This window comes from Chloroflexota bacterium (assembly GCA_026706485.1).
GTDB lineage: Bacteria > Chloroflexota > UBA11872 > UBA11872 > UBA11872 > JAJECS01.
Genome location: JAPOYR010000006.1, coordinates 55,119 through 112,789, shown reverse-complemented (window position 1 = coordinate 112,789; position 57,671 = coordinate 55,119). Strand labels below are relative to the sequence as shown.

The following is a 57,671-nucleotide window of genomic DNA, read 5'->3' as shown; positions in this document are numbered from 1 at the left end:
CAGCGCCGAGGTGGCCTCGTCGAGAACGAGGATGCGCGGATCGGCGGCAATGGCGCGGGCAATCGCGACCCGTTGCGCCTGGCCGCCCGAGAGCCGCAGGCCGCGTTCGCCGATGCGGGTCGCGTAGCCGTGCTCGGTGGCGGTGATGAAGTCGTGCGCATTGGCAATAACGGCCGCGCGCTCGACGTGGGCATCCGTGAGGTCCTCGCGGCCGAAGCGAATGTTCTCGCCGATGGCGCCCTCGAACAACATGGGGTCCTGGAACACGACCCCAAACGATCCGCGCAGCGCCGCGGGATCAAAGGCGCGGGTCTCGTGTCCGTCCACGGTGATGCGACCGGACGCCGGATCGACAAAGCGGAGCAGCAGATTGATCAGCGTCGTCTTGCCGGCGCCACTCGGTCCCACGACCGCAAGGGTCGTGCCGCGCGTGGCATGGAAGCTGACCTCGCGCAAGACCGGCTGGTCGTCGTCGTAGCTGAACGCCACACGGTCGAAGCGCACCTCACCGTCCCTGATCGGGGGCGACGTGGCCGCGGCGCGGCTCGGCTCTTCAGGCGTGTCCAGGAAGGCGAAGACTCGACGTGCCGCCCCCAGCGCCGTCTGGATCTCGACATACGCGGTCACCAATCGGCGCGAGGGCGATTCGAGCATCAGGAAGTAGTAACCCAGCGCGATCACGAGTCCCAAGGTGATCTGGCCCTCGACCGCCGGCGGGGCCAGCACGATCCAGATCGCCGCCAGAGTGCCCCAGTAGACGACCGTCTGGGCCATGGCGATGCCTTGCACCACGACCAGGCGCAGGCGCCCGCGCCACAGCCGGCGCGCCGCGACGCGCAGCCGCCGTCCGGCCCAATCCTCGCGATTGAAGGCCTTGAGGTCGCGGGCGCCTCCCACGAATTCAGTCAGCAGCGCCGACAGATCGGCCATGGCGTCCTGGACGCGCTGGCTGGCGCCCTGCACCCTGCCTTGCATCAGCACCGGCAGGAAGGCGTAGAACGGGATCAAGGCCGCGGCGAGGAGGCCGAAGCGCCAGTCCACCGCGAAGATGATGCCCACCACGGCCACCACCCGAAGGCTCGAAAGAGCGCCATCCGAAAATACGCGCTGGTAGACCCCGCCAATCGCGGTGGCGTCGGAGGTGAAGTGCGCCACAACTTCGCCGGTCCGATGCCGACGCAAGCTGATCAAGGGCAGGCGATGCGCGTGGTGCAGGATGCCCGTCCGCAAGAGGTTCATGGCGCGTTCGCCCATGCGGGCATAACCGTATTCGGCGGCGTATCCCAGCCCGACAAGGACCGCTTCCAGCGCGAACATGGCGACGAGCACCGGCGCGAGCAGCGCTTCATTTCCCTGGCCGAAGACGTCGTCGACCAGCAGCTTGATGAGCCAGGGACGGGCGAGCACAAGCACTGCGGCGGCGGCCGCCGCCGCGGTGGCGAGCGCGCCGGTCAGCCAATACGGGCGCACATAGCCGAGCAGGCGCCGGAAGGTGGACCAGGCGCGCGGGGCGCCGGCGGTCTCACTCGGGGCCATCGCGGCTGCCGGCGCGCTCATGAATTCACCGTGCCGGTGGAAGTCATCTGCAGGTCGCAGAGCTCGCGGTAGAGGTGACAGCGTTCGTAGAGCTCGTCGTGCCGACCGGTATCCGCGACCTTGCCCGCGTCGAGCACGACGATGCGATCCGCGCCGCGCACGGTCGCCAGCCGGTGTGCGATCACCAGCATGGTGCGGTCCGCGGCAGCCCGCTCCAGCGCCACGTGCACCAGGCGCTCGGCCTCGGCGTCGAGCGCCGAGGTGGCCTCGTCGAGGACGAGGATCCGCGGGTCGGCGGCGATGGCCCGGGCAATCGCGATGCGCTGCGCCTGCCCGCCGGAGAGCCGCAGGCCGCGTTCGCCGATCTGGGTCGCGTAGCCCTGCGGCATGGCCGTGATGAAATCATGCGCGTTGGCGATCGTGGCGGCCTCGACGACCCGCGCTTCCGAGATATCGTCGCGGCCAAACCTGATGTTGTCGGCCACCGTGCCTGCGAAGAGCACGGGATCCTGAAACACGACGCCCACGTGGCGCCGCAACTCGGCCGCGGTGACCGTGGCCACGTCATGTCCATCAACGAGGATGCGTCCGCCGTGCGGCTGCAGGAAGCGCAGCAACAGGTTCGCGATGGTGGTCTTGCCGGAGCCGCTGGGACCGACCAAGGCCGTGATCCGACCGGCGGGCGCCGTGAAGCTCACGTCTTGGATCACACGCGCGCCGCTCTCGTACGCGGCGCTGACGTGCTCGAAGTCGATCTCGCCACGGATGTCCGGCAGGCCACGCGCGGCGTCCGGTTTCGCCGACTCTGTGGGCGTGTCGAGGAACGCGAACAGCCGTCCCGCCGCGCCCAGGGCGTGCTGGGTCTCGGCGTAAGCGCCCATCAGCGCGAATGCCGGCCCCACGAGGTACAACATGTATTGCGCCAGCGCGAGCACCACGCCGAGTTTGACCTCGCCGCCAAGGATGGCGCCCGCGAGCACGGCAAAGATCGCCACCCGAATCAGCTCGTGGATGACGGTGAAGAAGAGCCGAGTGTGCCGCAATGTCGCGACGCGCAGGCGAGCGCTGAACAGCCGGCGTAAGTCGCTCGCCAGGCGGCGCGCTGCCCAGCCCTGTCGGTTGAAGGCCTTGATCTCTCGGGCGCCGGCGACCAGCTCGGTCGACAGACCGCCGAGCGCGGCCATGGCCGATTGCTCCCGTTCACCAGCCCGGCGTTGCGGGCGGCCGAGCAGCGCGGGCAGAGTCGCCTGGAGCGGGATGACGCCAAGCGACACAAGGACAAAGCGCCAGTCGATCAGCCCGACGACCAGCAGCATGACGGCGAGCTCGATAACGGCGGCCGGGGCGACGCCGAAAGTCGCGCGATAGACGCCCGTCACTGCGACGGAGTCGGTGGTGAAGTGCGCCACGACCTCGCCGGTCCGTTGACGCCGGAAATAGGCCAGCGGCAGCCGCAACGTGTGGTTCATGAGCCGCGTGCGGAGGTCGTTGATCGCCTGCTCGCCGGCGGTCGTGTACAGATAGTTGGACGCCAGAAGCAGACCGGCCGTGGCCACGGCCGACGCGACGATGCCCGCCGCCGCCGGCCCGAGCAGGTCCAGGTTCCCGGCCCCCACGACGTCGTCGATGAGGATCTTGGTCAGCCAGGGGAAGGGTAGGAAGGTGGCCACAACCAGGACCGACGACATGATCGCCGCCGCCTGCCAGCGCCAGTGCGGCCGGAGGTAGGCTGCCAGGCGGCGGAGGAGCCAAACGGTGTTGGGCGATTGGGTCGACGCTGCGTCGCTCATCGTGCCTCCCTCAATCGAGGGTGCCATGACCGCGGCCAGACCGCACGCGGTGCGCGCCCGCCTAAATCTGCAGCCCGTCCATTGCGACCGAGAACGCGTCGGCGTTCCGCAGCGAGGCCGCTCGCGATTCAACTTCAGGTGTCAGCCGACGATTCGACGCGAAGGGCACGGTCACCTCGTGCAGGCCGCCATGCGAGCGGAGACGTGAGGCGCTAAGGACCGATAGATCGTGCGCGCCGGGCGCCCGGCCCAGGACGGAGCCGCGATCGCTGAGCAGGACGATGTCGCCGATGCGATCGGCAGGCAACTCGTACTTGGCGGCGGCTTCGCCGCGGGGCAAGGCGTCGTCGATGCGCGGGTCTTCGCGCAGGCGCTGGATGGCCGCATCCACCTGATCGGGCGGCAGATAGACGGTGGCAAAGGATCCAAGGCCCGCGTGGTGCGTCACGTGCGGATCGGTCACCGGCAGCACCACTCGAAACGGCCCGGGCACCGCCCCTTCCAGCAGCGTTTCCAGGTAGACGATGTTGGGTGTGCCGTCGGGATGGCACTTGTCGTTCATGCCGTGGTCGGCGGTGAGCAGGATCACGGCCCCCATCGCATCGAGCTCGGCGAGGCGGTGGTCGAGCGACGTGTAGAAAGCGTCGGCTTCGGGCGAGCCGGGCGCGTAGGTGTGCTGCACGAAGTCCGTGAGCGAGAGATAGAGCAGGTCGGCCAGGCGCTCGCGCGCGAGGTAGACACCGCAGGCCATGACAAAGTCGCTCATTTGTCCGGAATAGATGCCGGGATTGCTCCGACCCATGCGCCGGGTGACCTCCGCGATGCCGTGCTCTTCCTCGGTCGTTGCGTGCGCCAGCTCGCCGGAGAAGCAGATGCCGCGCCAGCCGGTGGCCAGCATGGTGCGCAGCTTGTCCTTGGCCGTGATGGCGGCCACGCGATGGCCTTCCCGGCTGAACCTGGCGAAGAGCGACTCGCAGCGCAGGAATCGCGGGTGGTCCATCATCACTTCGACCTCGCGCTTCGCGTCGTAGAAGTAATTCCCCGAGATGCCGTGCGCCGCGGGCGGCTGACCGGTGGCGATGGTCATGTTGTTGGGGTTGGTGAACGAGGGAATCGCCGCCGGGACGAGGTGATACGCGCCCTCGCGCTGGAAGCGGGCGAGCGTGGGCATGCACCCGTGGTCGATGGCCGCGTCCACGTAGGCCGGGTCGGCGCCGTCGGCGCAGATCACGACCACGGGCGAATGGTTTTCAGGCAACGGCGGCCTCGCATTTCGCGTTCGGGTTCGCGTCCAGTCTAAAGGCGGTTCCAGCTCCCGGCGGCCATTTGGGGTCTGAGCGGGTTTTTGTACGTGTTCGGCGTTTAACTTCGTCTACGAAGTTCCGATCCCCTCGGTGGACCGGGCTGCCGGCCCTTGTCCAGTCATTCCGAACGAATGTGAGGAATCTACGGACGCTGCGAACTTTTCCTGCCCCTTTGATTCCTTGCTGCGCTCGGAGTGACAGTTTGAACGTCCGCGCTCGGGCAAGTTCCCAGGCTGCACGCAGCCTGGGCCACCGGTCCGGCGCTATCCTCGCAGCGCTACCGGTATGACTCGTCCAGGCGAGGGGGCGATGGAGCAGCTTCCGGAAGTCCACGCCATGGCGCTGCACCTCAAGCGCCTGGAGTTCTCCGGCTTCACGCTCGTGCCCGAAGCGCTTGCCCCCACACGACTGGAACGGGTTCGCGAGTGCCTCGACCGACTCTTCCGCGACCACCCCAACGTGCCAACGGCCGTGCAGGACTATCGGCGGACATCGCTTCCGGGATCGGGATCCATCGACATCAACCGGCTGTTCGAATTGGACCCGGTCTTCGAGGACCTCATGGACCTGCCCACCGTGCTCCCCATCGTCCAAGCCGCGCTGGGACACGACGCGACGCTGTGCTGCGATGCGACGGGGAACCATCGGGCGCCGCGTTCACGGGCGGCGACGCTCTGGCATCGCGACGGCGGCCCTTACCTCCGTCTGACCTTCTTCTTGGACGACATCACCGAGCGCAACGGCGCGACCGCCTTTCTTCCCGGAAGTCATCTGAGCGCCGAGCCGCCGCCACCGTGGGCCAATCACGACAGTCAGCCCCGCGCGCTTCCCGGAATGGTGCACGCCACCGGACCCGCGGGCGCCTGTCTGCTGAACAACACGAACCTCTGGCACACGAACACGCCGAACGACTCGGACCGGCCGCGCCGGGTGATCTGGCTGCTGTTCAAGCCGTCGCAGGTGGAGTTCGCATCGCACGACGAGATGAAGTCCACCGACGCCTACTTCGCCCGCCAAACCGGCCCACGGCGACGCGCCCTGATGGGCCTGGCGGACTAGCTCGAAGCGACGGTCCGGGCAGCCGGCGGCCGGAAGTTCAGCGCTCTTGATTCCTCGCTACGCTCGGAATGACAGAGGGGCTCGGAATAACAGAGAGGCTGGAGCAGGCCCGCTAGGTTGCCAGCACGAACGTATTGCTGAGGACCCCGTTGCCTTCGACTTCGACTTCGACGACGTCGCCGTCGTTGAGCGGCGTGCTCTCGCCGGAGGTGCCGGTGAAGAAGACATCGCCCGGCTCGAGGGTCATATACCGCGAGACGTAGCTGACCAACTCGTCGACGCCGTAGAACATCTTGGTGGTGCGGGTGTCCTCGACGACCTCACCGTTAACGCGGGTGATGAGCTGGAGGTCGCGGTAGTCCAGGCCGGGGGTGATCCAGGGCCCGAAGGGCGAGAACGTGTCCGTGCCCTTGCCGCGGAACCAATCGCTGTCGGCGCCGACCCACTCGTAGGCGCTGACGTCGTTGGCGCAGCACACGCCGAGGATGTAGTCCGAGACCTCGTCTTCCGCGATATGGCGGCCGCGCTTGGCGATGACGACAGCCATTTCGCCTTCGTACGACACCGGCGTTTCGCGCGGCATGACGACGTTGGCGCCGGGATCCGTGACGGACGTGCTGGGCGCCAGGAACGGCTTGGGGCGGGGCGGCTTGGGCGCACCGGCCATGTGGCTCTCGTAGTTGCCGGCGGCGTTGATGACCTTTGACGGCATGGTCGGGGACTTGAGCGTGACCGCGTCGAGCGACACCACCGCGCCGGTGCGCTGACGGTCGCCAAAGAAGTCGCCCTCGATCTCGGCGATCGAGCCGTCGTCCAAGATGCCGTGCCGGATGCTGCCGTCGAGTTCGTAGCGCACCAAGTGCATATCGTCAGGTTCCTTCATCGCGCCGCGCCGTCAGCCGGTGCGGGAAACAGTGCCGCGATTATCCATGATGCCGATGGTCGAGGCGGCAATCGGGACGCCTCGCACTCGCGGGCGCCTCGAAACGCCGAAGAGCCGGCGGTCGAGTGACCGCCGGCTCTTCGCTGGCCGCGGGCGCCGCTGCTCAGGGCAGGGGCGCCGCGGTGGGCGCTACCGCTCTTCCCAGTACGGGTCGATCCACACCAGGTTGATCGGCGACCGCACGGGAATGGCGTAGTTCTGCATCCAGAACGCGCCCTTGACCCGGCGGTGGTACAGGTTCAGCAGCGACCCGCGCGAGAACTGGCCGTAAACCATTTCACCGCGCGCATGCAGCCGCGTCGCCATCTCCAACCACGCCTCGCGCCGCTCTTCGGCGTTTGCCGCGCCGAGGATGGCCGCGTACGCCTCGTCGATCCACGGCCGGTTGATGTTCGAGTGGTTCCAACCACCCAGCTCATACAGCCGGTCGCTGCAGATCCGCAGGCACGCGTCCACGGGGTTCTGGTCGCCGCCCATGTTGGCGAACACCAGATCGTGCACCCGCTCCTGGTAGAGCTTCTCGATCACGGCGGAGCCATCGATGATCAGGAACTCGGTCTGGATTCCGACCTCGTCCCAGTAGGCCTTGATGGCCAGATCACGCGGCGCCGGCGCTCGCCACCGCATCCACTTGATGACCTTGCTCGAGTCCCAGCCCGATTCCGCGAGCAGTTCACGTGCGGCGTCCGGGTTGTAGGACAGGTCGCGGAAGGTGCCCTCGGGCGGGTCCGACAGCAGCGCCACGTGCTCGAAGATGTAGTCCGAGATGAACCGCGTGCCGCCGTGCAGCTCGTTGTTCAACTGCTCACGGTCCACCGCCAGCACCATGGCCTCGATCAGCATTGACTGCTGCTCGAGGGTCATGTCGGCGAAGATCTCCGCCGTCTGGTTGAGGAACACGCCGGACGCGAACGGTGAGCGCTGTGGGAACGGCCGCAGGTGCGCCTGCGCCGCCAACCGCGCGAAGGCCTCGATGCCGCCCGCCGCACGGTGGAAGTCGATCGGGTTCGGCTGCTCGTTGGCCTCGGTGGCCGCGTCGAGCGCCGCGCCGTCGCCATAGCGCACGACGTAGTCGTCCACATACGGCGCGCCGTAGGCCCAGTCCTTGTTCGACGTGAGGTCGGCGAACTGCTGGGTGACGTAGCGTTCGAAGATCATCGGGCCATTGCCGAGGAGGTCCACCGCCCGCGCTTCGGTCGCGATTGCCTTGTCCAGGCCCGCAAAGTGGTGCCGCGGCATGGCAAAGACCTTGCTGCCGGACGCCCACCAGTTGTTGTCGGGCCGCTCGATCGTGACCTGGACCGTCATCTCGTCAATCTTGGACACACCCGAGGCGTCGGTGATGCTGTCGGTCGGGTTCTCCGCCCAGGCCTTCACACCCTCGATGTCGCCCCAAGCCGTCTTGTGCTTGTTGTTGTTGTAGGCCGGGTCGAACGCCATCTCCATGCCGAACAGCACATCGTCGGCGTCGACCACACGCGTGCGGTCGTGCCACCAGATGTCGGGGTTGAGATGGAAGATGTAGGAGCGGTCCTGCTCAACTTCCTCCCAGCTGCTGGCCAGGGCCTTATCCCATTGGCCGGTCATCTGCGGCGTCTCGCCCATGCCCCAGGTGTCGCCGATCCACAGCGGTTCATAGACGTAGCCAAACACGAACCCCTGCGTGCTGCTGACGGCGCGCAGCGGCGTGAAGATGTCCTGCGTGTTGGCGCGACTGGCGCTGAGCGTCAGCGTGCCGCCGCTGAGCGGGCCGTCCGGAATCATCATCTCGGCCGTGACTTCCTTGATGACCTCGACTTCCTTCGTCACGACGACTTCCTTGACGACTTCCTTCGGCACTTCCTTGATGACTTCGACTTCCTTGACGACTTCCTTCGGCACTTCCTTGACGACTTCGACTTCCTTGACGACTTCCTTGATGACTTCCTGCGTCACGACCTTCTCGACCGCGACTTCCTTGACGACTTCCTTCGTGACCACGGACTCGACCGGGACCTCCTTCACCACTTCCTTGGTGACGACGGTCTCAACCGGGACCTCTCTGATCACTTCCTGCGTGACGATTTTTTCGACGACTTGCGCCTCGCCACACGCCGCCAGCACGGCCGCGCCTGCCGCGCCGAATAGGCCGGCGGACGCACCGCGCAATAGATTTCGACGGGTCATGACCCGTCCCGCAACATGCTTCATACAAACCTCCCCTGCCGCCGACTTGGCGGCGGCGCACCGCTAGGCGAATGATCCGCGGCGACAGTATCGGGGCGGCGCGCCTGGCATCATCCCGGCGACGCCGCGGGACAAAAGCTTAACCGAAACCGAAAGAGGCGCGCGAATGGCCCATTGTTCGTCGGCCGGGCGGTCCTGTTCAGATGTCCTCGAACCGCGTGCGTCAACGAAGAAGACGCGCGCATCTGTGGGTCGCGAAGCGGCCGGCTGCCGGCGCGTGCATGGAGTGCCATGTACTTGCGAGACGCCGAAGAGCCGGCGGTCGCACGACCGCCGGCTCTTCGATCTGGGCTCATGCCGCCGCATTGCGCGGCGGCATCGCGGTAGGCGCTACCGCTCGTCCCAGTACTCGTCCAGCCACACGCGCTCGATCGGCGAGTGCACCGGCATGGCGTAGAACTGCATGTAGAACGCCCCCTGCAGACGCCTGTGATACAGGTTCCGCAGCGAGCCGCGCCAAAACAGTCCGGCCACCATGTTGCCCTTGGAGTGGAGTCGCGTGGCGAACTCGATCCACCGCTCGCGCAGCGCCTCGTTGTTCGGCGCCGCGAGCATGTCGGCGTACGCCTCGTCGATCCACGGGCGGTTGATGTTCGAGTGGTTCCAGCCACCGAGCTCGTACACCCGGTCGCTGCACACGCGCAGGCACGCGTCCACGACGGCCTGGTCCCCGCCCATGTTCGCCATGACCATGTCGTGCACGCGCTCCTGGTAGAGCTTCTCGATCACCGCCGAGCCGTCGACCAGGAAGAACTCAACCTTGATGCCCACCTGCTCCCAGTAGTTCTTGAGCGCCAGGTCCGTGGGCGTCGGCGGCCCCCACTTGATCCAGTTGATCACCTTCTCGGAGTCCCACTGGGCTTCCTCGACTAGGGCGCGCGCCGCGTCCGGGTCGTAGGGCATGGCGCGGAAGGTGCCCTCGGGCGGGTCCTGCATCAGCGCCACGTGCTCGAAGATGTAGTCCGAGATGAACAGCGTGCCCGCGTGGAGCTCGTTGTTGACCGTGTCCCGGTCCACCGCCCGCACCATGGCCTCGATCATCAGCGACTGCTGCTCGAGCGTCATGTCGGCGAAGACCTCGGCGGTCTGGTTGAAGAACACGTGCCCGCCGAATGGCGAGCGCTGCGGGAACGGCCGCAGGTGCGGCAACGACGCGAGGCGCTGGAAGGCCTCGATGTTGCTCCCGCGGTGGAAGTCCTGCTCGCCAGCCTCCATGGCCGCGTCCAAGGCGGTCCGGTCACCGTAGCGCACGACGTAGTCGTCGACGTAGGGCGCGCCGTAGGCGAAATCCTTGTTCCCCGCCATGTCGGCGAACTGCTGAGAAACGTAGCGGTTCCAGATCATCGGGCCGTTGCCCAGAAGGTGCGTAGCGCGCGTCTCGAGCGCCGTCGCCGGCTCGAGACCGGCGTAGTGGTGCTGGGCCATCGGCGGCAGGTGCCAGTCGCGGCTCGCCCACCAGGCCGAATCGGGCCGGTCGATCGCGACCTGCACGGTCATCTCGTCGAGCTTGGACAGGCCCTCAACGTCCTCAATGTTGTCCGTGGGGTTCTCGCCCCAGGCGCCAGCACCGACGATGCGGGCCCAGGCCTTCTTGTGCATGCCCGAGCCGTAGTTCTTGTCCAGGCCCAGCTTGGCGCCGAACAGCACGTCGTCCGCCGTCACCGGCAGGCCGTCATGCCATTTGACGTCCGGATTGATGTGGAAGTTGTAGACGCGGGCTCGCTCGACCTCGTCCCATCTGTTGGCCACGCCTTGGTCCCACTCACCGGTCATGGCCGGCGTGTCACCCGGGCCCCACGTGTCGCCATACCACAGCGGCAGGAACACATAGTCCGTGATGTAGGCCTGCGAGCTGCTGACCTGCTTGAGCGGGTTGAAGATGTCCTGGGTGTTGCCGCCGCCGGCGCTGTGCCGGAGCGTGCCACCGCTGATCGGCCCCTCAGGAATCATCATCTCCGCGGTCACGAGCTTCTCGACGACGACTTCCTTGGTCACGACCTTCTCGACGACGACTTCCTTCGGAACTTCCTTGATGACTTCGACTTCCTTGACGACTTCCTTCGGCACTTCCTTGACGACTTCGACTTCCTTGACGACTTCCTTGATGACTTCCTGCGTCACGACCTTCTCGACCGCGACTTCCTTGACGACTTCCTTCGTGACCACGGACTCGACCGGGACCTCCTTCACCACTTCCTTGGTGACGACGGTCTCAACCGGGACCTCTTTGATCACTTCCTGCGTGACGATTTTCTCGACGACTTGCGCCTCGCCACACGCCGCCAGCACGGCCGCCCCCGCGGCCCCGAAAAGGCCGGCGGACGCACCGCGCAACAGATTCCGACGGGTCATGACCCGTCCCGCAACATCCTTCATGCCAGCCTCCCCTGCCGCCGTCCTGGCGGCGGCGCACCGCTAGGCGAACGTTCCGCGGCGAAGGTAGCGGGGCGGCGCGCCTTGCATCATCCCGGCTGCGCCGCGGGGCGCGAGACTAACCGAATCAACTACGGGCGGGCAAATGCTCCTAACCGGAAGTGATGCGTGTGTCGGTGGAATTCCCCGACGCCTTCCATCCCCCGCGCGTCCGTGGGAAGCCGACCATCGCCAAGACGCGGAAGAGCCGGCGGTCTTGCGACCGCCGGCTCTTCGCTGTCCGCGGGTGCCGCTGCTCAGGGCAGGGGCATCGCGGTGAGCGCTACCGCTCTTCCCAGTACGGGTCGATCCACACCTGGTTGATCGGGGACCGAACGGGAATCGCGTAGTGCTGCATCCAGAAGGCGCCCTGGACTCGGCGGTGGTACAGGTTCAGCAGCGAACCGCGCCACAGCAGGCCGGCCACGATGTTGCCCTTGGAGTGCAACCGTGCGGCCAGCTCCAGCCAGCGCTCGCGCTTCTCTTCCTGCGTCTCCGCCGCGAACACCGCCGCGTACATCTCGTCGATCCACGGGCGGTTGATGTTCGAGTGGTTCCACCCACCGAGCTCGTACACCTTGTCGCTGCACACGCGCAGACAGGCGTCCAGGGCGTTCTGGCCGCCACCCATGTTCGCCATGACCATGTCGTGCACGCGCTCTTGGTACAGCTTCTCGATCACGGCTGAACCGTCGACCAGCAGGAACTCGGTCTTGACGCCAACCTGGTCCCAGTAGTCCTTGAGCGCCAGGTCCGCGGCCGATGGCGGTCCCCACTTGATCCACTTGATGACCTTCTCCGAGTCCCACTGGGCCTCTTCAAGCAGGGCCCGGGCCTCGTCGGGGTCGTAGGACAGGTCGCGGAAGGTGCCCTCCGGCGGGTCCTGCAACAGCGCGATGTGCTCGAAGATGTAGTCCGAAATGAACAGCGTGCCGCCGTACAGCTCGTTGTTCATGGTCTCGCGGTCGACCGCGCGCACCATGGCCTCGATCACCAGCGACTGCTGCTCGAGGGTCATGTCCGCAAAGACCTCGGCGGTCTGGTTGAAGAACACGTGCCCGCCGAACGGTGAACGCTGCGGGAACGGCCGCAGGTGCGGCTGTGCCGCCAGTCGCGCGAAGGCCTCGGTCCGTGAGCCGCCAGCCGCGCGATGGAAGTCGATCGGGTTCGGCTGCTCGTTGGCCTCGGTGGCCGCGTTCAGCGCCTCGCCGTCGCCGTAGCGCACGATGTAGTCGTCCACCCACGGTGCGCCGTAGGCGTAGCTCTTGTTCGCCGTGAGGTCGGCGAACTGCTGCGTGACGTAGCGCTCCCAGATCATCGGACCGTTGCCCAGCAAGCTGGTGGCCCGCGCCTCGGTGGCAATCGCCTTGTCCAGTCCCGCGTAGTGGTGGCGCGCCATGGGGAAGATCTTGCTCCCCGCCGCCCACCAGTCCGGGTCCTCCTTCTCGAGCGCAACCTGGATCGTCATCTCGTCGATGACGGAGATGCCCTCGATGTCCTCGGCGCTGTCGGTCGGGTTGTCGCCCCAGGCCCTGGCGCCGGCGATGTCGCCCCAATCCTGCTTGTGCTTGTTGTTGTTGTAGTTGGTGTCGAACGCCATCTCGATGCCGAACAACACGTCGCTGACGGTCAACGGCGCGCCGTCGTGCCAACCCACGTCCGGATTGAGCGTGAAGTTGTAAACGCGGTTGCGCTCGACCTCTTCCCAGCTGTTGGCCACACCAGGCGCCCACTGGCCGGTCATCGCCGGTGTCTCACCCGGACCCCACGTGTCGCCATACCACAGGGGCATGAAGACGTAGTCGGTGACGAAGGCCTGCGTGCTGCTGACCTGGCGGAGCTGCGTGAAGATGTCCTGCGTGTTGGCGCGGCTGGCGCTGAGGGTCAGGACCTCACCACTGAGCGGACCCTCCGGAATCATCATCTCGGCCGTGACTTCCTTGATGACCTCGACTTCCTTCGTCACGACGACTTCCTTGACGACTTCCTTCGGCACTTCCTTGATGACTTCGACTTCCTTGACGACTTCCTTCGGCACTTCCTTGACGACTTCGACTTCCTTGACGACTTCCTTGATGACTTCCTGCGTCACGACCTTCTCGACCGCGACTTCCTTGACGACTTCCTTCGTGACCACGGACTCGACCGGGACCTCCTTCACCACTTCCTTGGTGACGACGGTCTCAACCGGGACCTCTCTGATCACTTCCTGCGTGACGATTTTTTCGACGACTTGCGCCTCGCCACACGCCGCCAGCACGGCCGCGCCTGCCGCGCCGAATAGGCCGGCGGACGCACCACGCAACAGATTGCGGCGGGTCATTACACGCCCCGCAACATGCTTCATACAAACCTCCCCTTGCCGCCGACATGGCGGTAGCACCGCTCCGCGGACCACCCGCGGCGGCGACTTTCCAGCGGCGCATTATGCATACATTTGGGCAACGCCGCGAACCCCTAAGGATACCCGAAGTCCCGGCAGCCCTTCCGCGCCTGGGTTCACCGCGCGCAAAACACCGCTGCGGACCATCACTGACCGCCGTGCGCTAGAACCGGCCCTCGTGGATGCGACGTAGACCGGCCCAGAAGGCGTCGTCGTCGCCGACCCGCGCGTCCACGTAGATCCCAAAGCCGTCCGATCCCGACGTGACCATGGCCCGAGCGGCGGCGACGATTCGCTCGACGAGCACCGGCACGGGCTCGTTCTCGGGCGCGTTCGAGGCGATGGCCGTGGCACACACGCGAAACCGACTGCCCACGATGCCGCGCACGGTCGCCATCTCGCGCTCGATGCGGGCGACATCGGACAGCCAGCAGCCCGTCTCGCTTGATGGGTCGCTGAGCGGATAGAGCGGGTCGTTGAGAAAGAAGCGCGGATAGAGCGCGTCCACCAATCCCTCCTCGACCCACGCCGGCCAGTCCAGACCGAGCTTGTAGGCCTCGGTGGGACGGGCCCAGATGCCCTCGGTTGCCGCCGCAATTTCCACCGGCCGCCCCAAGGTGTCCAGGTCGCCGCGCAACTCCCGCAAGAACTGCGTCACGTACCCGGCCCGCAGGCGCGCCCAAGCCGGGTCGTCCACGGGCCGCGAGCGCGGATCCACGCCGAAGCGCCGACGGTACTCGGCAAGCGCCGGGTCGTCGTATCCCAGTGGCCACACGCTCTCGCCGGCGGCCAGCACGGGCAGGAACTCCAGCTGCACCCCATCGGCCCCGAAGTCTCGCGCGAAGGCCACCAATTCGCGGCGCGCATAGGCGCGGGCTTCGGGGTGCGCCAGGGCCAGGTAGCCCACGTCGTAGCCCAGCACCGGTTCGCCGACGTCCCAGTCGAGCCAGCTTCGGCCGTCGCGGGCCTTGGACATGAATTCGGGGTGATCGACGGCAAACCTTGGCACTCGACCGACAGGTTCAATGACCCGCGGCACCTGGTGGCGTGATCCCGCCCAGACGCCGGCAAGGCCGAGAATGCTGTAGGCGTCAACTCGAAGGCCGGCCGCGTGGGCCTCGTCGATGCGGCGTTTGAGCAACAGGGCGCCGGCTTCGGTCTGCTCCGGCGCGCCAATCTCGATGCCGTCGGAACCCGGCGGGCGCTCACAGGCGACCCACGCGTGACTTTCAAGCACGCCCTGGGCGTAGTGCATGACCTTGCTGACACCGGACGCGGCGCAAACGGCGGCGGCGGCGCCTGGGTCCACGAACTCGATGTCGACCATGGGGCGCACGCTAGCACGCTGCGCCGCGGCGCCAGGCCCTCCGAGTTGAAATCCTCGGGCGTCCGGGGTCAGCGGATAGCGTGAGGCTCAGGCTTGCGCCGCTCCGCCGAGGTACGGCCAGCGGGACGTAGGTCCCGAGAAACCCGGGGTGGCACGCCAACCGCCCTCCCGACAGGACGGCGGCGCTCAGTGGTGATGGTGCCGGTGCCCCGGCGGTCCGTTGGCACTCGCCGCGGCGGGGGCTCCGCCACGCCCGCGGCGACGCCACCGACGCACGGAGGTCCAGACGTAGGCCAGTCCAAGCAGACCCAGGGCCGTCAGCACGGTGGCGCCGCCGGCCGAGGCGTCGACGTAGAACGCGATGGTCAATCCAACGATGGCGCTGAACACTCCGGCCGCGACGGCCGTCGCCATGGCGGCCCGCAAGCCGCGCGCCAGCCGCAACCCAACCATCACCGGCACGACGAGCATGGCGCCCACCAGCAGCACGCCGACGACCCGCATCGACAGGGTGATGGTGGCGCCAGTTAGCACCGCCAGCGCGAGGTTGAGCGCACCGGTCCGCACCCCGTTCACTTTCGCCAGATCGTCGTCGAAGGCGATCTGCGCCAGGTCGACAAAGAACACGCCGACAAACAGCACCACGGCAACCGTGATCCCGGCGAGGAGCCACAGGTCCAACGGGGACACGCTGAGAATGGAGCCGAATAGGAACGAGAAGAGGTCGACGTTGAAGCCGCCGGCAATTCCAATCACGACGACGGCAAACGCGAGTGACCCGTAAAGCACCACGGCCAGGGCCATGTCGCCCGGAAGCCGACCGCGCGAACGCAACTGCTCGACGACGATGGCCCCAATACAGGCCGCCACTAGCGCCACCAGCGAGGGAAACGTGTTGGTCGCCAGTCCCACGGCCACGCCCATCAGCGCCACGTGCGCGAGCGTGTCGGCAATGAGCGAGAAGCGCCGCAGCACGACGAATACCCCGAGCGTGGGCGCCAGCATGCCCACGAGCACGCCGCCGGCGAGGGCGCGCAGCATGAACTCGTAGAGAAAGATCGACGGCACGGCTAGCGGTGTTCGTGGAGCGCGTCGTGGACCAGCACGTCGACGGGCGCGCCGTAGAGCATGGCGATTTCCGCGTTGGTGAGCTCGTGGGGCGGCCCGTGACGAACCAGGGTGCGGTTCATGCAGGCCACGGTATTGGCCTCCCGCAGCATGGCCCCGATGTCGTGTGAGACGAGCACGACGGTGAAGTTGCGCTCGCGGTTGAGGTCGCGCAGGAGGGCGTACAACTGCTCCTCGCCCGAGACGTCAATGCCGGCCGCGGGCTCGTCGAGCACGATCAGCTCCGGCTGACGCACGAGCGCCCGGGCCAAGAGCACGCGTTGCTGCTGGCCGACGGAGAGTTGCGACAGTCGCCGCCCCCTGTAGGACGCCATGCCCACCGCCTCGAGCGCCTCGATGACCTCGGGGCGCTCGGAGCGATGAAACAGCGCGAGGGGGGAAATGCCGCGATAGGCCCCGTGGGCCACCGTCTCCGCGACGGTGATGGGAAAGTCGCGCCAGGTCCCGGCGATCACCTGCGGCATGTAGCCGACGCGGTCCCAGTCGGCGAAGTCCACCGCATTGCGCCCGAAGAGCCGCACGGCGCCCGATAGCGGACGGAGCAGACCGAGGGCGAGCCGAATCAGCGTGCTCTTGCCGCTGCCGTTGGGCCCCAAGATCGCCGCCAGCTCCCCGGCATGGATGGTGAGCGACACGTCCTCCACCGCCACCGCCTCGCCGTAGGCGAACGTCACGCAATCCCACTCGATGACGGGACGCGATGGCGACTCAGAGCACGTCATTCACATTCCAAGGCAATCCTGAGGTTTGCAAGATTGTCTCGCATGAGTCCGAAGTAGTCGCCGTGCGCCTCGAGCTCGTTGTCCGTCACGCTCGCGATGGCGTGGATGGACAGCAGCTCCACCCCGGTTTCACGCGCCACGGTCTGTGCGAGACGATCGCTGAGCACGGGCTCGACCAGCACATGCCCCAACTCCAGCTCGGTCACACGGTCGGTGACGGACGCGAGCCGCTGGGGCGAGGGCGCGACGTCGGCGGATAGCCCGGCAACCGAGATCTGCTCCAGGCCGTATTGCGCGGCCAGGTATCCGTACGCCGCGTGCGAAGTCACGAAGTGATCGTGCTTGCAGGCCTCGAGACCGTCCGCAAACTCCTGCTCCAGCGCGTTGAGCTCGGCGATGAGCTCGTCCGCGCGCTGCCGGTACTCGTCGGCGTTCGACGCGTCCGCGGAGACGAAGGCGTCGCGGATGCGCTCGACCTGAAGCGCGGCCAGCGTGGGGCTGAGCCACATGTGGGGGTCGAGTGCGCGCTCTTCGCCCTCGTGGTGGCCGTCTTCGTCGTGGTGTTCGCCGTCCTCATCGTGGTGTTCGCCGTCCTCATCGTGATGTTCACCGTCTTCGTCGTCGTGGTGCCCCTCTTCGTCGCCGTGGTCACCCTCGTCCTCGTCGTGGTGTTCACCGTCTTCATCGTGGTGCTCACCGTCCTCGTGGCCGTGATCGCCTTCGTCGTCGTGATCGCCTTCCGCTTCACCGTGCGTGTGAACTTCGCCTTCCATCGCCCGCGTCGGGTCGGCCGCCTCCACGACAATCGCGGTCAGGTCGTCCCCAATGGCGTCGATCGCGCCATCCATCCAGGGCTCGAGCCCGATCCCGTTCATGACAATCACATCGGCGTCGCCCAGCGCGAGCAAGTCGGACGGGCTAGGTTCGAAACCGTGCGCCTCGATCCCCGACCCAACCAGCACGCTGACCTCGGCCCGGTCACCGCCGACACGTTCGGCGAAGTACCCCAGCGGATAGATCGTGGCGACAACCTGGAGGCGGTCGGACGCCCCGTCGCTTTCTCCGCAGGCGGCAGTGAATACCAGCACTCCAAGAATGGCGACGATCACGATGCGGAATCTCATTGACCAGGCTCCGGCGGCAATTGCTTCTCGACACATAGTGTCACCCTAGGCCGCTCCACGCGAAAGTGCGTGGCCGGCGGCGCCTTTCCCTCCGCCTCGCGGGATCCGGGGCTGATCCGGCTTGCGACGGGCTCATCGACCCGAAGCCAGCTTGTTCAAGCAGTCGCAACCTTGCCGGGGCTACCAGCGACACGTCATCCACCGCCGCCGCGTCACCGTGCGCGGGGGTCACATGATTCCGCTCGATTCGCGGCCCTGCGGCAGCGGCGAATCCATCATTCGCACTCCAGGGCGAGCCTGAGCGCCGCCATGTTGTCGCGCATGAGGCCGAAGTAGTCGCCGTGCGCGTCGAGCTCGTTCTGCGTCACGCTCTCGATGGCGTGGATGGCGCGGAGCTCGATGCCGGTTTCGCGGGCCACCGTCTGCGCGAGGCGGTCGCTGAGCACCGGCTCGACCAGCACATGCCCCAGGCCCAGGTCGGTCACGCGGTCCGTGACGCTGGCTAGCCGCTGCGGCGAGGGGTCCACCTCCGGGGAGAATCCGGCCAGCGCAATCTGCTCGAGGCCGTACTGCGCGGCCAGATAGCCGTAGGCCGCGTGCGAAGTCACGAAGTGATCGTGCTTGCAGGCGACGAGACTCTCGGTGAATTCCCGGTCCAACTCCTCCAACTCGGCCATCAACTCGTCCGCGTTTTGCCGGTAGGCGGCTGCGTTGGCCGCATCCGCGGTGATGAAGGCGTCACGGATGCGCTCGACCTGTCGCGCGGCCATCGTCGGGCTTAGCCAGAAGTGCGGGTCGAGCCCGCCTTCGCCGTGGTGGTGGTGGCCTTCCTCGTCGTCATGGTGGCCTTCCTCGTCGTCATGGTGGCCTTCCTCGTCGTCGTGATGGCCTTCTTCATCCTCGTCGTGGTGGCCTTCTTCATCTTCGTCGTGATGGCCTTCTTCGTCCTCGTCGTGGTGGCCTTCTTCATCTTCGTCGTGATGGCCTTCTTCGTCCTCGTCGTGGTGGCCTTCTTCATCTTCGTCGTGATGGCCTTCTTCGTCCTCGTCGTGGTGGCCTTCTTCATCTTCGTCGTGATGGCCTTCTTCGTCCTCGTCGTGGTGGCCTTCTTCATCTTCGTCGTGATGGCCTTCTTCGTCCTCGTCGTGGTGGCCTTCTTCATCTTCGTCGTGATGGCCTTCTTCGTCCTCGTCGTGGTGGCCTTCTTCGTCGTCGTGGTGGCCCTCTTCCTCGTCGTCGTGCATATGGACTTCGCCCTCCATAGCCAGCGCTGGATCGGCCGCTTCCACGACTACCGCCGAGATTTCGTCTTCGACGGCGTGTATCGCCCGCTCCATCCACGGCTCGAGACCGATTCCGTTCATCACGATCACGTCGGCGTCGCCGAGCGTCCGAAGCTCGGACGCCGTGACTTCATAGCCGTGCGCCTCGATGCCGGGTTCAACGAGCACGGTGACCTCGGCCCGGTCACCGCCAACACGCTCGGCGAAGTACCCCAGCGGGTAGATCGTCGCGATGACCGTGAGGCGCTCCGAACTCGGGTCGCCGGGCGCTGCCGCTTCGGTGGCGGAGGGCGTTGGGGTCGCAACGGCCGCGGCGCGCTCCGAACTCGAGTCGCTTTCCCCGCAGGCCGTAGCCAGGACCAGAACGCTAAAGATCGCGGCGAGCGCGATGCGGAACCTCATTGACCAACCTCCGATGGAGACTTCGTAATCGATACCTGGTCGCAATATACATTTATTGACACTGAGTCGCAATAATCAGCATCGTTCGAAAACTGCTTGGCTTGGTTGGCCGCGTCGTTCAGGCCGCCGCCAATTCGCGGACGGGTGTGCCTAAAAGGGGATCGGCGCTTCTCGGACTACCGCCCTTGACGTCCCTCGCCATCGGCCCAATCGATCCACACGGCCATGGGCGTCGGTTCGCGATTGGACCAGGCATAGAAGGGAACGGCGGTGAGCTCCGTCCCGGCGTCGCGACCCGCGGCGGGACCCTGGAGCACGGTCACTCCGCCCAGGAGGTCCGGTTGGTCGACGGGCACGAACGCCGCCAGGGTTGCAGCCGGCTGATACAGCGCCTGGGGTTCGGAGTCCGACACGAAGGGTCGAATGGCTTCGCCCGGCTCGACGGCGAGGTCGCGAACGCTCGTCGCCATGTTGTCGATCCCCTCGAAGCAGTAGAGCAACGGCCCGCGCATGACGGCGGTCTTGCCGCGAAACTCCTCGGCCCGCGGATCGGCCTCCATGCCAACCACCGGCATCGGCAGGTCGAGCGTGATCACGTCGCCGTCGTTCCAGGTGCGGCGCAGGGCGAGATATGCCCCCCGGGTGATCGGGTCGGCGACGGGCTCACCGTTGACGGTGGCCTGCGCGTCGTCGCACCAGCCGGGAATGCGCAGGTGCACCGTGAAGTCGGAAGGCTCGTCGACGCCTACATGCACCTCAACGCCGCCGCTCCATGGATAGCGGGTGCGCACGTCCAGGCTGATCGGCGAGCCATCCGGCAGATGCCAGTCCATGCGGCAGGCGTCGTACAGGTGCACCCACACGCCGTCGTCGGAGGTGGTGAACATGTAGGACGGCACCGAGGGCGTGAACCGGACCGCGTTGGCCCCGCAGCAGCCGGTGGCCGGGTTGCCCCAGGCGTTGCGGCGCGGGTGATCGCCGTCCGACGCCATGGGACACAGATAGAACCAACTGCGGTCGTCGAGGCCGTAGTGCGGCAGCAGGCCGTTGTAGAGCGCCCGCTCGAGCTGGTCGGCGTATGCGGCATCCGCGCCGAGCATCAACATGCGCCAGCTCCACATGACGTTGCCGACGCTCTCGCAGAGCTCGAAGCCGTGGTTGATGTGGTTCAGCACGTTGCCGAGCACGCCCTCGGCGAGGGCGAAGGGCTCCGGCGTGATGCGCTCGGGCATCCAGTGGTCCACGGCGATGTGCCCGGAAACTTGCAGCTTGCCGCGCATCATGTCGCGCCAGATGGCGTGCAGCTGCGCGTGCAGGGCCGGGTCCGATCGCTCGGCCAGCAGGTCGGCGGCGCCGGCGGGCAGATAGGTCTGCCGCACGACGTGACAATTGAAATGGCGCCAGTTGCCCTCGCCGGTGTGCGGGCCGATCACCGGCTCCTGCTCCATGAGCAGCGCGGTGAAGTGCGCCGCGAGCCGGAAGATGCGCTCCTCGCCCGTCGCCCGCCAAAGCTCGACCAGCGCCATTTCGATGCCCGGATGCTCGGCGAACGCGTTTCCCTCGAACTTGGCCGCGATCGCGTCCGCGACGCGAACGGCCACGTCGAGGAAATCGGTTTGCCCGGTGGTCCGATGGTGGGCGACGGCCGCCTGGATCATGTGGCCCGGGCCGGCGAGCTGATAGGAGAACTGAAAGTCGTCGCCGTAGTACCACTGCCAGAATTCCTCGCTGTCATGCGCGGCCACGATGCCGGCGACCAGCTCGTCCATGAGCGCCCGCAGGTCCGGGTCGTCCACGGATTGCAGCGTGAAGGCGCAAGCCTCAACCACTTCCATTAGCGCGGCGCGCCAGGAGTGCCGCAGGCGGCGGCTGTTGCGGCCCTCGAAGGTGGCGCGCATCGTGTCGAGCGCGCCAGGGATGCGCGATGAATCGCCGGTGCGCGCGAAGTGCGCGAAGGCGCGAAACGGCGCGACCTGGCCGTCCTCATCCATCCAGGCGAGGAAGGCGGCGATGCCGGCGGTGCGGTTGCCTTCCATGCGCGGTTTCCAAAAGCCGTCGCCCATCGTGACGGCGTGAATCGGCACGGGGCGCAGCCGCGCGTGGGGGCTGTCGGTGGTGTCGACGGCGCCCGCCAGCCGCCAGGGCGGCTCGGTGGCGCGTCCGCCGCTATTCCCAGCCAAAGCCGTAGAGCCGCGATCGCCGCAGATAGAACTTGGCGGCCACGTCGTCGCGCGGGGCCACGCTGCCGCCGGACCAGCGCGCCGGCTGCGCCTTGGAGTCGCCGTGCCAGGCCACGTAGTCCTCGCGGCTGAAGCCCTCGATCGCATTGCCGTCGGGATCGAGCAGCTCGACCTCGAGCTCACCGGGGCCAACCGTGGAGGTCGCCGCGTTGAGCAGCAGCTGCTTGCCGGCCACCGGCAGCGGGTGAGTGGTCAACGTGCCGACGTTGACGCCGCCCGCGGCGGACACGGCGGCCCAGTAGCGATCGAGCTCCCAGCTGGCGCGGCAGAGCGCGCCGTTGAAGATATGCAGCGACGGTTGATCGGAAAAGATATCGCCGTGGATGCCCTCGAGCGCGCCGTAGTACATGTAGACGCGGCCCTCGTGCTCGATGAAGCTGTGGGTGGGCCAGAGCATGCCACCGCCGTAGTCGCCGAGCGGCGCGTTGTCGAGCGTGGGGCGGCGCGCCGGGCGCTCCCAGATGCGGCGGTCGGCGCTGCCGGCGAACTGCCAGTTGATCGTCTGCTCGCGAAGGTTGTAGCAGCAGAGCAGACCCAGGTGTCCGCCCTTCACCTTCAATGGGGCCAACTCCATGAACTGCAGGTCCTGGGCGTCCTTCCAGTCCGGCTCGATGATGATCTCGATCGGCGACCAGTTCGATCCGTCGGGACTGGTGCGCCGGCCGATGACGCGGCGGCCCATCGGGAAGCAGTCGTAGGGGATGGCGCCGCCGGGATGCATCGTCGTGCCGACCTTCTGGATCAGCTCGTAGCCCCCGTCCTCGGATTTGAAGTAGGCCGAGTGGTCGGCCCCGCCGATGGGGGTGGTGTAGGGCATGATCATGCGGTTGCCGATCGTCATCACCTCGAGCAGCGGGCCCTCCTCGGCGTTCCAGTGGATGCCGTCCGACGAGAAGTAGCGATAGACGGCAGTCGGATGCCGGTCTTCGCCGGGCCGGCGCGGGATGCCGGGAATGAAGTTGGCCCCGATGCCCTCGGGTCGTCCCGGCACGCGCATGGCGAACATCTCGTAGCGCCGCTCGGGCTCCGCGTCGGGGTGGATGAGCACGGACGCAAACTGCGACGCGCCTCCCGAGTCGAGATCGAAGATGATGTTGGTCTTCGGATACCCGGGCTGAGAGGCGATATCGAGCTCGGGCCGAGTCCAGTTCACGCCGTCTTCGGATTCGCAGTAGGTGAGACGACGGTAAGACTCGAAGCGCGACTCCCCAGCGGGCGTCGAGAGATGCCAGCCCTTCCAGAGCCCGTCGATGGGGTCCTTGGCGAACGTGCCGTGGGCGAACACCGCGCCGCTGTCCCAGGGGAAGTGCGGCTCGAGCAGCGGATTGGCCGGATCGGGGACCGCCGGCTCGACCCGAAACGCGAGCGTGTCGCAGTCGGCGATGTCGTCATTGAGCAGCATCGACAGGCAGTTGGTCCGTGGCATGGCGCTCTCGCTCGCTGTGGGCGATGCCGCGCGGCATTGGCCGCGCGGGAGTGTGTTGAGTCTAGCGGAACGGCGCGCGCGGTGGCTCCCCGACGCTGGGCAGACTCAGGCAAGGACCGCTGCCTGCTACAACTGCGAACCGACCATTCGGACAAGCGCGGCGTCAGCCCCCCGGCGAAGGAGTTAACCGGTCACGACACCATCTGAACGCCGCGGGGCGCTGCGCGAGGTTTCCGGGCTCTTTTTGAAGCTCGGCGTGCTGGGCTTTGGCGGGCCGGCGGCCCACATCGCGATGTTCCGCGAGGAAGCGGTAAGCCGCCGCAAATGGCTCTCGGACCAGCGGTTCATGGACCTGGTGGGCGCCACCAGCCTGATCCCCGGTCCCAACTCAACCGAGATGGCGATTCACTTGGGGCTGGAGCGCGCCGGGTGGCGGGGATTGGTGGCGGCGGGCGCGCTGTTCATCCTGCCGGCCTTCCTGATCGTGACCGGGCTGGCGTGGGTGTACGTCGAGTTCAACGAGGCGCCGGCGTTGCAGTGGGCGCTCTACGGCATCAAGCCGGCGGTGATCGCGATCGTGGTCAACGCGATCGTGGGATTGGCCAGGACCGCGCTGGGCAAGGTGTGGACGCTGGTGCTGGCGGTCGGCGTGCTGACGCTCTACATCGCGGGCGTCAATGAGCTGATCCTGCTGGCCGCGGGCGGCGGCATCGGTCTGCTCGCCCGAGTCCGCGAATGGCCCGGACCCGGAGGCGGGGCTCTTTTCGGCCTGCTGCCGCTGGGTGCGATGCCGGCCGCCCTCACGGCCGCGAGCACGTTCGGCCTGGGGCACCTGTTCTTGCTGTTTCTCAAGATTGGCGCGGTGCTCTACGGCAGCGGCTACGTGCTGTTGGCGTTCATGCAGGGCGACTTCGTCGACCGCCTCGGCTGGCTGACCCAGCAGCAGCTGCTGGACGCGGTGGCGGTGGGCCAGATGACGCCCGGCCCGGTGTTCACCACCGCCAGCTTCGTGGGCTACATCCTCGGCGGCTGGTCGGGGGCGGTGCTGGCGACGGTGGCAATCTTCCTGCCGTCGTTCGTCTTCGTCGCCATGCTGAACCCGTTGGTGGCGCGGGTCCGCGCCGACCGTCGGGCCAGCGGCTTCCTGGACGGCGTGAACGCGGCGGCCATCGCGCTGATGATCGGCGTGGCGGCCACACTGGGACGCGCGGCCATCGTGGACGTGTTCACGGGAGTGCTGGCGGCGGTTTCGCTGGCGCTGGTGATTCGCTACCGCACGACGGCGACGTGGCTGGTGCCGGCGGGGGCCGTGGTGGGGGTGATCTACCAGGTGGTCGTGCCGTAGGTGCGACCACCGAGGTGTGCGACACGGCTGACGGACGGACTGCCACACCGTCGGCGCGCGCGCCCCATCGCCGGTTCGTCGAGGCTTTCGAGCACCCGCCATGACCACTGAAATATATTTCGTAGTCGAAGTTAAAGCCCGAACACGCCAAAAAACTCCCCTCCATAAGGAGAAGATCGTCCGCGCGCGCCCCCCGCAATCGGCGGAAAACCAGCCCAGAGGGCGCCTGCTTTGGACCTCGAAATCGCCTGAAAGCCAGGTGCCGTATCCTGATGAATGCAGAGTCTAGACCAGCCTGGAGAACGACACGTGGCAGTCGAAACGGCGCCGGTCGAGCGCACTGACGAGCTGGCGGAAAAGCTCGCGCACTTCGAGCGCGAGGGCTGGGTGATCTTCGAGGACGTGTTCGATCCCGAACGCGACTTCGCCGCGCTGTTGGAGGACTTCGAGCGCATTGCGGAACGCCTGGCCGATGAGGAGCTGACCCCGGAGCAGCTTGCCGCGTGGCCGCGCGACGGCGACCTCCAGGCGAAGCTGATGTACCTGGCCGAGTGCGCCGGCAAGATCGATGGGGCGCCGTTCGATCCCTCGATCAGGCCCACCACGATCGCCACGGCGGACCGCGATCCCTACTTGGGCAAGCCCGCCTTCGATTTGCTGCGGCACCCCAAGCTGCTGGACGTCGTCGAGCCGTTTGTCGGACCCGAGATCTACTCCTGCCCGATCCAGCACGCGCGGCTCAAGGTTCCCGAGCGGTTTCTGGCCCAGGACGACCGCCTTGGCCGCGCGACCCCGTGGCACCAGGACCACGCGGTGCAGTCACGCGAGGCCGACGACACCGACATGATCACCGCGTGGGTGGCCCTGAGCGACGCCATGACGGAGAACGGGTGCCTGAAGATCGCTCCCCGCAGCCATCGCCAGGGCCTGGCGCAGCACTGTCCGAACCCCGCGAGCGGCGTGCATCTTCCCGACGGCATCATGTCCAAGGAACGCACGCAGCCGCTGCCGGTGCGCGCGGGGTCGGTGATCGTGTTTTCCCGCCACCTCATGCACGGCGCCATGCCGAATCTGGGCGACAGCGTGCGCATGAGCCTGGACCTGCGCTATCAGCACCCGGACGCGCCCTCAGGCCGGAGCTACCTGCCGGGGTTCATCGCGCGCAGTCGCTCGAATCCGTCATCCGAGCTACGCGACCACCGCGAGTGGCGGCGGCAGTGGATCGAAGCGCACGCGCGGCTCGTGGCCCATCCGCCGGAGACCACGGGCCTGCGCTGGGATATCAACCACCCGCTCTGCGCGTAGCCAGTTCCGTTCGTGGTAAGCCCGTCGACCGTTCGTGGTGAGCCTGTCGAACCACGCCCTTCGACATCGCTCAGGGCGAACCTAGCCCGGACGGGCAGGTTTGAAACCTGCCCCTACCGTAGATTCCTAAGTGGATTTGGATTTCGGCTCCCCGGCTGCGGAGACACTTGCAAAAGCCGGCCAACTTTAGGGATTACCGCTCGAGCCCTTTTCGCTCCCAGGTTCACTGAAGGGTGGATTCCCGCCTTCGCGGGAATGACGAGGCGCTTAGCGCGCCGCCGTGGCCGGCTGGTGCTGTTCCAGCCACCCTCTCAGCGGGACGTCCTCGTCCGTGGGGGACGTGCGGCCGTGCTGGCTCGTGGAATAGCCGAGCAGCTGCCGCCGGATGGGATCGGCCGCCTCCCATAGGTCTGGCGGCACGGTCACCTCATCGCGGGCGTGGACCCAGCGGTGGGAGTAGCCGTAGAAGAGCGCCTTGCGCACGATGGGCGCGTAGTTTGGCGATCCGGCGTGCCAGAGCCGTCGATCGAAGAGCACGGCGGTGCCGGGCGACACGCACACAGGCATGGCGCCGTCCGGCTGGCCGCGGCCGGACGCGGGAACCTCGATCTCATTCCGCAAGTGGCTGCCGGGCAGCACCCAGAAGTTGCCCCGGTCGGGCTCGCTGGCGTCGCTGAGGAAATAAGCCACCTTGAGCGAGAGCCGGGGGCGGGGATTGGTTTCGAGGTCCTGGTTGATTTGCCCTGAGTCCTGGTGCCAGCCGAGCGTGGCCTCGGCGCCCCCGTTGGACGGCCGGTCAATCTGCTCCGCCGTGATGTAGTGGCTGTGATAGAGGTGGATGTTCCAGCCCAGGATTCCCCAGACCTTGGGCAGCGTGCGCGGATGATCGACCAGCTCGATCAAGGCGGGATCCAGTCCGGCGACGTCGATGGCGTTGACGCGACCGGCGCGGGCGCCGTGCGGGGTGTGGGTGTAGCCGCCGCTGGCGACCAGCCGGTCCATCAGCTCGCTCAGCTCGGCAACCTTGGCGTCGGAGAGCGCGTCTTCGACGACCAGGAATCCATCCCGCTCGAAGGTCGCCGCCTCGGAGTCGGTGAGCGCAAATTCCAAGCAACTCGGGTCCATCGCCGCACCTCGGTCCACGATCCTTATGGGCGCAGTGTGGCATGCGGAGCGCGTGCGGCGCAGGCGGTGATCACGCGGCGCGGCGGTTGAAGCGCCGATTCGCGACGTGATATACAGCGCAATCGCCGGGAGCCGTAAGAGGTGCAGGCGGATTCGACTGCGCGGCGCCTACAACCAGACCGATGCCGATGAGTGCCGGACGGGCACAAGCTTCCGCGCGCCATGCCATGCCGGAACGCATCCAGGCGATATAATCTCAGCCAACGTCGTGTTCGTGTCGACCAGTTGTGCGGCGGCGACCTCATGCGTCCCGCGCGAGCAGAGGGGTGAGGGATGAAAGAGACCTTGAGTCCGACGGGAACGCTGAGCCGGCGGCGTCTGTTCCGCCTGGCTGCGGCGGCCGGTGGAACCGCGACCGTCGCGATGATCCTGGGCGCCTGTGGCGAAACTGAAGTCGTCACCAAGGAAGTCATCAAGGAAGTTCCGGTCGAGACGGTCGTCACCAAGGAAGTGATCAAGGAAGTCGCGGTCGAGAAGGTCGTGACGCAGGAAGTCATCAGGGAAGTTCCCGTCCAGCAGGTCATCACGCAGCGGGTCGTCGAGGAAGTCATGGTCGAACGCGAGATCCTCGACATCTCGTTCTGGGACTTCGAGACGCGGCCGTTGGGCGTGGCGGCGCAGGACGCATGGTTCGCCCGCGCCGGCATTTCAGCCGACGTGCGCATGAACCGCGAAGTGGTGCCGTTCCGCGAGACCGAGCCGAAGATCCTGGCGGCCAAGGCCGCCGGCACGCTGCCGGACATGGTCTGGAGCCAGCCGGACGCAACCTGGAGCTGGTCGGGACAAGAGATCGTCGCGCCGGCGACGGACGCGCTGGACCTGATGGGGCGCGACATCTTTGGCGAGAACGACCTCAACGCCACCGCGGTCGACGGGGTGAACTATGGCGTGCCGCAGTTCCTGTGGCCCCACATCCTGTACTACCGCAGCGACCTCTACGCGCAGCACAGTCTGCCGGCCCCGGACTCGTGGGACAACATCCTGGCGAACGCCCAGGCGCTGAACAACCCGCCGGACATCTACGGCTACTTCACCTACCTGCTGGACGCCCATCCCAAGATGGCGTGGAGCTTGATGCCGGCGCATGACGCCTACGTCTTCGACGAGAATGGCAACAACTCCATCAACAGCGAAGGCACCATCGCGGCGCTCAAGCTGGCCAAGGCCCTGGACGAGGTTTCCGCGCCGGGCGCGGCCGCTCGCCACGAGGGCCACGGTCGGACGGAGTTCATCCGCGGCGCCACGGCGCACATGGTGTCGTCGACCTCGTTCTCCGGCACATTCCTGGCCGACAAGCCGGAAATGCTGGAGCAGGTCGCCGCCGTCGCGCAGCCGAGCGTGGCTGGCACGGGCGCCGGGTTGGCGGGGATGAACATCCTCAACATCACCACGCAGACGGACTACCCCGACCGCATGGCGGAGTTCTTCGCGGCGCTCTTCGACCGCCCGAATTACCAGGAGTGGTTCCAGAGCACGGTGATCGGTTGGGCGCCGACGCACGTGGACGTGCAGAACAGCGACGAGTATTGGGGCCACCCGCGCATCGCACCGGTGGCGCACATCATCCGCGCGGGCGTGGACGCCTCGCAGATGGCGTGGGTCGGCGGATCGAAGTACGGGTCCAAGGGCTCGGGACTTCTCGGGACCGTGACCGCTCGTAACATCGTGAAGGACATGTTCATCATGGTGTTCGACGGTGAAAGCCCCGAGGACGCCGCGGCTTGGGCGGAGGCCGAAGTCCAAAAGGTGATCGACGAGAACTAGTCGATCGAGTGCAGTTTTGGGGGCGGGCCGTCGGCGCTAGCCGCAGGCCCGCCCCCTGCATACCACGGTGAGGTGGGGTATTCGAGGCCTCAGCCTGCGCAATTCCGAGCGGCTCCTGGGAATAGGGCTGCTATTCCCGACCGTGGCCCTCATTGCCGCTGTCGTGCTCTACCCCATGATCTCGACGATGTGGCTGGCGTTCTTCAAAGAAAGCCTGCTGCGACCCAACGATCCTGCAGAGTTCGTCGGGCTCGACAACTTCGTGCGGCTGGTGTCCGATGGCGGCTTCTGGAAGGTCGTCATCAACAGCGTGGTGCTGACGGCCGGCGCCGTGGCCGGCGAGGTGATCATCGGCATGATCATCGCCCTCGCCGTGAACGCCAGCTATCGCGGCCGCGGGCTCTTCCGCACCCTCAACATCCTGCCGTGGGTCATCCCGTCGTTCGTGACGGCCTTCGTGTGGGTCTGGCTGCTCCACCCGCAGTTCGGACCCATCAACGCGTTCCTGCAGCTGCTGCACATCATCGACGAGCCAATCGCCTGGCTCTCCGAAGGCGTCACCGCGATGATCTCGCTGATCGCGGTCTTCACGTGGAAGGGCCTGCCGTGGACCTTCCTGGTGCTGCTGGCGGGCTTGCAGACGATTCCCGAGGACTGGTACGAGGCCGCCAAGGTCGATGGGGCGTCAGCGTGGCAGATGTTCTGGCACATCACGGTGCCGGCGCTGCGCTACGTGCTCGTCATCGTGCTGGTGCTGCGCACCATTTGGACGTTCAACTCCTTTGACATGGTGTACCTGCTCACCGGCGGGGGACCCGCGCGAGCGACCCTGACGCTGCCCATGCAGGTATTCAACGCGGGCTTTCGCGAATACAACGTCGGCATGAGCTCGGCCATCGCCGCCGTGATGGTGGTGCTGGTGGTGCTGCTGTCGCTGATCATGCTCCGCGTCGGCTGGGTCGAGGAAGAGTCGGAACGATGAGGCGCGTGGCCAAAGTCCTCACGGCGAATCATCGTCCGCGGGCCTTGCTCGGCCTGTTTCTGTCGTTTCTCGCCGTGTTTCCCATCTATTTCATGGTCGTGGGGTCGATCAGCCCCGTGGAGACCTTTCTTCGACGGGACCTTGGGGAAATCCTGCTCCCCCGCGCGTTCGTCGGGGACCACATGGCCGTGGTGGCGTTCGACCCGGTCTTTCTGCGTTTTGCCCTCAACAGCCTCATCGTCGCAACGGGCACGACGGTTGTCTCGATCGCTGTCGCCACGCTTGGCGCCTATAGCCTCGCTCGGCTGCGATTTCCCGGCGGCGAGGTGATTGGGCGGTTCGCGCTGCTGACATACACCGTTCCATCAGTGCTGCTGCTGATTCCGCTATTCAAGATCGTCGTGACCCTGAATCTCGCCAACAACCTGATCGCGCTTGTGATTACCTATACGACGTTTTCGGTGCCGTTCTGTCTCTGGCTGCTGCGCAGCTACTTCCAGTCCCTGCCGCGCGACCTGGAGGAAGCGGCGATGGTGGACGGCGCGAGCCGTTTGGGAGCGCTCTTCCGGGTGATCCTGCCGCTCTCGGTGCCCGGCATCGTGGCCACGGCGCTGTTCGCGTTCATTCTGGCCTGGAACGAGTTCCTGTTCGCCCTGGTGTTTACCACCACATCCGACGTCAAGACGCTGCCGATTGGCGTGAGCACCACCTTCACGGCGGAGCAGACGGCTACCGACTGGGCGGTGGCCATGTCGGCGTCGACGCTGTCGGCGGTGCCGATCTTCATCATCGTCTTGGTGTTGCAGCGAGGGCTGGTGCGGGGCATCACCGCCGGCGCCGTCAAGGGATGAGAGTTCTGACGCAACTGACGGGTTCGCATACACGCACACGGAGGGTTTGCCCGTGATCATCGATGTCCACTCGCACTGCCTGCAGCCGGATCACGTGAGCGAGGCCTCGCGCCGCGCCGACGAGCGGGCGGGGTATCCGCCCATGCAGCCGCTGCCGTTCGAAACCTATCAAGAAGCCATGCGCGTGGTGGACAAGTCCGTCGTCTTTGGCGTGCGCGCCCTAGCGTGCGGCGCCCTGAGTCCCAACGACTTCACCGCCGAGTGGGTGGCGAAGGACCCGGACCGGATCATCGGGTTCATGTGCATCGATCCGACCGAGGACGGCTATCTCGAGGAGATCGAGCGCGGCGTCGAGCTCGGGCTGCGCGGGATCAAGATCTATCCCATGCTGGCGCACTTCAATCCGGCCGATCCGTTCTACTTCGCCCTCTACGAGAAGGCCCAGCGCCTGGAGCTGCCGATCCTGTCTCACGTGGGCACGCATCCGAATCCGCGGGCGATCCTGAAGTACAGCCACCCGCTGCTTTTCGACGAAGTGGCGCAGGCCTTCCCGGACCTGAAGATCGTGATCGCGCACATGGGCCATCCCTGGCAGCGCGATTGCGCGGTCGTGATCCGCAAGCACGCCAACGTCTACGCCGACGTCTCGGGCGCGGGCTGGGTGCGGCCCTACTCGGCCTGGGAGGCCCTGGTGCTGATGGTCGAGTGGGGCGTGGCCGACAAGCTGCTGTTCGGCTCGGATTTCCCATTCTGGACGCCCGAGGAGGGCATGACCAAGATGCGCCGCCTCAACGAGCAGGTGGAGGGCACCAACCTGCCGCGAATCCCGGACGACGTGATCGAGGGAATCATCCACCGCAACACCCTGGAACTCCTGGGGCTCGAATGATCGGCGGACGTTTCTAGGCCCGGCCCGAACCACCGCGAACCCGGCGACTCACGCCAAGGAGCTGCACGCCCATGCGACCAAGAAAAATCACGGACATCAAGACCTTTCTCGTCGGCGGGTCGTGGCGCAACTGGCTGATCGTCAAGATCGAGACCGACATCGACGGCCTGCACGGCATCGGCGAGGCCACCCTCGAAGGCCGGTCGGCGACGGCCGAAACGGCGGTTCATGAGCTGAAGCGCTATCTCATGGACAAGGACCCGTTCGAGATCGAGAAGCACTTCCAAGAGCTGTACCGGCGGGCGTTCTACGGCGGCGGGGCGGTGCTGACGAGCGCGATCAGCGGCGTCGAGACGGCCATGTGGGACATCAAGGGCAAGGCGCTGGGCGTTCCGGTCTACGAGCTGCTCGGCGGCAAGGTGCGCGACCGGGTGAAGCTCTACGCCAACGCCTGGTACCGGCAGGGCATGAGCCCGGAGCAGATGGCCGAGGCCGCCAAGGCCGCGCTGAAGCTGGGCGTCCAGGGAATGAAGTTCAACCCGTGGGGCGCCCGCGAGGGCATCGACTTCTATCGCATGGACAACAACATCCTCAACACCGGCGTCGAGGCCGTGGGCGCGGTGCGCGAGGCCGTGGGACCCGACATCGACCTTTACATCGACTGCAACGGCATCTTCAACACCGTGGGCAACGCCGTGCGGGCGGGCAAAGCGGTGGAGGAGTACAACATCACCTTCTTCGAGGAGCCCATCCCCCACGAAGACCTGGACGCCATGGCCTACGTCCGCAGCAAGCTCAACATCCCGATCGCCACGGGCGAACGCCTGTTCACGATCTTCAGCTTTCAGCAGCTGCTGAACCACGGGGGCGCCGACATCGTGCAGCCGGACATGGCCCACTGCGGCGGAATGCTGGAGGCGCGCAAGATCGCGGCCATCGCGGACTCCCACTACGCCGCGTTCGCGCCGCACAACCCCAACGGCGAGGTGTCCTACGCCTCGGCGGTGCAGATGGCGGCCTGCGTCCCGAACTTCCTGACGCTGGAGCACTTCCCGCCGGAGCCGTGGCGGTTCGAGGTGTGCGCCAACCCGCTGACCGTTGAAGACGGGTGGCTGGAAATCCCGGACCGGCCCGGCCTGGGCGTGGAGTTCAACGAGGAGGCCGCCAAGGACCATCCCTACCAGCCGATGGACCTCTACGACCTGCACCGACCCACGCTGCGGCTGAACGTGCCGTCGTTCAAGGGGCGCGACCAGCTGCGGTAAGGGTCTTTCCGGCAAACGCTGCCTAAGGGATCGGTCGCGCAAGCAGGGAAGGAAACTCAATGATCGTCGACGTTCATACGCACTGCCTGCAGCCGGAGCATGTGAGCGCGGCGTCCCGCCGGGCCGATGTGCGGGCGGGGTATGCGCCCATGCAGCCGCTGCCGTTCGAGACCTATGCCAAGGCCATGGAGGCGGTTGATCGGGCCATCGTGTTCGGGGTGCGGGCGCTGGCCTGCGGCATGCTGAGTCCCGACGACTTCACCGCCAACTGGGTGGCCAGGGACCCGGACAAGCTCATCGGGTTCATGGGCATCGATCCGACCGAGGACGGCTATCTCGACCAGATCGACCGGGGCGTCGACCTGGGCCTGCGCGGGATCAAGATCTATCCCATGCTGGCGCACTTCAATCCGGCCGATCCGGTCTATTTCGCCCTCTACGAGAAGGCCCAGCGCCTGGGACTGCCAATCCTTTCGCACATGGGCACGCAGCCGAATCCGCGGGCGATCCTCAAGTACAGCCATCCACTCCTGATCGACGAGGTGGCGCAGGCGTTCCCGGACCTCAAGTTCGTGATCGCGCACATGGCGCACCCGTGGCAGCGCGACTGCGCGGTGGTCATCCGCAAGCACGCCAACGTCTACGCCGACGTCTCGGGCGGGGGCTGGGTACGGCCCTACCAGGCCTGGGAGGCGTTGGTGCTGATGGTCGAGTGGGGCGTGGCCGACAAGCTGCTGTTCGGGTCCGATTTCCCGCTCTGGACGCCGCAGGAAGGCATGGACGACATGCGCCGCCTGAACGACCAGGTCGAGGGCACGAACCTGCCGCGGATTCCCGACGAGGTTCTCGACGGGATCATCCATCGCAATTCGCTGGAGCTGCTGGGGTTGGAGTAGGGCGGGCGCCCACTAGGGGTGCCCCTACAGGAGAGGGGGCCGTGCGCCGTATCCGCCCCTCAGATTCCTCGCTGCGCTCGGAACGACAACGTTGCTGGTCCAGGCTGGAGTCGGCCGATTCACAAACGAAGTGCAACACCTGCTGAGGGTGTTGCCATGGGAGACTGCGGCACATCGCATCGGTGAGAAACGCCGTGGCGCGCCGGCGGCGACCCGGCGCTGAGGGCACATTCGTTATGTCAATCAGATCGCGCGCTATCCGGCTGCTGGCGGCGGGCCTGCTTTCAGTCTCACTGGCGGCGTGCGACGGGGCGCCGGCTGAGCCGCTGAAGCTCGGGCTGCTGACCTACATCAGCGAGGGGGCGCCGCAGAACGCTCAGGATCGGCAGCGGGCCTTCGAACTGGCGGTGGCGCACGTTAACGAGGCCGGCGGTGTATTCGGCCGGCCGGTCGAGACAGCCGTCGGCGACACCGCGCTCGACCCGGACACGGCAGTCGTAGAAGCGCGGCGTCTGATCGAGGATGAAGGCGTGCACGCGCTCGTCGGACCCAGCACCAGCGCCAACTCGCTGGCAGTGGTCGAGCGCGTGGCCGGGCCGGCCGAGATTCCCATGGTCAGCCCCTCGGCCACCTCACCCCGGTTGACCGACGCCGCGGACGACGACTTCTTCTTCCGCGTCGCCCTGTCCGACGTGGCGCAGGGCCCAGTCCTAGCGCGGGTCGCCGGCGATCGGGGCTTTGACAACGTGGGCGCGATTTACCGCAACGACGCCTGGGGGCTGGGATTGGTCCAGTCCTTGCAGGACGCCTGGGAGGGCGCCATCACTGCCGTAGCGATCGAACCTGGACAAACCGAGTTCGCCGACGCCCTGCGGCAGTCGGCCGCCACCGGCGCTCAGGCCTTGATCCTGATCGTCTACTCAACGGAGACGGAGGTCATCCTGCGCGAGGCGCTCGAGCGCGGGATCTATGACCAGTTCGTCTTCAGCGACGGGGTCAAGAGCCCGGCCCTGGTCCAGGCAATCGGCGGCGCCGCGCTGGCCGGCATGTACGGCACCGGGCCGGCCCCTCCGCCGGCCAGCGAGTCCGCCGCTCGGTGGGAGGCGGCCTACCTGGACGCCTACAGCAAGCCCCCGGCAGGCACGTACGTCCGCGAGGTCTACGACGCCACCGTCGCCCTAGCGCTCGCGGCCGAAACGGCCGCGAGCACCGACGGCGCCGCGATCCGCGACCAGCTGCGCGCGGTGGGCGGCGGACCGGGAGAAGTCGTATTTGCGGGGCCGGACGGCATTGCCCGGGCGCTCGAAATACTCGGCGCGGGCGGCGCGGTCGATTACGACGGCGCCTCGGGGACGCTGGATTGGGACGAGAACGGCGACCTGCGCCGCGGCTTCATCGGCATTTGGCGCTACACGACCGACGAGCGGATTGAGGACGTCGATGTCGTGCTCTTCGAGAATTAGGCACGGTCTGAGCAACGCCACGAGATTGCAGCGTCAGCTAGATTCCCGTGTCCGGAGACCTCTGCAAAACCCGGCCAAGCTCGAGGATGACCGGGCGAATCCATCCGCCCCCAGGTTCAATGACGAGTGGATTCCCGCCTTCGCGGGAGTGACGGAGGATTGCGCAACGGTCGCCGTCCGCGGGATTGACGAAGCGATGGTCAGGGGCTCCGCCGTGGGGTGGCGGCCGGGCATGGCATCGCGCACCATCGGTAGCGGGCAGTCGATGCGCGCTGGAACGAGGACGAAGCCATGGTCACGAAACAAGCGGGCGAGCTGCGGCGGATCGTGCTCGAGATCCTGGGCGCCGCCGGAGCAACGGACGAGAATGCAGCCGACGTGGCCAACCATCTAGTCATCGCCGACATGAGCGGCGTCGTGACCCACGGGGTCACACAGCTTTCGGGGTACGTGACCGCCATCAGGGCCGACCAACTGCTGCCGTGCGCGCGCCCGGAAGCCCTCAAAGACCTCGACGGCGGGGCGCTGGTCACCGGCAACTGGACGTTTGGGCAGGTGGCGGCGAAGTACGGCGCCGAGCTGGGCATCGGCAAGGCGGCCACGTCCGGCCTGGCCCTGGTCTCGCTGGTCCAGTCACACCACATCGGACGCCTGGGCCACTACGTGGAGATGGCCGCGGCGGAGGGCCAGGTCTCGCTGGTTTGCGCCGGCGGGTTCGGCGCCGTCGACCCGCAGACGGTGCCCTATGGCGGTCGCACGCGCGTGCTGCACACCAACCCGATTGCGATGGGCTTCCCCGTCGCGGGCGCGCCGCCCATGATGTTCGACTTCGCCACCACGGCGCTCTCCGGCGTGAAGGTGGTCAACGCCCAGAAGCGCGGCGAGACGCTGCCGCCGGGCAGCATCATCGATGCCGAGGGGAATCCGACGACCGATCCTCAGGCGTTCTTCGACGGCGGTGGCCATGTTCCCTTCGGGGCGCACAAGGGCTACGCGCTGATGATGGCCGCCGAGTTCCTGGGGCGCACCTTCTCCGGATCGGACGACTTCGCCGAGGAAACGCGCGGGGGCGACATCATGCGCCACCAGGGCGTGACGATGCTGTTCGCGCGGGCCGACCTCTTCCGCGACATGGACGCCTACCTGAGCGGCGCGCGGGAGCTGGTCGACCAGGTCCACGCGGCGGAGCCCGCGCCGGGATTCAGCGAAGTGCTGGCGCCCGGCGACCTAGAGGCGCGCACCCGCCTACAGCGCGAGCGCGACGGGATTCCGCTGCACGACGACGTGTGGCAGGACCTGGTGGACAGCGCCGCGTCCCTCGGGCTGGACATCGCCTGACGGTCGGCCCGGACTAGCGGCGGTGGGGCTGCTCTCCGTCGCCGCGCCACATGGGGCCGGTGGGACTGGCCAGCCAGGCATTCCAGCGCGCCTCCCAGCCGCAGGCGGACTCCCAGGCGCCCCGCACGGGGACGTGGGGCCGCGGCCCGGAGGGCATGGCGCCGGCGCCCCGGGGTCCGATGGGGTCCACCAACAGCTTCAGGAATCGGCGCAGTCCGGACTGGATTCCCGCCTTCGCGGGAATGACGAAGGTGAGGAGTCCGCGCAGTGCGGCGCGCACGCCGCCCGGCGCTGCGGGCCGCCGAAGTTTGGTTCGTGGTCCGGACAACTCATCCATGGACCAATTCTGCGACCTCGCGGCGCCGCGCGGAAGGCCGGGACCACGGGACTTCGTACATTTGTTCACAATCAACCTCGCGCCGTCGCCATAGGGTTGCGTTAGATGTTCGGGCTAGTTGCCAGCTTTGCTACCAGTTGGCGCCGGGCGGCGATCGTCATCGCCATCTGGGGCGTGGTGGGCGCCGCCGTGGTCGTCACGGCCCCGCCGCTCTCCGACGTCACCACCAACGAGCAGGAGAACTTCCTCCCGGACGGCTCGGAGTCCCTGCGCGTCCTCCAACTGGTCCGGGAAAAATTCCCGCGCGGGCAGGGCATTCCCGCCATCGTCGTCTTCCACCAACCGGACGGCCTGTCCGACTCGGATCTGGCGGCCGTGGCGCGGGTGGACGAAACGCTGCAGTCGCCCGACGCACCGCCCGGCATCCAAAACGTGCTCGCGCTGAGCACCTCCTCTCCGATGGCGGCGAACGCGTTGCTGGCGCCGGACGGCACAACCGTGACGACGATCGTAACGATCAGCGGCTCGCCGGCGGAGGAGGAGTTTCGCGAGGTCATTCGCTGGATTCGCGACCAGGCGCGCGCCGGAACCGCCGCTGCGGGTCTCACCGTGGCCATCACCGGTCCCGCGGGAATCATCTCCGACGCCGTGGAGGTGTTCGCGTCGATCGACTTCCGGGTGACGCTCTTCACCGTGCTCTTCGTCCTCGTGCTGTTGCTGCTGATCTACCGCTCACCCGCGCTGGCCCTGCTTCCGCTGGCCGGCGTGGGTTGGACGCTGGTGATCGCCCAGGGAGTGGCGGCAACGCTGGCCGAAAACGCCGGGCTGCTGCTCAACGGCCAGGTGACGGCGCTGATGTCAGTGCTCATGTTCGGCGCCGGCACCGACTTTACGCTCTTCATTGTGGCCCGATATCGGGAGGAGCTGCGGCAACAGCCCGACCGCTGGCGCGCCATGCAGGTGGCGCTGCGCCGGGTGGGACCCGCGATTGCATCCAGCGCCGGCACCACCATCGCGGCCATGCTGGCGCTGCTGCTGGCCACGTTCGGATCGTTTCAGACGATGGGGCCGGTGCTGGCGCTGGCGATGTTCCTGATGCTGCTCAGCGGGCTTACGTTCATTCCAGCCATGGCGGTGCTGCTGGGACGCGCGGCGTTCTGGCCCGGACGCATGCACGTGACCGGCACCGAGCACTCCCGCATCTGGTCGCGCGTCGCGGACTTCGTGACCCGCCGCCCGGTGGCCACCTTCACGGCGACCTTCGTGCTGTTGGTGGCATTCGCCGCCGGCACGCCCACCATCACCCCCAACTTCAGCTTCATCGGCGGCTTCCCGGACGACGCCGAGTCCAAGATCGGCGCCCAGATCATGGACGACGCCTTCGGCGCCGGTGAGCTGGCGCCGACGAATGTCTATCTGAATACCGACAACGTTCTGACCAGCCTGGTGGATGTCGACCGCGTGGCCGAGGCCATCGCCGACATCCCGGGCGTCACGCGGGTGAGCGGACCCACGCGGCCCACGGGCGAGGCGCCGGCCGTGGAGCCAGCCGCGCTGCAGGCGGCCGTTGCCAACCTTCCGCCCGGCATCCTCCGGGGCGGCGCGCCAACCGGCGCACCGGCGGCCCGTCCGCCGTCGAACGCCGATCCGCAAATGCAAGCCGTGATCGAGGCCTTCATGGCCGCCGGCCGCTTCATCTCGCCCGACGGCAGCACGGCCCGGCTGGACGTGGTGATGGGGGACGATCCCTACGGCATTCCGGCCATCGAGCGCATCGACGAAGTCCGCGCGACGGCGCGGAGCACGGTCGAGGGCACCAGCCTGGCCGACGCCGAGGTCCTGGTCGGCGGCCCAACCGCGCTGCAGACGGACGCATGGGCCTCGGTGAACACCGACGTTCGGCTTGTCGGACCGATTGTGGTGGTGCTCATCTGGTTCATCCTCTTGCTGCTGCTGCGCAGCCTGGTCGCGGCTACCTACCTCATCGGCAGCGTGCTGTTGAGCTTTCTCTCCGCGCTGGGCATATCGGTCGTGATCTTCCAGAACCTGATGGGGCATCCCGGCGTGGGCTATCAGAACGCCGTCTTCATGTTCATCTTCCTGGCCGCGCTGGGCGCCGACTACAACATCCTGATCATGTCGCGCGTCCGCGAGGAGATTCGGGCGCGTGGCCTGGTCGAAGGCACGCGTCTGGCAGTGGCGCGCACCGGAGGCGTCATCACCTCGGCTGGCCTGATCCTGGCCGGCACCTTCTCGATCCTGGCCACACTGCCCCTGCGCGACATTTTCCAGCTGGGATTCGCCGTGATGCTGGGCGTCCTGCTGGATACCTTCGTCGTGCGCGCGCTGTTCGTGCCCAGCCTGGTGATCCTGCTGCGCCGCTGGAACTGGTGGCCGGTGCGCCTGGATTCGCCGTCCTCGGCTGAAGCGGACGCGTCGGGCATCGCCTCGTAGGAGCAAGCCCCCGATCCGAAGGCCGGGAGCAGGCACGCGGATTCCAAAGCTCTTGTACGGTGCGGAAACGCCCCTCGCCGTTCGCAGTTCTGCCGAAGCATCGGAGCAACGACCTAAGTGCCAAGTCACGCGGCCATCTTGAGCCGGCGTCGGTTTCTCGCCGTCATGGCGGCGCTTGCCGCCGGGGGCATTGCCCGAATCTCGACATCGCCACCTGTCCTCGGGACCGAGCAGCTGCTTCCACCCGACGCGATCGAGACCGTGGACGGGGCATTCTTCCCAATCGACGGAGGTCTGTTGGGCTTCTACGTCCGCGACGACCCCGCCGGTCCGAAATTCTGGTCGCTCTACGACGCGGCCGGCGGCCACGCGTGGTACGGCCCGCCGATCAGCCGCGTGTGGAGCGACGCCGGCAACTGGTATCAGCTCTTCGCCTGCGCGTTATTCTCCCAGCCGCGGGCCGGCGGCGCGGCGCGCCTGGCGCCCATCGTCGATCTCATCGTGACCGGGCCTCGCGTGTCACGCAGCTTCTCGAACGCCACCAAGCTCGAATTCGACGGCTGGCCCCAATACAGCCACGTGACGGCGGTCGATTCCACGATTGCGGCGTTCATCACCTCCAATCCAGCCCTTCAGACGGGTGCGGCGAGATCCCGGCCACGCAGCTTTGCCGGCAAGGTTCGAAACCTCTTTGCCAATCTCGGGCTCGAGAGAGTCGGCGGGAATGTCCGACTTGGCGTGTTGGGGCAAAACTACAAGAGATATTTCCAAGGCCAGGCCGGCCTGCCGACCGACACCGTCTTGCCCGAGGAGTTCGCGCTTTCGGACGAGGCGTCCGGCATCTCCGACGACCTCCCGGGCACGGTCAAGGGAATCGACCCTGGATTCGGCTGCACCCTGGCCAGCGAGCAGGGTGTCGCCGCCGGCATCGATCACATGAACCGCCTTGGGCTCTGGTGGGCCCGTGAGCAGTTCATCTGGAGCGCCATGGACTCGTACAGCGATGCCGCGCTGCCCACGATCGCCACCGACCGCAACTTCCGCGTCTCGAGGGAGGTCATCGGGCTGCTGCAGTTCACGCCGGCGTATGCAGGCGGCGGGGTGTCGGAGCCCGCGAAGTTCAACCCACCCAACGGGCTCGAGCTGCCGGCTGCCGATCCGTCGAACCACTTCGGCCGGTTCGTCCGCGGCGTGGTCGAGAGCCGACGGCCGCTCGACGGAGGAGCCACGCCGTCGGCGTCGGGCCTGAATTCGATCTCGCGCTGGATTCCGGCGAACGAACCGGACATCTGTCGCCCGCGGATGCCGGGCTATGCCTGGGGCGGAGAACCGCACAAGCGATGGGTGGACCGCACCGACGGCTCGGGTCCGGCCGCCGCAAACGAGATCGACGACGCCGAGCGCGAGCGCCTGCTGTACCGCCTGGTGCAGGTCGCGTACGAGGCCATGATCGCCGCCGACCCTGGGGCGCGCCTGATCTTTCCATCGCTCAGCGTCGTGGATCGGAGCTGTGACGACACGACGCGACAAATGCAGTTCTGGGACGGCTGGGTGAGCTTCCTGGCCGCGCAAACCGATCGTGAAGCCCTGGTTGCCAGGAATTTCTCGTTCCACGACATGTCCCTCACGCTGCACAAGGAGCCCGAGCGCGTATACGAGATGGCCGCCAACTACCGCGCGGCGCTCGACGGCCTCTCGGAAACGGTGGGCGAACCGGACCCGCTGGCCGGCACCCGACGGCTCATCGCGATGGAGATGGGCCTGCAGGACGATCCCGGGCTGGGAGCGTACTTCGACGACACGGACGTGGCGCATTTCATCATCCAGGCCATTGCCAACGCCTTGGTCGGCGGCGCGGACGAGGTTGCGCTGCACAAGCTGATCAACTACCCGCTGTCGCAAGTCTCAGGGCAGGGGGCGCGCGTGGCCGTGCGCTTTATGTCGCACGTCACCCGGCAACATCCCCAGCGCGCAAAGCGGCCGGATATTCGCGGAGAGCTCGCGGCCAACGCGTATGCCGGGCCGGTCCGGATCGATCTGCCGGGCCCGGGATTCATCACCAGCGTGTTCTACAACCGCAAGCGGGCACCGATCGATCTGACACTGACCTTTGCGACCGACGAGGCAACGTCCGCCGACGCCATCTACCTCTCCGACCATATCGGCAACGAACAGACGCTCAGCCTCGGCTCCCACGGCCTTACGCTCGCCGCGCCGCGCCAGACGTTCAACGCGTATGGCAAGAACTGGGCCTGGATCGGCGGCGGTACGCACGTGGTTCGCTACCCGGACAGCGTCACGCTGACCACCGATCCGCAGATTCCGGATACGGTGAGCTACCAAAGGATCCCCGCGACCGTAAGCGCGGCGACGGCGGGAGCCAGCTAGCTCGGCGACGCGTTTGGCATCGATCGGCCCAGGGTGTCGGCGACTCTCACATGCCCAACACGCTGGTCGGGCACGGAAAAGATCGTTCCGGGCTAGAATCAGCCTCCCACAACCCAGTGAGTTCCTACATGGCGGCCCAGCGCGAACGTCCGCTCACGGTCAACGACCTCGTCATCGTCGACTGCGACGTGCACGCCAACGATCCCCCCGAGGCGCTGGCGCCCTATTGCGACGAACCGTGGCGCGTGGCCCTGGAACACCTGGGCGACGTGCCGCGCCGCTACCTGGAGGCTCCGGGATACGCACCAGCCACACCCTTCGACCTGCCGGTGCCTGGCCGCGGCCTGACGCACCGCACGGTGACGACCGCCGACCAGATGCGCGAGGACCTGGACGCCATGTCCATCGACATCGCCATCCTGTTCCCCGACTTCCTGCTGCGGATGGCCGTCCTGCCGCAGGCCGACTTCGCGGCGGCGGTGGCCCGGGCCTTCAACGCCTGGCTGGCGGAGCGTTGGACGGACCCTGCGCAGGGGTTGTACGGCACCGTCCTGGCCGCGCCGCAAGACCCGGAGGACGCCGCGCGGGAGATCCGCAAATACGGCTCACGCAAGGACTTCGTCGGCGTGTTCCTGCCGACCTGCGCCGTCCGCCCCCTGTGGGGCCACACGATGTACGACCCCATCTTCGAGGCCGCCCAGGAAACCGGCTGCCCCGTGATGCTGCACAGCGTCGGCGGAATCCTGCACACGAACTTCCCTTTCAACACGGAGCAGTTCGCGACCCAGCTGGGGCGGCATTCGGTGGAGCATGGATTCGCGCTGATGGCCAACATCTTCAGCATGATCGAGACCGGCATGCCGGTGCGCTTCCCCGATCTGAATGTCGTGTTCACGGAAGGCGGCGTGTCGTGGGTGCCCTACGTCCTGTGGCACCTGGACAAGGAGTACCACGAGCTGCGCCACCAGGCGCCCCTGCTCACCAAGCCGCCGAGCCACTACATCCGCGAGTTTTACTTCTGCACGCAGCCGGTTGAAGAGCCGGAGCGTCCGCAAGACCTGGTGACGCTGATCGACCTGATCGATGGCAAGGACCACGTGGTCTTCGCGTCAGACTGGCCGCACCACGACTTCGACCACCCGCGCGAGGTGATGATCAAGCCGTTTCCCGCGGAGACGAAACGCAAGATCATGGGCGAGACGGCGCTGAAGCTCTTCGACTTCGCGACGCCGTCAACGAATGGGGCGGCGTAGGGGCCGCATTCGGCCGGACTTGACGTGTCACTCCGAACGAATGTGAGGACCCTAAGGACGTTGCGCCTTCTCCCCGCTCCTTAGATTCCTCGCTGCGCTCGGAATGACAATCCGAGAGAGCCTTCGGTGGCCCACGCTGCGTGCAGCGTGGGACCGGTCGTGGTCGAATCGCCCAGGCTGCGCGCAGCCTGGGCCACCGGATACCGCTAGTCGGGCGATTCCTCGTAGAGCGCCTCGCCACGATGCAGGCGCTGGGCGATCTGAAACGTCTGGCCCTGGGCGCGCACCGTGGGCGCGTGCGCCGCGAGATAGCGCGCGCCGGCCACGAGGGCCATGGTGGCGTCTTCAGATTGCGTCGCTAGGTCGAACTGCCGCATCGCCGCCTCAACCGCCTGGATGGTGTGGAAGTTGCGGTCCTCGCGCAGCAGCGCACCGCCCATGGCCGCGAGGAGATCGTCGTCGCGCCCATCGCCGGCGCGGTACTCGACTACCACCCGCGCGGCGTCGTCGACGCGCTGCCGCCGATCCAGGATGTCGGGCAATTGCCGCAGCAGCTCGGCGCCCGGCGTCGGCGGCTGGCCGTCGAGACTCGGCACGCGCGCCGGAGGGACGTTGAGGAAGCGGTCGAGGTAGACGCTCATGGCCGCGTCGTAGACGCCACGCACCAACTCGCGCGACGGCGACCGCATCAGGCCGCAGCGAACCGCGTTGGCAAACGACAGCGTGTGCAGCGCGCGGTCCCAGTCGCCGAACTCGTTGCTGACGTGAAAACGGGCAACCCGCGTGACCGCGGCTTGCACGACGGTCTCCGCGAGCTGCACCGGGCCGGTGCCCGAGCGCAGCGCGGCGGTGAGCGACGCGGCGATGTCGTCGGGGTCGTCGCCCAGGACAGTGTCGATCAGCGTTCCGCGGTCAGCCCAAGGAGCTCGCCGATCAGCCGCCGCGGCGACATCTGGAATCTCGCCAAACGAGTCCTCCAGGATTTCCACCAGGTTGTGCGGCCGCCGCCAGGCGTTGGACTCCTCCATGCGCTGCGCGTTGGCATACCCCCGAGCGAGCGAGGCCAGCACGCCCTCGGCAAGGTCCCAGCCGGCGACGTCAAGCGCCTCGAGCGCCTTGTTGGTGAAGTCGAGCACGTGGCCACTGGACAGGTAGCGGTGGTCGGTCGCGGCGGCGAACAGCATGTCGGCCAGAGCCTCCGGCTCGAATCCGGCCCGCACGGCGGTGAGCAGACAGCGTTCGGCGCCGGTGGCGTCGCGAACCTCGACGGAGCGGCGGAACCAGCGCTTGAGCGCGGCGGAATCGGCGGGAGCGTCGGGGAGCGGACCGGCGGGGAATCGCGGCGCGGCCCCCGCGCAGTCGCTCGCCACGTTCGACAGCCCGTGAAACAGCGCCCGAGCATGCTGGTCGCGCGGTAACCGGGGCAGCAGGTTCATCATGCAGGTGAGCACCGTGAGGCCCTGCCCCCAGCCGTCGGCGAGGTAGCGCACCCCGAACTCCAGCCCAATGCGGAACGGCTCGCGCGGGTTCGCGCCGGCCTCCAGCAGGCCGATGACCGCCTTGGCGATGACCAGCGACAGGTTGCGCTCCAGGCCGTCGCGCAGACGGCGGCGGTGATGCGCCAGCTCGTCGCGATCGGCCCGCAGGTCGATCCAGATGTCGCCGTCGATCACATCGGTCGGGAATGCCGGCACATCGTCGGCCCAAAGATCGAACGTGCCGCCCGTGGTCACGTCGAAGCGCGCGTGGTGCCAGTGGCAGGTGAGAATCCCGTCGTCCACGCTGCCGCGGTCGAGCGGGAATCCCATGTGGGGACAGCGATTGTCGAGCGCATGCACCGCGTCGCCGTCGCGGACGAGCACCAGGGTGCGCCCATTGACGCGCAGGCTGTGGCAGCGACCGGGCGCGAGATCGCTCAGCTTGCCGGCATTGACCTTGCCGTCATGCGCCATGGGTCCGACCTCCAACCGCCCGTGCCCCAATACTCCCACTACGGCGCGTTACGGCCAAGCGAGGCGATCCGCGCCTAAGACTCAGTACCCCCGGCCGACGGGGCAGACGAACGCCAGCGAGCGGCCTGCGGCGAAGCGGCGCAGGTTGGCGAAGAAGATTTCCTGGCGCTCGGCGGCAAGCGTCGTGCTCAAGGCCGAGCTGTGGGGCGAGATGAGGATGTTGGGCGCGTCCCAGAGCGGACTCTCCTGGGACAGCGGCTCAACGGCCGTCGCGTCGATCCCCGCGCCCGCGATGTGACCGCCGTGCAGCGCCTCGGCCAGCGCGTCCTCATTCACAATCCCGCCGCGGGACACCACGACGATGTGCGAGCCCTCGGGCATGAGCGCCATGCGCTCGGCATTGATCAGGTCGGCGGTCGCGGGAATGAACGGCGACGTGACGACCAGCCAGTCGGTGTGCCGCAGCATCTCGTCCAATTCCTCGGGCGGATAGACCTTGCGCACGCCGGCGGGAACGTCGGTGGGGCTGGGATCCATGGCGTACACGTGCATGCCGAACGGCAGCGCGCGCTGGGCAACGGCTCGACCGACGCCGCCCATCGACAGGATTCCTAAACGGCTTCCGTCGAGCGGCAGCATGCGGTGGTTGTATTTCACCGTGTCCCACACGCGCTGACGCTGGTCCTCCAGCGTCTCCACCAGGCAGTGCGCCAGGGCCAGGATGAACATGAACGCATGGTCGGCCATGGGGTTGGTGTGGGGACCGGGCGAGTTGGTGATCACGACGTCGGAGGCGACGATCTCGGGCACCTTCATCAGCCGGTCGATGCCCATGCCGGGGTTGTGAATCCAGCGGAGGCGCGTGGCCGCCCGCATCTCTTCGCCGGTTGGCGTGCCGTAGAAGGCATCCGAGTCGACGACCTCGCGCAGCCGCTCCTCCGGGGTCTGCGGCTCGACGAAGGTCGCGTCGGGAAACTCCGCGCGAAGCTCGTCGGTCGGCAAGACGTAGTAGTCGGCGTGCGGGACGATCAGCACCTTCATAGGGGCGTCTCCGGGCCGCCCGGCCTGACCGGCGGCTGCGAGAACGGTAGCGGGGCGGCGCGAGCGCGTCTATTCGCGCCGCCGGATCCTGGCGGAAACGCGCCGGCGGCGGCCCGAGCATGCCCGGGCCGCCGCCGTGGGGGGAGGTGGTTAGGAAACCGTGACTTCGATTCGCTTGGGCTTGCTGGTCTCCAGCTTGGGCACGGTCACCGTGAGCACGCCGTCGGCGTAGCTGGATGTCGCCGCAGCGGCATCCACCCGGTCGGACAGGCGCAGGGCGCGTCGGAAGCTGCCGGCGCGACGCTCGCGCAGCACATAGCCGTCGCCCGCAGCCTCGTCCGCCTCGGCGGTCTTGGCCTGGATGGTGAGCACGCCGTGCTCGACGGAAACGTCAATGTCGTCCTTCGCGACGCCGGGCAGCGAGGCGCTGATCTCGATCGCGTCCTCGTCCTCGCGGACGTCGACCGGCAACACCCACGACGATGTGCGGGTCGGCAGCGCTGAGCGACGCCAGGGACGTCCAATGGCGTCGTGAATGCCGAGCAACTCGCGGAACGGGTCCCAACGCTGAATGGTGGCCATCGTGTCCTCCTCCGTACGGTCCGCCTCTCGGACCGCCGATTCGATCTGTCGGGAGTATCGTAAGACTTGAGTGTGTCTCTGTCAAGTAAGTTTCATTGCAAAAGCGCAGGTGTTTCCTGCGGGGTCACCAATTGCGGGTTCCGCGGGCGAAATCCCAGGCTGCACGCAGCCTGGGCCACCGGGCAGAGTCGAGTGGGTGTTAGGGCAGCCCCAATGGGACTGGATCGGTAGCTCGGGACGATCCGGACGGGCGCCCACTAGGGGCGCCCCTACACGAATTAGATGATTCGGGACTGCGGCGGCGGCGCTATGCCGGCGGCGACCAGTCGGGCAGTTGGCGGCGCCAGACGTCGGCGACCGCGTCGCGAATGAACAGCGCCTGCCGCCAGTTGTCCGTGAACACCGAGAGCCGGTAGCCGCTGGCGATCATCTCGGGGCAGGTCCACAGGATGGCGCCGGGGGCCGCGGCCTCCAGCCAGAGCTTGATGAGCTCGTCGACGAATTCGATCCAGTCGTGAAACTCCGACGTCGGATTGCCGTCGCCGTCGATCACCGGCACCTGCGCGTGATGCCCGTTGAATGCGCGCAGGTGAAACCAGTTCGAGTTTTGGACCAGCTCGGGTCGGTCGAGCAGGCGGCCGGCGAACGGCGGGGGGAGGTGCTTGATCACGGCCGGGTGGGAGTGGTCCCACACCATGGGCAGCAGCCGGCCTTCGGCCTTGGCGAAGCCGTCCGCGAGGGCGTAGGCCTTCTCGGGCGTCTCGGTGGCCGTGTCGCGGTGCACCTCGATCGCCGCTTCGATCCCGATTTCATCCGCCGCGGCGAGCGTGCGGCGGGCCAGCGCCACCGCCGAGCGCGTGGGCGTGTCGTGGTTGCCCATCTGCACGTTCACCGTCGCCGCGCCGGCGTCCTGCGCCGCCGTGAGCGCGGGCCTGACGTCACGCGAGGTCTCGATATCGGCCGTGCACCAGAACAGCAGGCCCGAGTCGTCCACCATCTGGCGGGTGATGGGTGGTGCGCGTCCCGTGAACCCGTCGAATCCGGCCCCGGCTACCTCCTCGATCTTACGTTCGAAGCTCCATTCCCGGTCCGGGCTCGGGTGGCCCATGAAGCTGTTGATCGCCGCCAACTGAAGGAGTCTGGGTGGTTCGGGAGATGCCTGTGCCGCCATTGATGTCGCCTGGGATGGGTGGGGGATCGAGTGGCGTCAGGGTAGCAGTGGGATCGGACGGCGACGGAGTAGCGTAGGCTGGCGCGGCGCGTGAGCATTCTCAGTCGCGGAAGGCGGAGTCGATGAGCGAGGCGGAAGAGCCGCGCGTGGTGACGGTGGGGCGCGGCCGGCGTGACTACGTGCCGGGCGTGTCGCTGGAGTGGCTGGCGGACGCTGACCTGACGCCCGGCAGCGGGATGACCTTTGGGCGCGCCCAGTTCGAGCCCGGCTCCTCGAATCCGGAGCACTACCACCCGAACTGCCACGAGCTGGTGTTTGTCGCGGAAGGCACGATCGAGCACACGCTCGGATCGCAGACGGTCACGCTCTCCGCGGGATCGCTGTTGCATGTGCCTCAGGGTGTGCGGCACTGGGCGATAAACGTCGGCGAGGACACGGCGACGCTGCTGGTGGCGTTTTCCAGCGAGGCGCGGCAAACGGTCTTTCTGGACGAGCCGGCGGAGTAAGCCGCACGGGCGCCCACGAGAGGCGCCCCTACACCAAGCGGACTTCGCTCGGGCTCAGTTGAATCCCGCAGCTCTGTACCACTCCAACGTGTCGTAGAGCGTGACGTCGAGGGGCCGCGGCCGAAAGCCCAGTTCCCGATGGGCCTTGCTGGCATTGAAGTACAGGTAACTTGCCCCGGTGACAAGTTCATCGTGGGCGATTGGCGAATCGATGCCCACAAGATCCGCGAGCGGCTCGACGGTGACGCCGAGCCCCGTAAGGAACCAACGCGGCAGGGTGACGATCGGCCCGGTGTTGCCAGCGATGCGTCCCGCCCGCTTCGCGAGGTGTCGGTAGGTGAGGTTGTGACCGGTGAGCAGGTAGCGTTGACCAGCCCGGGCGCCGGCGGCCATGGCCATGAGGCCGCGCGCGACATCGCGCGCGTCGACCAGGCTGTTGCCCCCGGGCGGCACGGCGCGGACCCAGCCGCGCACCAGCGGCCGCAGCATGCGCCAGGCATGGCCGCTGCGGTCCCACGGGCCGAGCACCGTGCCCGGATTGGCCACCACGGCGGGGAGTCCCCGCGACGCCGCCTTGAGCACCATCCGTTCCCCCGCCTGCTTGGACATGGCGTACATCAGCCCGTGCTCCGCCGCCTCAAACGGTGTCATCTCGTCCATCGGCGTTTCGAGCCGGTCCGCAAGCCCCACCGCGGCTAGCGAGCTGACGTGCACCACGCGCCTCGGCGGGTGCGCCGCCAGCCAAGTGAGCAGGTGCGCCACGCCGTCGACATTGATTTCCCATTGGATCTGGTGGTCGCGCCGGTGAAACGATTGGTTGGCGGCCAGGTGGAACACCCAGTCGAAGGTCTCATCCGGGTACGACGCCGGGTCCCGCACGTCGCCCGTCGCTTGGCTGACGTCGAGGCCCTCGAACGCCGGCGCCGCCCATGGGTCGCCGGGCAACACCAGCGCCGTGACCTGGTGGCCGCCGGCGGCGAGTTCGCGGACGAGCGCGCTTCCGAGTTGGCCGGTGGCTCCGGTGACGAAGCAGCGCATGCTATTCCGGGCGCGCGCCGCTCATGGCGGCGCGCTGCCGGCTAGCCAGCCTCGTCCGTGATCTCGAAGGAAAGGTCCCCAAGTCCCTGCACCTCGAAGCCGAGACGCAGCGTGACCGGGCCCTGGGGCAGGTCGACGCCGCGGACGACCAGCGTCGACGTCTTGTTCATCACCAGGCCGAACGGCGATTCCGGCGTGACCTCGGCAAAGCCGTGCTGGACACCGTCGACCTCGAAGAAGCAGTCCGCCAGATTGACTTCGACGCCGTTGACCGCCACCGGCAGCAAGCGCCGGGCGTAGCCCGACCCCAGCGTGTTGCAGAGGTCTAGCGCCAACCCGTCGTCCGTGGCTCGCATGCTGCCCTTCACGTAGAGCCGTCGCAAGAGAAAACCCGGAACCTTCAGCGCCATTGATCGATCTCGACCTGTCGTTGCATGTGAAAGATATCGCGTTCAGCGGCGGCCACGTCTTCGGGCAATTGCCGGCTCCCCGGTCGGGCGTCGGCGAAGTACCAAATCTGGGCCAGACGCTCGACCAGCCGGGTGACCTCGAGCGCATGCTCGGGATCGGACCCCACCGCGAGGGTGCCGTGATTCGCCAGCAGCACGGCCATCCGCGGACCCAGGGCGGCAACGGTCGCCTCGGCCAGTTCCTCGGTGGCGGACGGGGCGTAGTCGCTGACCGCGACCTCACCGCCGACGTACACGACCTGCTCGTCGAGGATCGGCGGGATTTCCTCATGGCGCACGGCCAGCACGCTGGCAAACACGGGGTGCGCGTGGACCACCGCGCGAACGTCCTCCCGCGCCCGATAGACCGCCCCGTGCATGAGGCACTCGACCGACGGGATGCGGTCGCCCTCGATGGGATCGCCGTCGAATGTCACTGTCACGATGTCGTCGACCGTCGTCTCGTCGGACGGCATGCGGCTGGGAGTGATGTGCATGGCGTCGGTGTGGCCGTCGGCGCGGATGCTGACGTTTCCCGCCGTGCCCACGACCAATCCCTCGCGGTACATGGCCTGCCTGGCCTCGAGCACCGCGGCTCGCGCTGCGGCGGAGTTCATAGCGTCTCTTGCACAAAGGCCTCCAGCCGGGATCTCAGGTCCACCCAGCATGCGTAGTGTCCATCGTACGCGCGCGTGGCCGAGGGGTCCGGCTCGTGGAGCTGCGGCGCCGGCGCCAACCGCGTCGCGGCCTCGTCGAGCGTGAAGTCACCCGACGCAGCCGCCCCACAGATCGCGGCGCCGATGGCCGTAACCGGAATCCCGGGGTAGACCGCCACCGGCGCCCCCAGCACGTTCGCCAAGATCGGGCTCGCGGCTGGAGCGGCGGCGAACCCGCCGGTCAAGCGCACCGGCGCGTCGGGCGCCATCGACGGCGGCAAGCGATCGCGGTTTCCCCGCACGACAAAGGCCATGTCCTCCAGCACCGCGGTGGCCAGCAGCTCGCGCGTGGGCACGGCTTCGGCGAAGGGCATGGGCGATACCACCCCGGCGGCTCCGAGACCCACGGCCGCCACGTCCATGACGCGAGCGCCGGTTGTGGCGAAGAACCCGCGCTCGGCTGCGGAGTCGGTCGGGTTCGCCAGATTGGTCAGCTCGCCGTCGCCGCCCTGGCTCAGCCAGGCATAGCCGCTGGCCAGGTCGCCGGCGTTGCTCTCGGCCAGGTAGCCGCCGCCGATGCGAAGACCCCGCCAAACGGGAGCCTCGGCATCCCACGCCGCATGCGGCCGAACGGTCGTGAGACTCCACCCGGCGGTCACGCAGTCGCCGTCGGCGAAACCCGCCGTCCGCGAGCCCAGCTCCGCCGCATGCGTGTCGGGTACGCCCATCGCAACCGGCAGCCCCCGGGGCAGCCCGAGCGTCCGGGCCTGGGTGGCGGACATTTGGGACGCGGCGGCGCCGTCCGCGACCGGCGGGCGCAGCGAGTGGGTCCAGTCGGGGAGTATGGCGTCCAGCCAGCGTGCCTCAGGCACCGATCGGGCGCCGGTTTCGGCGGCGCTCACCGATCCGATCGAATCGGCGCCGGTTAGGCGCCGCACGATCCAGCCCTCGAGCGTGGTCACCGCTCGGGCGCGCGCCGCGATGTCCGGCGCCTCGGCCTCGACCCATGCCAGCTTGCCGGGCCAGGAGATCGCCGCCAGCGCACGACCCGTCTGACGCATGAGGAGGTCCCCATGGGCGGCGTCGACAGCGGCGCCGTGGAGCGACGCTCGCAGGTCGTCATTGCCCGAGGCGAAGAGCACCGCCTCCTCGTCGTCCAGCACCACGAGGGTCTGGCGCATGGCGCACACCCCGAGCGACCGGACACCGGCGCATTGCGAAGCCACCTCGAACACGCACGCCGCGACCTCGGACCAGATGCGGTCGACGTCGAGACTGCGCTCGAGGTCGGCGATAACGATCGGCCTGCGCCCACGCTTCCGCTCGGCGACCGCCCGGATCTGGCCCGTCGAATCCAGCGCCACCACGCGCGTCCCCGACGAGCCGATGTCGACGCCGAGATAGGCGGTCGCAGCGGTCATGAACGCGGGTTTGGCGGAACCGGATTGAGGAGTGGCTCGCCAGCCAGAAAGCGCAGGTAGTCGTCCACGATCATGTCGGAGTGCCGCGTCACGGTGTCGTCGGTGGCGCCGCCGATGTGCGGCAAGAGGATCACGTTCGGCGCCGAGAGCAGGGGGTGCTCGGGAGGCAGCGGATGCGTCTCGAACACGTCGAGCGCGGCGCCGGCGAGCCGGCCGTCCTCGAGGGCGGCGGCCAGGGCCGCGGTGTCCACCACGCCCTCGCCGGTCGTGGCGACCAGGCGCGCCCCGGACGGCAGCCTGGCCAGGGCGGCGGAATCGATGAGGCCCTGAGTCTGGGGGAGCGCCGGACAGTGCACCGCGACCAGGGTTGAGGCAGCGAGCAGCTCGTCAAGCGACGCGGCGGTGCAGCCGAGCGCGTGCATCTCCTCGGCGGAAACTGCCGGGTCGCTGGCCAGAATCCGGCAGCCAAACGGTCGCAGCAAGGCGGCCGTGCGCCGCCCAATGGCTCCCAGGCCGATGATGCCGACGGTCTGCTCGCCGAGCTCCGTGCCGCGAAAGCCCGTGTATCCGGCGGTGGGATCGGCCCAGGCGCCTTCAGCAACGAACCGAGACGCCTCGATCACCGGGCGCACCAGATTGAGCATGAGCGTGAGCGTGAGTTCGGCAACCGCCTGCGAGTTTCGGCCCGGAGTGTTGGCCACCACCACGCCGGCAGCCGCGGCCGCGTCGAGGTCGACGTGGCCGTGGTCCACGCGGCAAATCCCGACGAACCGCAACGTCGGCGCGCTGACAATCGTTTCCTCGAATACGAAGTCCGCTTCGATGAACAGGGCGCCATAGCCGTGCTCCTCGATCTCCGCCGCAAGTTCGAGCGGATCGACCAGTTCCTGGGTTTCGGTCCAGGGGCGCAGCGTGAGATCGGCGACACGCCGCAGACGCTTAACCGCGGGTCCGGCCAACTCGACCAGGCTGAGCACCCGCGGGCGGCGGCTGGGCTGGCTTTGCGCGTTGGTCATAAAGCAGGCACCATCGGGAACTGGCCGATCCTGGCCAAGGGGGCATTGTGAACCGAATTCTCGATCGCGTTCGTGAGCCGGCCGACCTGCGCCAGCTTGCCGCCGACGAGCTGGCGGCCCTGGCCGACGAGATTCGCGCCGAAATCATCGATACGGTTCAGGCCAACGGCGGTCATCTCGCCTCGAATCTTGGAGTGGTCGAGCTGACGCTGGCCCTGCACCGGGTCTTCGAAAGCCCCCGCGACCCGATTATCTGGGACACGAGCAACCAAGCCTACGCGCACAAGCTCGTCACGGGACGCGCCGACGACTTCAAGAGCTTGCGCAAACCGGGCGGGTTGTCGGGATTTGCCGCGCGCGAGGAGAGCCCGCACGACGTCATCGGCGCCGGTCACGCCGGAACGGGCGTGTCGGCCGGTGCGGGCGTTGCCCTCGCCAGCCGTGTCCACGGCGACGACGCCTCGGTCGTCACGGTGATCGGAGACGGGGCTTTCACCTCCGGCGTCGTCTTCGAGGCGCTGAACCATGCGGGCGATCTCGGCTTGCCGCTGGTGCTCATTCTGAACGACAACGGAATGTCGATCTCGCCCAATGTCGGGGCGCTGGGCCGCAACCTGGGTCAGGGTCGGCACTACGACTGGACGCCGCCCGCTCCAGACAGCCGCTTCACCCCGTCCCAGCGCGAAACCGCGCCCACCTCACCTTCGGGCTCGGCCCAGGAGTTCTTTGGGGCGTTTGGCTTCGCCTACGAGGGTCCCATCGACGGTCACAACCTTCGCGCCCTGGAAGAGGCGCTGCAGGCGGCCAAGGCGCTCCGCCGACCGGTCGCCGTGCACGTCTTCACGCAGAAGGGCCGCGGTCTCCCCGCCGCCGAGAGCGATCCGGTGACGCTGCATCAGCCGGGCACGGCTCAGGCGGTCGGAGCCACCGCCGCGCCGAGCTATAGCAAGGTTTTGGCGCAAACCCTGGCCGAGCTGGCGCGCGACGACCCGCGAATCGTCGCGGTAAGCGCGGCCATGCTCGAAGGCACCGCGCTCGCGGACCTGCAACAAGCGCTGCCCGGACGCGTGCACGACGTGGGCATCGCCGAAAGCCACGCCCTTGCCTTGGCCGCCGGCCTGGCCACCCAGGGCCTGCGACCGGTGGTGTGCATCTACTCGACCTTCCTCCAGCGTGCGTTCGACCAGATCGTGCACGACATCGCGATCCAGGAGCTGCCGATCGTGCTGGGCGTCGATCGCGCCGGCGTCGTGGGTGACGACGGCCGCACGCATCACGGCGTGCTCGACCTGGCCTATCTGCGCGCCATTCCCAACCTCGTCGTCGCCGCGCCCAAGGACGAAAACGAGTTGCGGCACCTGCTGGCAACCGCCATCGCCTCGGATCGGCCGTTCGCGATTCGATATTCGCGCGGCGCGGGCCGCGGGGTGCCCTGCGACGAGCCGCTGCGCCAGATGCCCATTGGTCGCGGCGAAGTGCTCCGCGAAGGCGGTACCGTCGCCCTGCTGCCGATTGGGTGGGCCGTGCATCCGGCGCTGAAAGCCGCGGATATCCTGGCCGCCGACCACGGCATTCACGCCACGGTCGTCAACGCGCGCTTCGTCAAGCCGCTTGACGCGGAGCTGATCGTGCAGGCGGCTGAGCGAACGGGACGCGTGGTGACGATCGAGGACCACAACCGCATGGGCGGCTTCGGCAGCTCCGTGCTCGAGCTGCTGGCCGACCACGGCCGGCGCGACATCACGGTGAGCCGCCTGGGCCTGCCGGACCAGTTTCTCGATCACGGACCGGCGGACAGCTTGCGCGCGGAGCACGGCCTGAGCGTCGATGGCATCGTGGACGCGGCGCGTCGGCTGGTGAATCAGCCCGCCGGCGAGGAGTCGTCCGCGGCCGACTGGCCGTTGACGCTCGAAGGGCGCACCACCGCGTCCTAGGGCGCCACGTCCTCCGGCAGTCGGGTCGAGCTGGCGGTGACGGCGGCGTCCAACTGGGCGCTCGAAACACCCTGAGCGCCGCGCAGATCCGCGCGCGTGAGATTCGCGCCAGTCAGGTCCGCTTGTTCGAGATGGGCGTTGATGAGCACGGCGCCGTCCAGTCGCGCGCCTGAGAGGTCCACGCGCTCGAGGTGAGCGCCCGGCAAATGCACGCCGCGGAGGTCCGTCTCGGAGAGGTTCAGCCGGTCGCTGCCGCGCCGCGTGTGCCGGCGAGCGCCGATGGTGGTCATGGCCATCTGCACGTCCGGGCGCACGATCTCGGGATCGTCCGCGCGCTCGGCATCGAGCGGAGCGTTCTGGCGCACGTAGCGGCTGAGCACGTCCATCACGGGCCAGTAGTCCTGCGGCGACTCCTGGACGATCTTTCCGAGCTCCTCGATGCCCCGGATGCGCTCCTCGATCACCGGTTCGCCTTCGTGCGAAACGTTGAGCTGGGCGATCGAGCTTCGAACGCGCGTATTCAGCGTCGGTCCCTCGCGGGCCTTGATGGACTCGTAGAGCGATCGTTGGCGGCGCCAGAAATAGTAGAGACCGCCGCCGAGCAGCAGCACGCCGATGAGCTGGACCGGTCCGAAGCCCTCATCGACGGCTTGCGTTCCCTCCGGCCCCGGGACGGGCGTGGCCACGGGCGTGGCCTCCGCTTCCTGCCGCATGGCCTCGCCGCAGGTGGCGGCCCCCCAGAACATCATGGCGCTGATCGCCACGAAAAACAGCACGATGCCAGCGGCGGTGAGCAAGAACTTGAGGTTGTGCACCTGCGACCCCTGGGCGCCGACGACTGCCGCAAGGTTACACCGCGATAGGCGGTGCGGTCGGGAACGCAGCCGACTGCTACGATCCCCGCGTGATCGCTGCCGGCGGGGCGAATCGCTTCGCGGCACGGATTCGACGATGTCGAGGGGAACCGACTCCATGGCCGTTGAGCGATTGCGGCAGCGGCTGATGCCCTGGCAAGAAGGACGGCTGGGGGCATCGCTGGAGCCGCTGGCGACGCCCGAAGTGCCAGTCGTCGCCCTGGACGCGCGACTGGAACTTGGGCCTCCGGTGCTCGCCGTGGGTCTCGGCGGCCGCGGCGTGGTGACGGTCCGACCGGACTGGGCGCCGGCGCTGGAATCGGCACTGGGCGGGCTCAGCTATGACCTGCTGTTTTCGATTTACGGCGCCTACGAGATCAGCCGGGCCACGCTTCCTCACGGACTCACCGGCTGGGGGCCCTACTTCTGCATGGTGGCCGACGAGGAGAGCTTCTGCGAAGCAGACGACCCGCGTCCCGTCTATCTCAGCGGCGACGAGATTCGATCACTGGCCGATCCCAAGATCTTCTGGCACTGCTTGTTGGACGAGTCGATCGGGGGGTTCGGCATTTTCGACAACGGCCAATTGGTCTCGCTGGCGTCGATTCGCGTCGAAAGCGACGAGCTGCTTGAGATCGGCATCGACTCGGCGCCCGATCAGCAGCTGCGCGGCATGGGGCGGGCCGTGGCGGCGGCGGCGGGTCGCTGGATCCTGGAGCAGGGCAAGTTGGTGTGGTGGACGACCTCGACCTGGAACGTGCCGTCGTCGCGGCTCTCGCGCGCGCTGGGACTGGTCCACATCTGGAGTGAGATGATCGCGGTGCCCGGACCGTTCCGCATGCCGCCGCAGCCGCTGGGCGCGCCCGCTCCTGGGGCCGAAATGCGGCAGTACTACCCCGAATGGGCCATGAATCACGACATCAAGCCCAAGGAAGACTAGGCGGTCGCGGATGAGCGCTTCGGATCGTCCTCTACGGGTGGCGATTGCCGGCTGCCACCGCATGCTGGATCGCGTGGGGCAGAGCCACAACTGGGCGGCGGCGTTCGACGCGGTGCCCGACACCGAGATCGTCGGCGTCTTCGACTACGGCGACGAGACGCGGCGCGAGTTCAAGGCGGCCTGGGGCGATCACATCCCCGACTTCAACGACTATCCGCGGATGCTCGAAGCGGTCGACCCCGACATCGTCTGCATCGCCACGCGGCAAACCATGCACGCGGACCAGTGCGAGCAGGCCGTCGCGGCCGGAGCGCGGGGCGTGTTCTTCGAGAAGCCGCTGTGCACGACCATGGAAGAGGTCGATCGCATCGTCAACGCGTGCGAGGCCAACGGCGTGGGCGTGGTCTATGGCCTCGACCGCGCCTGGTGGCCGCCCTACGTGCATCTGGCCAAGCTGCTGGCGGACGGGATGATCGGCGAGGTGCAGGCGGTGTTCGGCTTTGGCCTGGCGCAGCTGCTCAACCACGGCTGCCACTGGCTGGACGTGATGCTTACGCTCGCGGGACATCCGGAGCCAACCTGGGCCGCCGGCTATGTCAACGACGTCTCCAGCCTGCCGGCGGACGCGCGGGACCGGCTGGATCCGCCGGGACGCGGGATGTTCGGCTGGGACGAGAACAAGTTCGCGCACGTGATGCGCGAGGGCGCGCCGAGTCATGCCTACGAAGTGCTGGGGACCGACGGCCGGCTGCTGGTCACCAACGATGCCAGCGACGCCCTGGTGTGGCGCGTGCGCGAGGGCTTCGGCTTTCTGGGCCGCGAAGGCCTGGCGGCCGAGCCGCTGGAGCTACCCGACCGAGGCGGTCTGGCGGACGCCGGCCGCGTGGCCGTCGGGGACCTCGTGGCCGCGATTCGCGACGGCCGGCCCTCGATCTGCGGGCTGGACCGCGCGCGCCTAGTGACCGAGCTGGGATTCGCCTTCCACGAGTCACACCTTCAGGGCGGCGCGCGCGTGGCGCTGCCGCTGCAGGAACGGAACGTGCGCGTGCCGTCCTACGAATGGGGCAACGAGGCGCCCTCGGCCGAGTAGC

The 57,671-nt window shown here is 67.5% G+C and carries 45 protein-coding genes (1 of these 45 only partly in view); 19 read left to right on the top strand and 26 right to left on the bottom strand.

Annotated elements, in window-relative coordinates:
* The 3 genes from OXG79_05280 to phnA form a co-directional block, all read right to left on the bottom strand.
* A protein-coding gene (locus OXG79_05280; protein ID MCY3783181.1) for an ABC transporter ATP-binding protein crosses the window boundary here: on the bottom strand, window positions 1-1,557 show its 5' portion. It extends 234 nt beyond the left edge of the window; only the first 1,557 of its 1,791 coding nucleotides appear in the window; it begins with the start codon at window positions 1,555-1,557; its stop codon lies beyond the left edge, outside the window.
* Entirely contained in the window at window positions 1,554-3,326 is a 1,773-nt protein-coding gene (locus OXG79_05275) for an ABC transporter ATP-binding protein (protein MCY3783180.1), read from the bottom strand. The genes OXG79_05280 and OXG79_05275 overlap by 4 nt, the downstream gene beginning before the upstream one ends.
* A 61-nt stretch (window positions 3,327-3,387) precedes the next feature.
* On the bottom strand, window positions 3,388-4,584 hold the full coding sequence (phnA, locus tag OXG79_05270; protein MCY3783179.1) for a phosphonoacetate hydrolase: 1,197 nt from the start codon (window positions 4,582-4,584) through the stop codon (window positions 3,388-3,390).
* 355 nt (window positions 4,585-4,939) lie between these two features.
* On the opposite strand from phnA, the gene OXG79_05265 reads away from it, so the two are divergent.
* On the top strand, window positions 4,940-5,689 hold the full coding sequence (locus OXG79_05265; protein ID MCY3783178.1) for a phytanoyl-CoA dioxygenase family protein: 750 nt from the start codon (window positions 4,940-4,942) through the stop codon (window positions 5,687-5,689).
* Between the two features lie 112 nt (window positions 5,690-5,801).
* Here the strand turns inward: OXG79_05265 and OXG79_05260 are convergent, their stop codons facing one another.
* From OXG79_05260 to OXG79_05220, 9 genes are all read right to left on the bottom strand, one after another.
* A complete protein-coding gene (locus OXG79_05260) occupies window positions 5,802-6,572 on the bottom strand; it encodes a fumarylacetoacetate hydrolase family protein (protein ID MCY3783177.1) in 771 nt (256 codons plus the stop codon).
* 189 nt (window positions 6,573-6,761) lie between these two features.
* On the bottom strand, window positions 6,762-8,798 hold the full coding sequence (locus OXG79_05255; GenBank protein ID MCY3783176.1) for an ABC transporter substrate-binding protein: 2,037 nt from the start codon (window positions 8,796-8,798) through the stop codon (window positions 6,762-6,764).
* A 390-nt stretch (window positions 8,799-9,188) separates the two neighbouring features.
* Window positions 9,189-11,210, bottom strand: a complete 2,022-nt coding sequence (locus OXG79_05250; GenBank protein MCY3783175.1) for an ABC transporter substrate-binding protein — start codon at window positions 11,208-11,210, stop codon at window positions 9,189-9,191.
* 343 nt (window positions 11,211-11,553) lie between these two features.
* The gene (locus OXG79_05245; GenBank protein MCY3783174.1) at window positions 11,554-13,593 is read right to left on the bottom strand and encodes an ABC transporter substrate-binding protein; all 2,040 of its coding nucleotides are present in this window, start codon (window positions 13,591-13,593) and stop codon (window positions 11,554-11,556) included.
* 223 nt (window positions 13,594-13,816) lie between these two features.
* Window positions 13,817-14,980 (bottom strand): family 10 glycosylhydrolase, encoded by a 1,164-nt coding sequence (locus OXG79_05240; protein ID MCY3783173.1) that lies wholly within the window; start codon window positions 14,978-14,980, stop codon window positions 13,817-13,819.
* A gap of 186 nt (window positions 14,981-15,166) precedes the next feature.
* Window positions 15,167-16,048, bottom strand: coding sequence for a metal ABC transporter permease (locus tag OXG79_05235; GenBank protein MCY3783172.1), 882 nt, complete (start codon window positions 16,046-16,048; stop codon window positions 15,167-15,169).
* 2 nt (window positions 16,049-16,050) lie between these two features.
* Complete coding sequence (locus OXG79_05230) at window positions 16,051-16,830, bottom strand: metal ABC transporter ATP-binding protein (protein ID MCY3783171.1); 780 nt, start codon at window positions 16,828-16,830, stop codon at window positions 16,051-16,053.
* Window positions 16,827-17,954 (bottom strand): zinc ABC transporter substrate-binding protein, encoded by a 1,128-nt coding sequence (locus OXG79_05225; GenBank protein ID MCY3783170.1) that lies wholly within the window; start codon window positions 17,952-17,954, stop codon window positions 16,827-16,829. The genes OXG79_05230 and OXG79_05225 overlap by 4 nt, the downstream gene beginning before the upstream one ends.
* A 275-nt stretch (window positions 17,955-18,229) precedes the next feature.
* Entirely contained in the window at window positions 18,230-18,724 is a 495-nt protein-coding gene (locus OXG79_05220) for a zinc ABC transporter substrate-binding protein (GenBank protein MCY3783169.1), read from the bottom strand.
* 18 nt (window positions 18,725-18,742) lie between these two features.
* Between OXG79_05220 and OXG79_05215 the strand changes: the two genes are divergently transcribed.
* Entirely contained in the window at window positions 18,743-19,642 is a 900-nt protein-coding gene (locus OXG79_05215; GenBank protein ID MCY3783168.1) for a hypothetical protein, read from the top strand.
* Window positions 19,643-19,815: 173 nt separating this feature from the next.
* On the opposite strand, the gene OXG79_05210 is transcribed toward OXG79_05215, so the two are convergent.
* On the bottom strand, window positions 19,816-21,819 hold the full coding sequence (locus tag OXG79_05210; protein ID MCY3783167.1) for a glycoside hydrolase family 127 protein: 2,004 nt from the start codon (window positions 21,817-21,819) through the stop codon (window positions 19,816-19,818).
* Window positions 21,806-23,305 carry a hypothetical protein gene (locus OXG79_05205; GenBank protein MCY3783166.1) on the bottom strand — a complete coding sequence of 500 codons (1,500 nt, stop codon included), beginning with the start codon at window positions 23,303-23,305 and terminating at the stop codon, window positions 21,806-21,808. The genes OXG79_05210 and OXG79_05205 overlap by 14 nt, the downstream gene beginning before the upstream one ends.
* Window positions 23,306-23,549: 244 nt before the next feature.
* On the opposite strand from OXG79_05205, the gene chrA reads away from it, so the two are divergent.
* Together chrA and OXG79_05195 are read left to right on the top strand one after the other, a co-directional pair.
* The gene (gene chrA, locus OXG79_05200; protein ID MCY3783165.1) at window positions 23,550-24,650 is read left to right on the top strand and encodes a chromate efflux transporter; all 1,101 of its coding nucleotides are present in this window, start codon (window positions 23,550-23,552) and stop codon (window positions 24,648-24,650) included.
* Between the two features lie 309 nt (window positions 24,651-24,959).
* Window positions 24,960-25,955 (top strand): phytanoyl-CoA dioxygenase family protein, encoded by a 996-nt coding sequence (locus tag OXG79_05195; GenBank protein MCY3783164.1) that lies wholly within the window; start codon window positions 24,960-24,962, stop codon window positions 25,953-25,955.
* 267 nt (window positions 25,956-26,222) lie between these two features.
* Here the strand turns inward: OXG79_05195 and OXG79_05190 are convergent, their stop codons facing one another.
* Window positions 26,223-27,080, bottom strand: a complete 858-nt coding sequence (locus OXG79_05190; protein ID MCY3783163.1) for a phytanoyl-CoA dioxygenase family protein — start codon at window positions 27,078-27,080, stop codon at window positions 26,223-26,225.
* A 333-nt stretch (window positions 27,081-27,413) separates the two neighbouring features.
* On the opposite strand from OXG79_05190, the gene OXG79_05185 reads away from it, so the two are divergent.
* From OXG79_05185 to OXG79_05150, 8 genes are all read left to right on the top strand, one after another.
* Window positions 27,414-28,904 (top strand): extracellular solute-binding protein, encoded by a 1,491-nt coding sequence (locus tag OXG79_05185; GenBank protein ID MCY3783162.1) that lies wholly within the window; start codon window positions 27,414-27,416, stop codon window positions 28,902-28,904.
* Between the two features lie 142 nt (window positions 28,905-29,046).
* The gene (locus OXG79_05180) at window positions 29,047-29,886 is read left to right on the top strand and encodes a sugar ABC transporter permease (protein ID MCY3783161.1); all 840 of its coding nucleotides are present in this window, start codon (window positions 29,047-29,049) and stop codon (window positions 29,884-29,886) included.
* A 5-nt stretch (window positions 29,887-29,891) separates the two neighbouring features.
* Window positions 29,892-30,737, top strand: coding sequence for a carbohydrate ABC transporter permease (locus OXG79_05175; protein MCY3783160.1), 846 nt, complete (start codon window positions 29,892-29,894; stop codon window positions 30,735-30,737).
* Between the two features lie 52 nt (window positions 30,738-30,789).
* On the top strand, window positions 30,790-31,626 hold the full coding sequence (locus tag OXG79_05170) for an amidohydrolase family protein (protein MCY3783159.1): 837 nt from the start codon (window positions 30,790-30,792) through the stop codon (window positions 31,624-31,626).
* Window positions 31,627-31,697: 71 nt separating this feature from the next.
* The gene (gene dgoD / locus OXG79_05165) at window positions 31,698-32,891 is read left to right on the top strand and encodes a galactonate dehydratase (GenBank protein MCY3783158.1); all 1,194 of its coding nucleotides are present in this window, start codon (window positions 31,698-31,700) and stop codon (window positions 32,889-32,891) included.
* 59 nt (window positions 32,892-32,950) lie between these two features.
* Complete coding sequence (locus OXG79_05160; protein MCY3783157.1) at window positions 32,951-33,787, top strand: amidohydrolase family protein; 837 nt, start codon at window positions 32,951-32,953, stop codon at window positions 33,785-33,787.
* 236 nt (window positions 33,788-34,023) lie between these two features.
* Complete coding sequence (locus tag OXG79_05155) at window positions 34,024-35,250, top strand: ABC transporter substrate-binding protein (GenBank protein ID MCY3783156.1); 1,227 nt, start codon at window positions 34,024-34,026, stop codon at window positions 35,248-35,250.
* 291 nt (window positions 35,251-35,541) lie between these two features.
* Window positions 35,542-36,588, top strand: coding sequence for an Ldh family oxidoreductase (locus OXG79_05150; protein MCY3783155.1), 1,047 nt, complete (start codon window positions 35,542-35,544; stop codon window positions 36,586-36,588).
* 13 nt (window positions 36,589-36,601) lie between these two features.
* Here the strand turns inward: OXG79_05150 and OXG79_05145 are convergent, their stop codons facing one another.
* Window positions 36,602-36,868, bottom strand: coding sequence for a hypothetical protein (locus OXG79_05145; GenBank protein ID MCY3783154.1), 267 nt, complete (start codon window positions 36,866-36,868; stop codon window positions 36,602-36,604).
* A 162-nt stretch (window positions 36,869-37,030) separates the two neighbouring features.
* On the opposite strand from OXG79_05145, the gene OXG79_05140 reads away from it, so the two are divergent.
* From OXG79_05140 to OXG79_05130, 3 genes are all read left to right on the top strand, one after another.
* Entirely contained in the window at window positions 37,031-39,379 is a 2,349-nt protein-coding gene (locus OXG79_05140; protein MCY3783153.1) for an MMPL family transporter, read from the top strand.
* Window positions 39,380-39,496: 117 nt separating this feature from the next.
* On the top strand, window positions 39,497-41,767 hold the full coding sequence (locus tag OXG79_05135; protein ID MCY3783152.1) for a hypothetical protein: 2,271 nt from the start codon (window positions 39,497-39,499) through the stop codon (window positions 41,765-41,767).
* A gap of 128 nt (window positions 41,768-41,895) precedes the next feature.
* Window positions 41,896-43,020, top strand: a complete 1,125-nt coding sequence (locus OXG79_05130; GenBank protein MCY3783151.1) for an amidohydrolase family protein — start codon at window positions 41,896-41,898, stop codon at window positions 43,018-43,020.
* 206 nt (window positions 43,021-43,226) lie between these two features.
* Here OXG79_05130 and OXG79_05125 read toward each other — a convergent pair whose 3' ends face one another.
* The 4 genes from OXG79_05125 to OXG79_05110 form a co-directional block, all read right to left on the bottom strand.
* Window positions 43,227-44,972, bottom strand: a complete 1,746-nt coding sequence (locus tag OXG79_05125) for a Rieske (2Fe-2S) protein (protein ID MCY3783150.1) — start codon at window positions 44,970-44,972, stop codon at window positions 43,227-43,229.
* 81 nt (window positions 44,973-45,053) lie between these two features.
* Window positions 45,054-46,013 (bottom strand): D-2-hydroxyacid dehydrogenase, encoded by a 960-nt coding sequence (locus OXG79_05120; protein MCY3783149.1) that lies wholly within the window; start codon window positions 46,011-46,013, stop codon window positions 45,054-45,056.
* Between the two features lie 150 nt (window positions 46,014-46,163).
* Window positions 46,164-46,595, bottom strand: coding sequence for an Hsp20/alpha crystallin family protein (locus OXG79_05115; GenBank protein ID MCY3783148.1), 432 nt, complete (start codon window positions 46,593-46,595; stop codon window positions 46,164-46,166).
* 307 nt (window positions 46,596-46,902) lie between these two features.
* Window positions 46,903-47,766 (bottom strand): xylose isomerase, encoded by an 864-nt coding sequence (locus OXG79_05110; GenBank protein ID MCY3783147.1) that lies wholly within the window; start codon window positions 47,764-47,766, stop codon window positions 46,903-46,905.
* A 122-nt stretch (window positions 47,767-47,888) separates the two neighbouring features.
* Between OXG79_05110 and OXG79_05105 the strand changes: the two genes are divergently transcribed.
* The gene (locus tag OXG79_05105; protein ID MCY3783146.1) at window positions 47,889-48,272 is read left to right on the top strand and encodes a cupin domain-containing protein; all 384 of its coding nucleotides are present in this window, start codon (window positions 47,889-47,891) and stop codon (window positions 48,270-48,272) included.
* Between the two features lie 54 nt (window positions 48,273-48,326).
* Here the strand turns inward: OXG79_05105 and OXG79_05100 are convergent, their stop codons facing one another.
* Genes OXG79_05100 through OXG79_05080 form a run of 5 tightly spaced genes read right to left on the bottom strand, consistent with a single transcriptional unit; the run spans window position 48,327 to window position 52,852 of the window.
* Window positions 48,327-49,310, bottom strand: a complete 984-nt coding sequence (locus tag OXG79_05100; protein MCY3783145.1) for an NAD-dependent epimerase/dehydratase family protein — start codon at window positions 49,308-49,310, stop codon at window positions 48,327-48,329.
* A 41-nt stretch (window positions 49,311-49,351) separates the two neighbouring features.
* Complete coding sequence (locus OXG79_05095; protein ID MCY3783144.1) at window positions 49,352-49,720, bottom strand: hypothetical protein; 369 nt, start codon at window positions 49,718-49,720, stop codon at window positions 49,352-49,354.
* The gene (locus OXG79_05090; GenBank protein ID MCY3783143.1) at window positions 49,711-50,376 is read right to left on the bottom strand and encodes a class II aldolase/adducin family protein; all 666 of its coding nucleotides are present in this window, start codon (window positions 50,374-50,376) and stop codon (window positions 49,711-49,713) included. Before OXG79_05090 ends, OXG79_05095 begins: the two co-directional genes overlap by 10 nt.
* Window positions 50,373-51,836 carry an FGGY family carbohydrate kinase gene (locus OXG79_05085; GenBank protein MCY3783142.1) on the bottom strand — a complete coding sequence of 488 codons (1,464 nt, stop codon included), beginning with the start codon at window positions 51,834-51,836 and terminating at the stop codon, window positions 50,373-50,375. Before OXG79_05085 ends, OXG79_05090 begins: the two co-directional genes overlap by 4 nt.
* Window positions 51,833-52,852 carry a hypothetical protein gene (locus OXG79_05080; GenBank protein ID MCY3783141.1) on the bottom strand — a complete coding sequence of 340 codons (1,020 nt, stop codon included), beginning with the start codon at window positions 52,850-52,852 and terminating at the stop codon, window positions 51,833-51,835. Before OXG79_05080 ends, OXG79_05085 begins: the two co-directional genes overlap by 4 nt.
* Window positions 52,853-52,899: 47 nt before the next feature.
* Between OXG79_05080 and dxs the strand changes: the two genes are divergently transcribed.
* On the top strand, window positions 52,900-54,786 hold the full coding sequence (gene dxs, locus OXG79_05075; protein ID MCY3783140.1) for a 1-deoxy-D-xylulose-5-phosphate synthase: 1,887 nt from the start codon (window positions 52,900-52,902) through the stop codon (window positions 54,784-54,786).
* On the opposite strand, the gene OXG79_05070 is transcribed toward dxs, so the two are convergent.
* Window positions 54,783-55,601, bottom strand: coding sequence for a pentapeptide repeat-containing protein (locus OXG79_05070; protein MCY3783139.1), 819 nt, complete (start codon window positions 55,599-55,601; stop codon window positions 54,783-54,785). The genes dxs and OXG79_05070 overlap by 4 nt on opposite strands.
* A 157-nt stretch (window positions 55,602-55,758) precedes the next feature.
* Here OXG79_05070 and OXG79_05065 point away from each other — a divergent pair, with 157 nt between their 5' ends.
* Both OXG79_05065 and OXG79_05060 read left to right on the top strand, forming a co-directional pair.
* Window positions 55,759-56,580 carry a GNAT family N-acetyltransferase gene (locus OXG79_05065; protein ID MCY3783138.1) on the top strand — a complete coding sequence of 274 codons (822 nt, stop codon included), beginning with the start codon at window positions 55,759-55,761 and terminating at the stop codon, window positions 56,578-56,580.
* Window positions 56,581-56,590: 10 nt separating this feature from the next.
* Window positions 56,591-57,670, top strand: a complete 1,080-nt coding sequence (locus tag OXG79_05060) for a Gfo/Idh/MocA family oxidoreductase (GenBank protein MCY3783137.1) — start codon at window positions 56,591-56,593, stop codon at window positions 57,668-57,670.
* Window position 57,671 lies beyond the last annotated feature (1 nt).

Coding starts and splice junctions, on each gene's coding strand:
- OXG79_05275 (MCY3783180.1), bottom strand. CDS start 3,326: ATGAGCGACGCAGCGTCGACCCAATCGCCCAACACCGTTTGGCTCCTC.
- OXG79_05265 (MCY3783178.1), top strand. CDS start 4,940: ATGGAGCAGCTTCCGGAAGTCCACGCCATGGCGCTGCACCTCAAGCGC.
- OXG79_05260 (MCY3783177.1), bottom strand. CDS start 6,572: ATGAAGGAACCTGACGATATGCACTTGGTGCGCTACGAACTCGACGGC.
- OXG79_05255 (MCY3783176.1), bottom strand. CDS start 8,798: ATGACCCGTCGAAATCTATTGCGCGGTGCGTCCGCCGGCCTATTCGGC.
- OXG79_05250 (MCY3783175.1), bottom strand. CDS start 11,210: ATGACCCGTCGGAATCTGTTGCGCGGTGCGTCCGCCGGCCTTTTCGGG.
- OXG79_05245 (MCY3783174.1), bottom strand. CDS start 13,593: ATGACCCGCCGCAATCTGTTGCGTGGTGCGTCCGCCGGCCTATTCGGC.
- OXG79_05240 (MCY3783173.1), bottom strand. CDS start 14,980: ATGGTCGACATCGAGTTCGTGGACCCAGGCGCCGCCGCCGCCGTTTGC.
- OXG79_05230 (MCY3783171.1), bottom strand. CDS start 16,830: ATGACGTGCTCTGAGTCGCCATCGCGTCCCGTCATCGAGTGGGATTGC.
- OXG79_05225 (MCY3783170.1), bottom strand. CDS start 17,954: ATGAGATTCCGCATCGTGATCGTCGCCATTCTTGGAGTGCTGGTATTC.
- OXG79_05220 (MCY3783169.1), bottom strand. CDS start 18,724: ATGGCCGCGCGACAGGTCGAGCGCATCCGTGACGCCTTCATCACCGCG.
- OXG79_05205 (MCY3783166.1), bottom strand. CDS start 23,305: ATGCCACGGACCAACTGCCTGTCGATGCTGCTCAATGACGACATCGCC.
- OXG79_05190 (MCY3783163.1), bottom strand. CDS start 27,080: ATGGACCCGAGTTGCTTGGAATTTGCGCTCACCGACTCCGAGGCGGCG.
- OXG79_05185 (MCY3783162.1), top strand. CDS start 27,414: ATGAAAGAGACCTTGAGTCCGACGGGAACGCTGAGCCGGCGGCGTCTG.
- dgoD (MCY3783158.1), top strand. CDS start 31,698: ATGCGACCAAGAAAAATCACGGACATCAAGACCTTTCTCGTCGGCGGG.
- OXG79_05160 (MCY3783157.1), top strand. CDS start 32,951: ATGATCGTCGACGTTCATACGCACTGCCTGCAGCCGGAGCATGTGAGC.
- OXG79_05155 (MCY3783156.1), top strand. CDS start 34,024: ATGTCAATCAGATCGCGCGCTATCCGGCTGCTGGCGGCGGGCCTGCTT.
- OXG79_05150 (MCY3783155.1), top strand. CDS start 35,542: ATGGTCACGAAACAAGCGGGCGAGCTGCGGCGGATCGTGCTCGAGATC.
- OXG79_05140 (MCY3783153.1), top strand. CDS start 37,031: ATGTTCGGGCTAGTTGCCAGCTTTGCTACCAGTTGGCGCCGGGCGGCG.
- OXG79_05130 (MCY3783151.1), top strand. CDS start 41,896: ATGGCGGCCCAGCGCGAACGTCCGCTCACGGTCAACGACCTCGTCATC.
- OXG79_05125 (MCY3783150.1), bottom strand. CDS start 44,972: ATGGCGCATGACGGCAAGGTCAATGCCGGCAAGCTGAGCGATCTCGCG.
- OXG79_05120 (MCY3783149.1), bottom strand. CDS start 46,013: ATGAAGGTGCTGATCGTCCCGCACGCCGACTACTACGTCTTGCCGACC.
- OXG79_05115 (MCY3783148.1), bottom strand. CDS start 46,595: ATGGCCACCATTCAGCGTTGGGACCCGTTCCGCGAGTTGCTCGGCATT.
- OXG79_05110 (MCY3783147.1), bottom strand. CDS start 47,766: ATGGCGGCACAGGCATCTCCCGAACCACCCAGACTCCTTCAGTTGGCG.
- OXG79_05105 (MCY3783146.1), top strand. CDS start 47,889: ATGAGCGAGGCGGAAGAGCCGCGCGTGGTGACGGTGGGGCGCGGCCGG.
- OXG79_05100 (MCY3783145.1), bottom strand. CDS start 49,310: ATGCGCTGCTTCGTCACCGGAGCCACCGGCCAACTCGGAAGCGCGCTC.
- OXG79_05095 (MCY3783144.1), bottom strand. CDS start 49,720: ATGGCGCTGAAGGTTCCGGGTTTTCTCTTGCGACGGCTCTACGTGAAG.
- OXG79_05090 (MCY3783143.1), bottom strand. CDS start 50,376: ATGAACTCCGCCGCAGCGCGAGCCGCGGTGCTCGAGGCCAGGCAGGCC.
- OXG79_05085 (MCY3783142.1), bottom strand. CDS start 51,836: ATGACCGCTGCGACCGCCTATCTCGGCGTCGACATCGGCTCGTCGGGG.
- OXG79_05080 (MCY3783141.1), bottom strand. CDS start 52,852: ATGACCAACGCGCAAAGCCAGCCCAGCCGCCGCCCGCGGGTGCTCAGC.
- OXG79_05065 (MCY3783138.1), top strand. CDS start 55,759: ATGGCCGTTGAGCGATTGCGGCAGCGGCTGATGCCCTGGCAAGAAGGA.
- OXG79_05060 (MCY3783137.1), top strand. CDS start 56,591: ATGAGCGCTTCGGATCGTCCTCTACGGGTGGCGATTGCCGGCTGCCAC.